The sequence below is a fragment of the Clostridium boliviensis genome, assembly GCF_033342255.1.
Lineage (GTDB): Bacteria > Bacillota > Clostridia > Lachnospirales > Lachnospiraceae > Lacrimispora > Lacrimispora boliviensis.
Map to the genome: position 1 here is coordinate 230,686 of NZ_JAWONS010000099.1, position 57,671 is coordinate 288,356.

The following is a 57,671-nucleotide window of genomic DNA, read 5'->3' on the forward strand; positions in this document are numbered from 1 at the left end:
TATTAATGGCGGTACCAATGCGGGAATTCTGGCAGCAAAGATATTGGCTGCAGGCGACGAGGAACTTCTCAAAAGACTGAAGGAATACTCAGAGAACCTAAAGAATGATGTAGTGAAAAAAGCAGAAAAGCTGGAACAGATCGGCTATCGGGAATATCTGTCACAGATGAATAAATAGGATTTTAAAAGCGGAGGAAAATAAGATGGATTATAAGAATGCCGGAGTAGATATTGAAGCTGGATACAAATCAGTTGAATTGATGAAAAAGCATGTGCAGGAAACGATGAGACCGGAAGTACTTGGCGGACTTGGCGGGTTTTCAGGAGCATTTTCCATGTCTGCTTTTAAAGATATGGAGAAGCCGACTCTTGTATCAGGAACAGACGGAGTAGGAACGAAACTGAAACTTGCATTTCTTATGGATCAGCATAATACGGTAGGAATCGACTGTGTAGCCATGTGCGTCAATGATATTGCCTGTGCAGGCGGTGAACCGCTGTTTTTCCTTGATTATATTGCATGTGGAAAGAATTATCCGGAAAAGATTGCAGAAATCGTCAGCGGTGTGGCTGAAGGCTGCAGGCAGGCAGGCGCTGCACTGATCGGAGGAGAGACTGCTGAGATGCCTGGTTTTTATCCGGAAGACGAGTATGATCTGGCAGGTTTTGCAGTAGGAGTCGTAGATGAGAAGAATCTGGTTTCCGGTACAGACATAAAAGCTGGTGATGTATTAATCGGAATAGCTTCCTCTGGTGTTCACAGCAATGGTTTTTCTCTGGTGAGAAAGGTGTTTGACGTAACAAAAGAAACTTTGAATGTTTATTATGAAGAATTAGGCAGTACCCTGGGAGAATGCTTAATTGTGCCTACCAAAATTTATGTGAAAGCATTAAAGCTTGTAAAAGAAAGCGGTGTGGCTGTAAAAGGCTGCAGCCATATTACCGGCGGCGGATTCTATGAGAATATTCCACGCATGCTTCCGGAGGGTATCTGTGCTTCAGTGAAGAAAAACAGTTATCAGGTTCCCCCCATCTTTCAGCTTATAGAAGAAAAAGGCGATATAACAGAGGATATTATGTACAATACGTTCAATATGGGAATTGGCATGGTGCTGGCAGTAGATCCAGCTGATCAGGATAAGACCCTGGAGGCAATCAGAGCTGCAGGAGAGACCGCCTGTGTAATCGGATGTACAAAAGCCGGTGATAAGGGCGTGGTCTTATGCTGAGAATCGGCGTCCTGGTATCCGGAGGAGGAACCAATTTACAGGCAGTTTTAGATGCTGTTAAAAGCGGACAGATATCAAACGCAGAGGTAGCCGTAGTTATCAGCAATAACCAGAATGCCTATGCGCTTAAACGTGCAGAGATTCATGGCATTGACGCTGTCTGCATATCTCCTAAGGATTTCAGTAACAGGGAATTATTTCACGATGAACTTTTAGACCGGATAGATGCGTATCAGCTTGATTTAATTGTACTTGCCGGTTTTCTTGTTACTATTCCTGAACGAATGATTAAGAAGTACAGAAACCGTATTATAAATATTCACCCATCTCTCATTCCTGCTTTTTGCGGGTCAGGCTATTATGGACTTAAGGTTCACGAGGCTGCATTAGCCAGAGGTGTAAAGATCACAGGGGCTACGGTCCACTACGTTGATGAAGGAACGGATACTGGTCCGATTATTCTGCAGAAAGCAGTGGAGGTAAAGGAAGGCGATACGCCGGGTAGGCTTCAGAAACGAGTGATGGAAGAAGCGGAATGGAAGATTCTTCCACAGGCGATTGCCATGATTGCAAAAAAACAGGAGGAAAAAGCATGAAGGTTCTGATCATAGGAGGTGGCGGCAGAGAACATGCTATTGCATGGAAGGCAGTTCAGAGTCCGAAGGTCCATAAGCTGTACTGCGCTCCGGGTAATGCGGGAATTGCTGAGATCGCAGAATGCGTTGACATTGGTGTAATGGAATTTGACAGACAGGTAGAGTTTGCCAGAAGTAAGGGAATTGATCTGGTGATTGTTGGTCCTGATGATCCTCTTGTGGCAGGAGCGGCAGATGCATTCTTAAAAGCAGGAATGCGGGTGTTCGGGCCGGAAAAAAAGGCGGCATGTCTGGAAGGATCCAAATCATTTTCCAAAGATCTGATGAAAAAATATAACATACCTACTGCTGCGTATGAGACATTTGACCAGGCATCAGCAGCACTTACCTATCTGGAAACTGCAAAAATGCCGGTTGTTTTAAAGGCTGACGGTCTTGCTCTTGGCAAGGGAGTTTTAATCTGCAATACACTGGAAGAGGCGAAAGACGGTGTCAGAACCCTGATGCTTGACAAGCAGTTCGGTTCTGCCGGAGACCGGATTGTAGTGGAGGAATTTATGGTCGGACGGGAAGTGTCCGTACTGGCATTTGTGGATGGGAAAAACATAAAGATTATGACCTCTGCTCAGGACCATAAAAGAGCTAAGGATGGAGATAAAGGTCTTAACACAGGCGGAATGGGTACATTTTCCCCCAGTCCTTTTTATACGGAAGAGATTGATGCATTCTGCAGAAAGTACATCTATCAGGCAACGGTTAATGCAATGAAGTCTGAAAACAGGGAATTCAAGGGTATTATCTTTTTTGGTCTGATGCTGACAAAAGAAGGTCCGAAGGTTCTGGAGTATAATGCAAGATTTGGAGATCCGGAAACCCAGGTAGTGCTTCCGAGAATGAAAAACGATATTATAGAGGTGTTTGAAGCCTGCATAGACGGAACCTTAGATAAGATTGACTTGCAATTTGAAGATAATGCTGCTGTCTGTGTCGTTCTGGCCTCTGCTGGATATCCGGAGCATTATGAGAAAGGTTTTCCAATCAAAGGACTGGAGCATTTTAAAGACCAGGCTGGTTACTACGTATTTCACGCAGGAAGCAGGTCAGGGGAAGACGGTATGCCTGTTACAAACGGAGGAAGAGTTCTTGGTGTGACTGCACTGGGAAGGGATTTAAAAGAGGCGAGAGCAAATGCTTATGAAGCCACAAATTGGGTGGATTTCGAAAACAAATATATGAGACATGATATTGGTAAAGCGATTGATGAAGCGTAAAATCTTAACATTTTAGCGTTTTTTTTGCATAAAAAAACGTTGACACAGTAGAATTTTCATGATATTGTATCTCTACAGTAGGATTCTTAACTGAGCCGATATCCAGGTTGAGGGTATCGGCTTTTTCCATAATGCCTGATAAAGGGAGGTTGATCTACAAGCGCAAAATTTAAAGTATTGTCAAAGAATGGGGAAGGCAGTACTTAGTAGCAAAAGCTGGGTGAGTATTATGACGGATTTTGTCATAAAATAAACTATGTAATACTAATGTTTGGGACTTATAAAACTACATAGTTTGTACCAGTGCAGTCTTCGGTACAAACTTCAGGTGCATAATTATGCACGGGAATGGAGGAAAATATGCTAGATTGTTTACGTAAATTAAATTTACCGGAGTATGTACAGGATATTTTAAATCAGTCAAAGGGTGTCATCATCCCGAAAACAAGAAATGAACTTCTGACTCTTGCGATGGGTAGGGATGAAAATGTTACTTTCGATATTGATTACGAAGTGGAAGGCAAGGGGAGGATATTAGAAGCCACCGCAACCAGATGTAAAAATGGTATCGTAATTAATTATATGGAAGACTACATGCGCAGGCGTGATCCGAACTCCATGCTGATCGCAGACAAGAATCCGACTGATAAACCCAGATATGAGGATGTATATCAGAGCGATTTTGAAACACTCAGAATGGAAACATTTGACTGGCTGAAAAATCAGGAGCTGATATTTTTTCCATTTAAATCCGGCGGTTTGGAGTATGGATATGATTCTGTATTAGTAGCTCCGGCCAATGCGGGATTTTTTGCAGCAGGCCTTGCAGATCTCCAGGGATTTTTAAACATAGACGATATCTCACATGATTTTAATCCGAGAGCGGTTGTTTTTCTGGCACCGCCATTCCGTCATACACATTTTAATGGTAAGCAGGCAGTAGTTCACAACCGTTTAAAGGGACTGCATGAAGTTTATGCCTATAATCTTTATCCAGGACCAAGTGCAAAAAAGGGTATTTATGGTGTGCTGCTGGATATCGGGGAAGAGGAAGGCTGGGTAACTGCTCATGCATCTGCAGTAAAGGTTATAACTCCTTACGATAATGAGATTGTGATTATGCATGAAGGTGCATCTGGCGGCGGAAAAAGCGAGATGCTGGAAGATATTCATAAAGAGATGGATGGAAGAGTTGTTTTAGGAAAGAATACGGTAACAGGAGAGAAGAACTATTTAAGCCTCTCTGAGACCTGTGATCTGATTCCTGTTACGGATGATATGGCTCTGTGCCATCCAAAGATGCAGCAGGGCAGTAAGAAGCTGGTGGTAAAGGATGCAGAATCCTCATGGTTTTTAAGAGTGGATAATATTAAAAGCTACGGTGCTTCACCCCAGTATGAAAGAATTTTCATTCAGCCGGAAGAACCGTTAATCTTTTTAAACCTTCAGGGTGTGCCGGAAGCAACTTGTCTGCCATGGGAGCATACTATGGACAGTACTGGAAAGCCCTGCCCCAACCCACGTGTAATACTCCCAAGAAAGCTGGTTCCCAATTCTATTGATGAGCCGGTAGAGGTTGATGTCAGAAGCTTTGGTGTAAGAACGCCTGCATGTACAAAAGCTAATCCGTCATATGGAATTATGGGTATCATGCATATCCTTCCTCCTGCTCTTGCGTGGCTGTGGCGTCTGGTTGCGCCGAGGGGCTATAACAACCCAAGTATTATCGATTCCCAGGGAATGACAAGCGAGGGTGTGGGATCTTATTGGCCATTCGCAACAGGTAAGATGGTAACACAGGCGAATCTGCTTCTGGATCAGATTCTGAAGTCTGCCAATACCCGTTATGTACTGATTCCAAATCAGCATATCGGAGCGTATGAAGTAAGCTTTATGCCTGAGTGGATTTCCAGAGAATATATTGCACGCCGCGGAAGCGCAAAATTTAAGCCAGAGCATCTGGTGGAAGCACGCTGTCCCCTGTTAGGATTTGGTCTTGAATCATTAAAGATTGACGGACAATATATCAGAAGGGCATTCTTAAGACCGGAGACACAGCAGGAAGTGGGAATTGAAGGCTATGATGCCGGTGCTGCGATCTTAACTGAATTCTTTAAGCAGGAGCTGTTAAAATATAATACAGATGAGTTAAATCCGTTAGGAAAGCAGATTATCGAGATGTTTATGAAAGGTGCAACTGTTCAGGATTATCTTGAAATCATGCCAATGAGGTATTAAAACCAGACCATATGTAGTCTGTATAAATAATGGGGCGCAGCTCTGTCAATGGTTTCCATCGGCAGAACTGCGCCCTATTTTGTCAGCTATTTTTTCTTTCGTATATTATTCTGCCCGGACATTTCTCCGGAGTTATTCCATATAAACCTCGAGACCGTCCTTTTGGATTAAGTTTTTCAACTCTTCCAGGTAATTCTGGGCGAATATGCTTAAGTGTATTTTTGGATTCTCAATCCAGCCGATTCTCATATATTCCGAGGTAACAAGAGGAACGGCAATGATATTATCCCCGTTTAAGTTGCTGTTTAAAATACCGCTGCAGATGGTATAGCCATTCAGACCGATTAATAAATTAAATAACGTTGCCCGGTCACTAACGTAGATGATTTTCTTTCTTGGAACCGTACTTAATATTTCCTCAGAAAAATAAAAGGAGTTATTTTCCCCTTGTTCAAAAGCCAGAAAAGGATAGGGCATTAAATCCTCCATTGTAACAGATAAACGACTGGAAAGAGGATGGTATGAGCTGATAAATACATGGGGAGAAGCTTCAAATAATGGATGAAAGATCAGTCCGCTGTCTTTAAAAAGCTTTTCAAGCACCTTCTCATTGAAAACATTTAAATAAATAATACCAAGTTCACTTCTGAAATTTTTTACATCCTCAATGATCTCGAATGTTCTCGTTTCCCGTAAGGTGAATTCATATTCGTCGTTGTCCTGCCTTTCCACCAGATTGACAAAGGCATTCACAGCAAATGCATAATGCTGGGTTGATATGGAGCAGATACGTTTTGCCGGTGTCTTTTTCAAATAATGCTGTTCCAGTAAATCAGCCTGTTCCAGAACCTGCCTTGCATAGGAAAGAAATTCACTTCCATCTAAAGAAAGAGAAATTCCCTTTGGATTTCTGTTAAATATGGTGATTCCGTATTCCTGTTCCAGTTCTTTCACTGCATTGGAAAGGCTGGGCTGGGTGATGAAAAGCTGTTTTGCAGCCTCGGATATGGAGCCGCAGTTTACGATGGTGATAATATAGCGAAGCTGCTGAAGTGTCATTGCAACGAGTTCCTCTCTTTCTGGGTCTGTTTTTATTCTAACACAAAATGATATAGTTTAAAACTATACCATGTCATAAAAATATAGAATTTTACACATATCTATTTATCCGTTAGAATAAAGAAAAATAAGACAGGAAAAAAGAGAGGAGAATAAAATCATGGCACAGTTGAAAAAAAGAGCACCATTTAAATTTGATATAGTAGGAAGTTTTCTGCGTCCCGATTATTTAAAGGAGGCGAGAGAAGGCTTTAGAAAGGGAACCGTCACAGATGAAGAATTAAGAAAGACTGAGGACAGGGCCATCACAGAGCTGATCGAAAAACAAAAAAAAGCAGGACTTCCCGTTATTACAGACGGAGAATTTCGCAGAAGCTGGTGGCATCTGGATTTTATGTGGGGGCTGCAAGGCGTTAAAAAACTGGAAGTAGAACGGGGGTATGCTTTTCATGATGAAGTTACCAGAGGAGAGTCCGCGGGCTTGTGTGGGAAAATTTCTGGGAAAAATCACCCCTTTGTAGAACATTTTAAATTTGTTAAGTTATTTGAAGATGACTTTGTCACTGCAAGACAGACCATACCGGCACCAGCCCAGTTTCTGGCGGAGCTGGAGCGGGGGGATAATCTGGAACAGACAAGGTCTTACTATCCGGATGAAGAAGAACTGATCCGGGATATTGCATCTGCTTACCACACCGTACTCGTTGATCTGTATGAGGCAGGATGCCAAAATGTCCAGTTTGATGACTGCACCTGGGGAATGTTCTGTGACACAAACTATTGGGAAGCCAGACAGAAGGGATCAAAATCTGTTACTTCTGAGGCAGAAAAATATGTGAGACTGAACAATCTGGCGATGGAGAATCTGCCGGAAGATCTGGTAATCAATACACATGTATGCAGAGGCAATTATCATTCCACCTGGGCTTCAGCCGGCGGATATGCCCCCATTGCCCCACATTTATTTGGAAAAGAAAATGTTTCAGCATACTATCTGGAATTTGATGATGAACGCTCGGGAGATTTCGAACCTCTTCATTATGTAGATGGGGATAAACAGGTAGTCCTTGGACTGATTACCACCAAATCACCGGATCTGGAAGAAAAATCACGGATCATTGAACGAATTCGTAAGGCTTCCCGTTATATCCCCCTGGACCGCTTATCATTAAGCCCACAATGCGGCTTCGCATCAACCGAAGAGGGAAATAAACTGACGGAAGAAGAGCAGTGGGAAAAAATCAAACTGGTAAAAGAAATTTCAGAAGAGGTCTGGTAAAATTATCTTTAAAATGGTATTGTTGTTTGGAACATAAAAACAGCAGTACCATTTTTAATTTGGCAAAGGAGGGCACATCATGAATATACAGATATTCGGAACCAAAAAGTGTTTTGATACGAAAAAATCAGAACGTTATTTTAAAGAGCGGAAAGTTCCGTATCAGTTGATTGATATGAAGGAAAAAGGAATGAGCAAGGGAGAGTATAACAGTGTCAGACAGACTGTGGGAGGTGCTGATGCCATGCTTGATGAGAATTGCAGGAATCAGAATGCTCTGGCTCTTATAAAATACATTGCTTCTGAGGATAAGAATGATAAGATCTTAGAAAACCAGGAAGTACTGAAAACACCCATTGTAAGGAATGGAAAACAGGCAACAATCGGTTATCAGCCTGATATATGGAAAGACTGGAAATAGAAATTGGCAGGTAGAACACGGCTGCCAGATCATCTTGACATTATGGGGAAAATTACTTAAAATTAAGAAAACTACGAAAAGGAGCGGCATAACATGAAAAGACCGGAAAAAAATCAAAGATGGGTATTTAATCAGGAAATCGAAGGAGAGATAGCAGGAGACGGTGTTGCCAGAAAGGTACTGGCATACTGTGACGGCATGATGTGTGTTGAGAATCATTTTGAAGAGGGAGCCATCGGAAAGATGCACAACCATCCTCATACACAGATTACATATGTGGCCAGCGGTGTGTTTGAATTTACGATTGGTGAGGAAACAAAAACGGTAAAAGCTGGAGATACCCTGTTGAAACAGGACGGAGTGATGCACGGCTGTGTATGCAGGGAAAAGGGAATTCTGGTAGATATATTTACACCAATGAGAGAAGACTTTATATCATAAATAACAGATAAAAGATCTGCATTTTGCCGGACAGACTACGGCAGAGGCAGATCTTTTTCCTCTTTTATGACCGGAATGGATTGCAAAGTGACATGGTCACGGAAATAATGTTAAAAATCTGTTAAGATCAGGAAAAAATATGGAGGAAGAAATGACACTACAAAAAAACAAAAGGTTTGCAGTCATAGATGAAGCTCATTGTGTTGGCTGTGGCAGCTGCTTAAATGTATGCCCGAAAGGAGCTGTTACAGTACCCAAAGGAATCACCGCAAAAGTTGACTTTGACCGCTGTGTTGGTTGTGGTTTGTGTGCAAAAGCCTGTCCCGCATCTGTTATTCACATAGAACTGCTTAAGAGGGGGGAAGAAAATGGCAATGAATAGGAAAAAAAACTGGTATGAATACCTCTGGGTGGTATCTTTGCTCTATTTAATCCTTGGATTCTTTAATATTCTTTTTGCCTGGCTGGGACTGGTATGCTTCTTTATTCCGCTTGGTATGTCGGCTGTCAGGGGAAATAAAACCTATTGCAATCATTATTGCGGCAGAGGACAGCTGTTAAATCTCATGGGAAATAAGCTTGGGTTATCCCGGAAAAAGAGTATACCGTCATTTTTAAGAAGCTCTGCGTTCCGATATGGCTTTCTCGCTTTTTTTCTGACGATGTTCGGCAATATGTTGTTAACCACTTATCTGGTTTTTTCAGAGGCTGGAACTTTAAGGAAGGCAGTGAAGCTTTTATGGACCTTTAAATTGCCCTGGCATTTTGCCTATCATGGAACCATAGCAGCTGACTGGGTTGCTCAGTTTGCTTTCGGATTCTATAGCGTTATGCTTACATCCACTGTACTTGGCTTGATTACCATGGTGTTATATAAACCCAGATCCTGGTGTGTTTACTGTCCGATGGGAACCATGACACAGGGGATTTGTAAGTTAAAGGACAAATTGTAAATAAATGTATTGATAAAACCAATATTATATGCTATAAAAGAAGACAGAGAAATAAAAGGAGGTGACAGCGATGGCAAAGTATGTTTGTGAACCATGCGGTTATGTATATGATCCAGAAGTTGGAGATCCTGATTCTGGTATTGCGCCAGGTACTGCATTTGAGGATATTCCGGAGGATTGGGTTTGCCCAGTATGCGGAGTTGGAAAAGATATGTTTGTTGAAGAATAAAGCTGACACCATCTTTGGCTGTCAACCTGCCTTCAAGCCACAGGCGATTTTCGCCCGGCTTGAAGGCTTTTTTTGTTTAAATGTTGCTAAAACGTTCAAAGAGACGGTTGATGTCAACCTGACCATACCCCCATATGTTGTTGGGATATGTGTTTGCCGGATTTCGGACCGCACCGCTTATCATAAGCCGGTTGACGTCATTGCCGGTGATTCTGGGGTAATTTCTCTTTACAATCGCCCATTCGAAAACCATGGCAATAATTCCGGCTGCATGAGCAGCAGCAGCTCCTGTTCCCGTTGCAGTTCCATAAAGGCCGCCAGGAACCGCACAGGTAAGCTCAAAGCCTGGGGCGGCAATATCCGGTTTTACCTGACCGCTTCTTGTATATCCTCTTCCTGACTCTGCAAGAATGCTGTCATTGAGCTGGTTATAGGCAGCCGCTGTCAGCACATGTCTTGCATTTCCAGGCGATGTAGTCGTGGTATCCGGACTTGAATCCAGGAAAAAGGTATCGTTTGTCAAAAGATCACCGGAGGGTAGCCAGGAATGAAAGGAAAAAGATTCATTCTCGGAACTCTGCGCCCGCAGATACCAGATCCCGGGAAGGGGATTGGCAAAGCGAAGGAGAATTAACTGTTCTCCTGTTTCTTCTTCAAAAATGATATTATTCACGTAAATGGTGGTTTGATTAAAGATAAAATTGAATTTTCTGCATTGGTTTAAACCGGGATAGACCGGCTGGGTGGATTCCCGGTTGGGAGAGGAGATATCTATGGATAGTCTGGCGGGTGCATAAGTCCAGATCTCCATTGCAAATAAAGTGTCGCTGCTTCCCACTCTAAGTTCAATATCATTATAATAGGGGGGAGCAGTGGTAGAATTATAGTAATGACGCTGATTATTTCCTTCATTGCCTGCAGCGACGGAGATTCCATTGCCTGGAAGCAATGACAGGTGGTCCACATATGCGCTGGTTGAACCTCTTCCATCATGTCCGCCCTGACTGCTTCCAAGTGCAATACAGATCACCACAGGACGATTAAAACGGGCTGCAGCTGTCACGGCATAGCGGACACCCAGTATCAGATCCGATTCCTGATAGCAGAGTGCATTATCAGGAATGAAAGATACCTTTTTTAAAATCTGCTTCGCTTCCTTCAGCTTGACAATTAACAGATCAGCTTGGGGAACTACACCGGAAAATCCCTGCTGCTCATTGGGGGAACCAGCCAGAATGCTGGCCATGGCAGTTCCGTGTCCGTTCTCATCTGTTGTAGGAACAACGGATAATGGGTCTGGTGATTTCAGAGCTTCATTAATCTGTTCTCTGCTGTACTCAGAACCAAATGTAAATTCATTGGGTATGGTTCCTGTCTGTACGGTCTGATCCCACATGGTAAGTATCCGGGAAGTACCGTCGTTATATAGAAATGCCGGATGCCGGTAATCAATCCCTGTGTCAATGACTGCCACCAATACCCCCTGCCCGAATAATGCCAGATAGGGATTCGCCTGTACTGTAGAGATGCCCGATTTTTCAAGACTTATGGTTGATGCGAGGGTGTAAATGGTAGGAAAGCTGCTGTAGGAGTACTTTCCTAAGTCGCAGGGATCTCCCTCGCCGGAAGGGATATGAAGCAGAGAGTTTTGCCTGTTTAAATAAGTGATGTTATCACCGGAATCGTAGGTTGGCGCCAGAGCAGTGTTGATTATTAAATCATAATAACTGTTATCCAGAATTTTTAACAAATTATTCCTCCCTGCCAGTTTAGGCCATAATGTATGATACATTTTATGCATAAAGACAGGGATTATGAGCTTAGTTGGAGGCGGGTGCCCCAGGTCCCTGTTTGGCAGGGACAAAAGTTGATTTTCCGGCTTTGTTTAAATATTCGATGATTCCTTTTGCATCAGCTTCGCCAAGAGCCTTTAACTGATCATCTGTGGAGAGAAAGAGGGTTAAGTCGCTGATGTAGTTGATATAACCATGTTCAATAATAAAACCTCTGATACCATACATCTGAGAATATCTCGGTATCGCGTAATAATCGGCGGTACTTCCATCGGGATATAAGGTTCCGTTTTTGGAATCCTGCAAAATGAGTCCCCTGTTATGAAGTCCGAGAGAGGTCAACTGGTTTAAGATCGTATTTGCTGCTTCCTGGGACTGAAGGGCAATGCCGTCGTTAAAACGCCCGGTTCGGGGAGACATGGAACTTGCACCGTAAGCATTCCTTGTAGTACCGTTTCCTGCAATGGAATCCACGTGGAGACTGACAAATAAGTCTGCATGAACGGAGGCGGCAAAAGAGGCACGCTGATCCAGTGGAACAGTGACCTCTGAACTGTCTTTTGTCAGATAAACTGTATAGTTAGAGTTTTTTTCAAGATACTCTTTGGTATAATTGGCTATTTTCATTGTAATGATGTCTTCGTAATAGGTAACTCCATTGTATTCAAAATGGCAGCCGGAGTAATGGCCGTCCGTTTTACCATGTCCGGGATCTAGAACAACCACACAGTCAGACCTTAAATTCATTCCGGGTCCTGCCTCTGGTACGGTGCTTTTGACAACCGGAGGAGCAAAGGCGGGTCCTGCTTCTTCCTCCGCTTTTGATGTGGAGAAAATGGAACCGGAAAACAGAACAGCTATCAACAGGGTAGCGGAAAAATGCTTTAAAACCTTTTTTAAATGAATCATAATGAATCCTCCTGGGAAATGGCAATTTGTCAAATATTATAGCACTAAATGTCATGTTGTGTAAATGGTGTTCTATGAATTTTCCGGCTCCTGTGATAAAATGGGGATTGTAAAAAAGAACAGGAGATCTGCTTATGAAATTTTACTTTGCACCTATGGAGGGAATCACAGGATATATATACAGGAATGCCCATCATAAATTTTTTGACAATGTGGATGTCTATTATACACCGTTTATTGTTCCTACCCAGAATCGTAAATTTACGTCAAGAGAAAAAAATGATATTCTACCGGAGCATAACGAAGGAATAAGGACGATTCCACAGATTATGACCAATCAATGGGAAGGCTTTTTATGGACAGCCCAGGAGCTGAAAAAATATGGTTACCAGGAAGTGAATTTAAATTTAGGCTGTCCTTCCCGAACGGTGGTTTCCAAACAGAGAGGTTCTGGTTTTCTGGCTGTGCCGGACCAGTTAGACCAGTTTTTGGACCGGATCTTCTCACTTGATATGAAGATATCCATTAAAACCCGGATTGGAAAAGACAGTCCGGACGAATTTTACCGGCTGATGGAAATTTATAATCAGTACCCATTAGAAGAGCTGATCATTCATCCCAGAATTCAAAAAGATTTTTACCGTAATACTCCAAACTGGGACAGCTTTAAACTGGCAGTCTCTGTCAGCAAAAATCCGGTCTGCTATAACGGAGATATTTTCACGCCTAAGGATTATGAACGGCTGAAACAGACATTCCAATCAGTGGAGCGGGTCATGCTTGGAAGAGGGCTGGTGGCCAATCCCATGCTGGCTGGTGAAATACAGGGGAAAGGTCGCCTGAAAAAAGAACCGTTAAAAGAGTTTCACGACCAGATTCTGTCCGGGTACCAGGAAACTATTTCCGGTGACCGCAACGTTCTGTTTAAAATGAAAGAATTGTGGGCCTATCTGATTTCATCCTTTGAAAATGGTGAGAAGCAGGGAAAAAAGATACAAAAATCCCAGAATATTATGGATTATATGTCGGCAGTGGAGGAGTTATTCCGGAATCTGGAGTTAAAAACCACTTCAGATTTTTATTAAAGAGGATTAATAAAAACCGAATATTTTGTACTTGGATGGTTGAAATTAACAATATCTTGTGGTATATTCTTGAATATAGCTTTTAATAACAGTTATTGATATTATTATAACAGGATAGAATGGCAGGAATCAGTATGGATGAATTATACGGTAAAAATGAGATATTGGCATATTTTAAAGAGGTCCCCGGGTTAAGAAGGGTATTTGATGAGATAGAACAGGAGTGGGAAGCATCCGCATACAGCCTGGATAAACTTTTTATGAAATTCATGACGTTTTATAAAGAGGATATGGCACTCAAAGAGAAACTTTCTGCTTTGATTCAGGCAGCATTGGAGCTGACGAGTCAGGAAGCCTCCGGTTGGGAGTATATCAGTGCCAGAATTTATCTGGTCCAGTTTGAACTCATTCGAAAGAAGGAACTTAACAGGAATGATATAAAAAGCTTTTATGATAAGGTACTTTTCTTAACAAAAGAACAGCTATACGGAAGTTATATTCTTGAGCATTACAGCAGGGAAGAAATCGATCTGTATGAATCCTATATTGATGAAGCCAGGGATCGTCTGTTTACCTATTCCGGACTGGAACTGGTATTGAACCGTTACGTGATCCGCAGCAGGGAGAATATTCCAATTGAAACACCGCAGGAGATGTTTCTGGGAATTGCCATGCATCTGGCTATGCTGGAAACAGAGGACCGGTCAGGCTGGGTAAAAAGGTTTTACGATATGCTCAGCACGTTAAAGGTGACTATGGCAACTCCGACCCTGTCTAATGCAAGGAAGCCGTATCATCAGCTTTCATCCTGTTTTATTGATACAGTGCCGGACAGCCTGGACGGAATTTACCGAAGCATTGACAGCTTTGCAAAGATCAGTAAATTTGGCGGAGGCATGGGGCTTTATTTCGGTAAGGTCCGGGCAGCCGGAAGCTCCATACGTGGCTTTAAGGGCGCAGCCGGAGGTATAATCAGGTGGATCAAACTGGCCAATGATACAGCGGTTGCAGTAGACCAGCTGGGAATGCGTCAGGGAGCAGTAGCAGTCTATTTAGATGCATGGCACAAAGATCTGCCGGAATTTTTAATGCTCAGGACCAACAATGGAGATGACCGGATGAAAGCACATGATGTTTTTCCTGCCGTATGCTATCCTGATCTTTTCTGGAGGCTGGCTAAGGATGACATAGAAAGTGACTGGTACTTAATGTGCCCCCATGAGATTCTTTCTGTAAAAGGCTGGGCACTTGAGGACTGCTGGGGATCTTTATGGGAGGAACGTTACTTCCAGTGTGTAGAGGACAGCAGAATCTATAAAAGGGTGGTTCCGATTAAGGATATGATCCGCCTTATTTTAAAGAGTGCAGTGGAAACAGGGACTCCCTTTACTTTTAACCGGGATGCGGTCAATGAGGCCAATCCAAACAGTCACAAAGGGATCATATACTGCAGCAACCTCTGTACGGAGATAGCCCAGAATATGAGCGCAGTGGAACAGATCGAGCAGAGTACGGCGACTGTGGACGGTGAGACTGTGGTGGTATCTGTAACAAAGCCCGGTGACTTCGTTGTCTGCAACCTGGCCAGCTTATCCCTTGGTAATATCGATGTGAACCGGAAAGAAGAGATCACACAGCTGGTGAAAAGCGCAGTAAGGGCTCTTGACAATGTCATTGATCTAAACTATTTTCCGGTTCCCTATGCAAAGATCAGCAACGGACGTTACCGCCCCATTGGTCTGGGGGTAAGCGGTTACCATCACATGCTTGCAAACAATAAGATTGCCTGGGAATCGGACGAGCATCTGGCATTTGCAGACAAGGTGTTTGAGATCATAAACTATGCGGCGATTGAAGCCAGCTGTGATCTTGCAAGGGAAAAAGGGACTTATACTTTCTTTGAAGGAAGTGACTGGCAGACAGGGGATTATTTTAAGAAACGCGGCTATAAAACTCAGAAATGGAAAGCCTTAAGCCAAAAAGTAAGGGAATACGGGATGAGAAATGGCTGGCTGATCGCTGTTGCACCTACCAGCAGCACCAGCATGATCGCAGGAACAACGGCAGGACTTGATCCCATTATGAACCGGTATTATCTGGAAGAAAAAAAGAACGGACTAGTTCCCAGAGTCGCACCAGGACTTTCACCAGATACATTCTGGCTATATAAAAATGCCCATTACATTGACCAGAAGTGGTCTGTAAAGGCAGCGGGGGTCAGACAGCGCCATGTGGACCAGGCCCAGAGCATGAACCTGTATATTACCAATGACTATACGCTTCGGCAGGTGCTTGGACTTTATATTCTGGCATGGGAATCGGGAGTAAAAACCATTTATTACATCCGATCCAAAAGCCTGGAGGTGGATGAATGTGATGCATGTTCCAGCTAGAAAGTGTAGAATATCAGTTAATGAAGAAAGAGAGTGAAACTCAGCCCATGGAACAGTTAAAGAAACGTCCTCTTTTTAATCCGGAAGGATCTGTGGAAGTAAGAGAGCGGCGGATGATCAACGGCAATACAACTAATTTAAATGATTTTAACAATATGAAATATACCTGGGTAAGTGACTGGTACCGACAGGCCATGAACAACTTCTGGATTCCGGAGGAGATTAATCTTTTAAGAGACAGCAAGGATTATCCTCTTTTAAGTCAGGGCGAGCGGAGAGCGTATGATAAGATTTTGTCGTTTCTGGTATTCCTTGACAGCATTCAGACTGCCAATCTTCCGGCTATCAGTGAATACGTGACTGCCAACGAGATTAATCTCTGTCTGTCAATTCAGACCTTTCAGGAAGCTGTCCACAGCCAGAGCTACAGCTATATGCTGGATACGATCTGCGAGCCTCAGACGAGAAACGAAGTACTGTACCAATGGAAGAATGATCCTCATTTACTTGCCCGCAACACGTTTATCGGAGATTTGTATAACGAATTTCAGAAAGACAAAAGCAGTCGGGCATTTATGAAGGCGGTAGTTGCCAACTTTATTTTAGAAGGAATCTATTTTTACAGCGGATTCATGTTTTTCTATAATCTCGGCCGGAACCACAAAATGACAGGCTCATCCCAGGAGATCCGCTATATCAACCGGGATGAGAATACCCACTTATGGTTGTTCCGCAACATTATTCTGGAACTGAAAAAGGAAGAGCCGCAGCTGTTTACTCCGGAATACGTAGAAGAATACCGGAGCATGATCAAAGAAGGCTGTGAACAGGAAATTGCATGGGGAATCTATGCAATTGGAGATGAGGTTCCTGGTTTGACGAAGGAAATGATTACGGATTATATCAAATATCTGGGTAATTTCCGGTGTGAAAGTCTTGGCTGGGAGCGGATTTACGAAGGTCATGAGAGAGAACCGGAGAGTATGTCCTGGGTCAGCCAGTACAGCAACGCAAATTTAATAAAAACTGATTTTTTTGAAGCAAGGAGCACGGCTTATGCTAAAAGCAGTGCATTGATCGATGATCTGTAGGTGGAAAGCAGTGGATCTTGACATTTGATTTTATTCGTGATACTATGATGATGCTCTCTTTTAGAGTACCAGTCAGGGGCAGTACTGGTTTCGACAGGGGCTATGCAGCTGGTGAAGCTATCCGCATGCGATGCGTTAAATGGCAAACCTAAATATAAACGCTAACAACAATAAATTAGCTTTAGCTGCTTAATGCAGCTTGTCGGCCTTAGAGCACTCACACTTTAAGATCCCGGCATCGACTATGTGAGAAACGACGTATGCAAAGCTTTGAGTATACGGACGTATTATGAAGCTACTGAAGCAGTCAGGGTGTTAGTTCCCGGGCTGTGGAGGGAATGTCAATAAACTGACTATGATAGTAGAAGAACAGGGAATTGGTTTTTGGACACGGGTTCAAATCCCGTCTGCTCCACTCTTTTAGAACTCTTGTAAATGCGAGAAAGTCTTGGATTTACAGGGGTTCTTTTAATATCACACGAAAATCAATCATAGTTATTGTAGATGAGATATATCTTCAAAATGATTAATTATGTTTTAATAAAATAGAATGTGTGGAGGAGCATTTATGGAGCATTTAGGAACGAAAAATATAGAAACTTCAAGATTATTATTGCGTAGATTCACACTAGAAGATGCAGAAGCTATGTATAATAACTGGGCATCGAGTGAAGATGTGACAAAGTATTTAATGTGGCCGGCACATAACAAAGTTTCTGTAAGTCAAACAATCCTAGAGGAATGGACGGCATATTATAATAAAAAAGATTACTATCAGTGGGCAATTGCTTTAAAAGAAAATGGATCTCATCCAATTGGGTGTATTGGCGTAACCCATCATGATGATGATGTAAAACTGGCTCATATAGGATACTGTATTGGACAACAATGGTGGCATAAAGGAATTACCTCTGAAGCATTGCAATGTGTAATGGATTTTCTGTTTGACAAGGTTGGAATACAGCGTGTTGAATCAAGACATGATCCTAAAAATGCAAATTCGGGTGCCGTTATGAGAAAGTGTGGTATGAAGTATGAGGGGACGTTAAGAAAGGCTGATTGGAATAATCAAGGTATTTGTGATGCCTGTTACTATTCTTTGTTGGCAAGTGAAAGATAGATGTTTAGTTTAATAAAAATTATATCATGGACTACTAACTGTGAAATATTAGGTTAGTAGTTTTTTTATATTCAAGAAAACTGAAACTTGAAGAAAAACTGTTCTTTGATAATTGAATATTGATAGTCGGAGTGAGATGTAATAACATTATAACAAATACTTAGAAGATATCTGCGGAGGAAATATGATGAAAAGGGTTAAAATAGTCGTTATACGAAAAGAATTCTATCCGGAATTTGCTGATAGTTACTTGACCGAAGGTAAAGATGTTGGGGCCTGCTCCCTTATGGAGGTTGGTGACGAATTTATTTACGAAGGCGGGGCTTGAAATGCCGATGGCATTAGACCGGTTGTGTTCAAGGTGGAAGCAATTCCAGAATGATTATTACTTGCAATGAGCATTATAAAATATAATATTTATTGCCAACTATCAATTTTCGGTAGTTGGTTTTTTATTGTCCAAACCTGGTGACAATATATTTATACCCTCTACCTATGTGTGTAATTATCATTAAAGTAAATTAGGATTTGCAGGATTTCTTATTACTAAAATATATTAGAGATATTACAATATTGATAACAGACGTAACGGCTACCAGCCATACAGAAATTATCGCTATTCCATGAGATGTATCCAAAAGAGTCGACCAATCTTTTACTTTTACTAAATAACTTGTGCTAAAAAGCTGTGCACATATTGAAAAGGCACAGGATATAAAACTTGCCACCGTAAGGGCGGTGTAGATTGGATAGTTGATTTTACTGCATAGGGGAAGGAAATGTCATTATAGAAAATTGCTATTTGTAGGTATGCGGTTGATTGTAATAATGATACAATAAAGAATATAATTATATATTTTAAGGAGGCTTGCGTATGAGCATGAGAGTGTTATGTGTTAAAGAAGATACAAGTTTGGAGGTATTTGAGGTAATCCATGTTTGGTATTCAAATAATATTATAGGTGTTGGCAAGGGATCTACTATTAAGCCGATAGAAGGATTGCTTATGAGAACAGTAAGTGGCGCTAATAATGGCATAAATCTATACATAAAAAATCTATCAATGAAAACTTGCAATGAGATATGTGAATGCTTGTATCAAAATGGATTTGTAGACATTAGAGAATACGGCCCATATGAAGTAAGAAAATACTGAATCACTAAAAAGAAGTCTTTTGACTTCTTTTTTATTTGACTGAAAAAGGGAGGAGCCGGTAAGATCGGGGAAATCCTACCGGCTGAAGTATGAAAAAAAGTATTTATATTAAAAGGTTGTTTGCCTCTTTACAAGTATTAATATACCTGGGAATTGTGACGGGAGTTTGTTAGATCTGTGAAAAGACTGTGAAACAAATATTGTACATTGAGAACTTAATATTGCTAGTCAGTAAGCATGGTGATATTCTACTCATGAAGATAATTTATATTGTGAGAGGTGAAAAAATGGAAAAGAAATTTCTATGCGTGATGGCTGGATATGATGACAAAACCGAACAACATCTTGCTGCCTTACAGAACAGGCTATATGAAGAAGGTTTTATTGGTACACATACTAAAGATTTGCCCCAGCATATAACATTAGGAACCTTTCCAGTCGTAGAAGAAAATGAACTTATTAGTTTGGTAACGCAAGTTTCACGGGAGATCAAACCATTTGAAATCACTTTTAATCATATTGGAGAATTTTGGCAATAGCTTTAATTGGACTCCACATACAACTATGTTGATAGATGAGCCAGAAACTATTTATTCTGCGTTACCGTTTCTGGCGGAAAGTTTTAAATCTTTTCAAGGCTCTATTCAAAATATCCATTTATATGAATTCTGGCCAACTCGTCATATTTGGTCAAAGGTATTTAAAATGAGATAGATAGAAATTGATGGGAAGAGTTATATAGCCTAATAAATAATAACCAGGAGGAGCTATATTTTGAAAAAAAGCAGATTGTCATATGATGAATGGAAATGTATAGTTTCAAAAGAAATGTATGGGAAAAAAGTGGATACCGAATTTATTAAGGGATTCATCGGACTTATAGAGATAAAAGAGGTAAGCGAAAAACAGATATGGAAATTCAATGGTGTAGAAATTACGGTTTGTGATAAAGGGATGAAATGGTTATCTATTCTGCCGCAAGATGATTTTTATTGCATCACTGCTATGATGAATGAAAGAAATGATATATTGGTTTGGTACATAGATATGATAGCAGAACAAGGAATCGACAAAGATGGTGTACCTTATTTTAAAGATCTGTATTTAGATTTGATTGTTTATCCCGATGGAAGAATTATAGTAGATGATATGGATGAACTTGAGGAAGCCCTAATTCAAAAAGACATTACTCAAGAACAATTTAATCTGGCAATCAATACAAGTGAAGAGCTTAAAACTGGTTTACTTAAGGATACTAATGTTTTTTTAGAGTATTCGCAAAAATGTTATGAAATAATTAAAAACTGTTAGTTTTATATGCTTAAAAAGAACATGATGAATTATGAAGGGAATTTTAGAGAAGTAACATATATTGAAAATAAAAACGTAATATTGATAGTTAATGGAATTTCCTGTATGATAAATATAAAAGCAAATTTATAGAGGTAGTTATGATCGAAGGATTAAGTCATGTGACGTTTATTGTTAAGGATTTATTGAAAACAAAGTATATGTTGGAATACCTATTTAATGCGAAAGAAGTGTATTCTAGTGATGGGAATAATTTTTCTATAGCGGATGAGAAGTTTTTTATGGTTGGCAATTTATGGATCGCTATAATGAAAAACGAGAAAGAGGTTTTAAATAGAACATATAACACTTTGCTTTCAAAATTAATGAAAAAGATTATGATGATTATTTAGAAAAAATAAACCATTTAAATCTTGAGATAAAAAAAGCACGTCCCAGAGTTGATGGTGAAGGATCATCGATTTATTTTTATAATTACGATAATCATTTATTTGAGTTACATTCTGGAACTTTAGAAGAAAGGTTAAATAGATATTATTTCACATACTAGATAAACAAAAAATGAGGGGGATATCCGGTTGAAGTACAGAAAAAGTGATTTAGACGATTGTAAAGCAATCTATTCTTTAATTTGCGAATTGGAAAACAGGGAACTTCCCTATGAAAGATTTTGTACGATTTATCGGAAACAGTTAAGTGATTGCAACTATTATTGTTTGGTCTGCGAGCAAGATGACATAGTGATTGGCGTTTTAAATATACGATTTGAATCACAATTACATCATGCTGAGCATATTGCAGAAATCCTCGAATTTGCAGTTTCCAATACCTGCAGAAGCAAAGGAATTGGAAAAGAATTGTTTTCCCAAAGCTGCGAGATTGCAAAAGATAATGGATGTTCACATATTGAAGTGGCCTGCAACCAGATACGCAAAAACACACATCGCTTTTATATGAGAGAAGGTATGCACAACTTACATTTTAAATTCTCCAAACGTTTATTTGAAGATAGTATTTAAAAGAATATTGTTGGTAAAAGAATTAGTATTTAACATATTATCACACATTGTAAATTTAATATTGATAGTTAGCGAAATAAAGAGTATTCTATTAATTATAATTATTTATAAAAACTTAGGGGAGACATAAAAATGAAATTATTCTTTAGACAATGCACACAAGAAGATATTTGTACGCTTCGAGAGTTTTCATACAAGACATATAATGAAACCTTTGAAGAAACGAATACTCCTTCCAATATGAAAGCTTATCTGGATAAGTCATTTGATATAGAAAGACTACGTGTGGAATTATTAAATGCTAATTCAATGTTTTACTTTCTGTATTCAGATGGGGAATTGTCCGGATATTTAAAGCTAAATGAGGCTCCTGCTCAAACAGATATTAACGATGGGCAGTCATTGGAAATTGAAAGAATATACATAGCAAAAGAATTTCAAGGTAAAGGCTTAGGCAGCGAATTAATGGATAGAGCAATCGAGTTGGCAAATATGCGTAAGAAACTATATGTTTGGCTTGGTGTCTGGGAAGAAAATAAAAAGGCCATACTTTTTTATAAAAAGAATGGATTTTATCAAATTGGAACGCATTCTTTTTTTATGGGAGATGATGAACAAACGGATTATATTATGCGTAAAAATCTATAGCTATTTGCGTTACGAACATGATGCAAAAGCCAATAAAATTAAATAAGTAAAGAAAATCACTAACTATCAGTATTAAGCTGGTAGTTTTTTTATATTCAAAATGGAGAAAGTTAATTCATAAAACTGAAATTTAAAGGAGTAATTAAACTGAATTTATATCCGAGACATTGCCGGAGCATAGAGCATATGTTTAAGTCAGATAATTGGCTAAGAACATTGGAAACTTAATATTGATAGTTAGCCGGATATTTAGTAGCCTATTGTTATATAGACAAATAATGTTTGGAAAGGTAAAAAAATGAAGTACTATAAACAGGTAAAACTGAAAAATGGAAAAGCATGCATCATCCGGAATCAGAATTGTGAAGATTCAAAGGAAGTTCTGCAGCATATTATTTTAACGTCTGTTGAAACTGAGTATATGTTAAGTTACTTTGATGAAATTTTAATGACTGATGAGGAGGAAAGGACACATCTTAGTAATATAGAAGCTAGCCCAGATGAACTTTTGATTTCTGCGGTTATAGACGGAAAAATTGTTGCTAATGCGGGATTAAGCCCGGTTTCCAAACTTGATAAGTGTAGGCATAGGGCAGAATTTGGGATCTCCATTGAAAAGAAATACTGGGGGTGGGGAATAGGATCGTGCATGATGTCTGCAATTCTCGAAATAGCTGGTAAGGCTGGCTATGAACAGGTTGAATTAGAAGTTGTAACAGATAATCAACGTGCAATTTCTTTATACAAAAAATATGGATTTAAAATATTTGGTACGAATGAAATGGCATTTCGCTGTCGTGATGGGCAATATCAATCCCTGTATTTAATGTCTCGTAGATTATGATAAACTATAAATTAAAAATGTCGGAGGATTATTAACTATCAGTATTGAGCTGATAGAATATCGAGCAAACTATAAATTTTAAAATCTCATTTTTTTAAGTATATAACAGATTGATTCCAGGCATGGCAGTACGAAAACTTGCAAATTGTGCAGAATGTAGCTGCCCCCTTGAATGACAGACGGGTGGGAGCAAAAACGCCATGTGCGGTTAAGGGAGATAAATGTTATGATTGTAACAGTCCTGACCGGATTTGTCGTATTATTTCGGTAATTGAACGTGCTCCATTAGGAATGAAGTGTGAAATTATTTTTGTGGATCAGGAATTGGGGTATTAATGCTGGAGGGGAAATAAGATGAGTAAATACACGAAATTAATCAACAATATTGTAGCGTTTGGAAATAGTGATGATAGAATAGCTGCAATTATTTTAGTGGGGTCACAAGCACGTAAAGAGAAATCTTCTGATGAATATTCTGATTTGGACTTAATCGTTATAACAGAAGATACGAATTACTTTGTTCAATCTAACGATTGGCTTGATAAAATCAGTAAGTATCATATCTTGTTTTTAGAAAAAACAGCTGATGGTGCTGATGAAAAAAGAGTGCTGTTTGAGGGTGCATTGGATGTGGATTTTGTTATTATATCGGAAAATGATGCCAGGGCGGCTTTTAAAAGTGGTAAAAAGCCCGAAATACTATTGAATGATTATCGTGTATTACTAGATAAAAAGGAAATGCTAGCTGATATTTTTAGTCTTCAGCAAACAAAAGAGTCGTATTGTTTTCCGCAGGAAGCTGACTATGTTAATATAGTCAATGATTTTTGGTATCATGCTATATGGACATCTAAGAAGTTATTGAGAGGAGAACTTTGGGAAGCAAAGTTTTGCCTGGATAGTTATACAATACATGGTATTCTGGAAGATTTGTAGATACCTGGGCGGAACAAGAGATAAGAGATCAATTAGCAAAATCTTTTGCACATTATAACAAGGAGGATATGATAACTGCATTAAAAAACACGATGGAATTGTTTCGTTATTTGGCCACTAATATATCAGTGGCAGTCAGCTATAGATATTGTGACGATGCAGATGATTATTCATCGAAATGGGTAGAACAAAATTTAAAATAATTGAAAATAATGGAGATATCTTATGAACTATATATTAAAAAATAAAGAGGCTTGGGAAGAAGCATTTGATCACAGACAAGCAAACTGGGGAGAAGATAATTATAAGCTCCTCCTTAATGAAAAACTTCCTTTTTTTTGCCCGGACTTGGCACTAGAATTAAATAATATTGATTTTGAAGGCAAACAAGTGGCGCAATTTTGCTGTAATAATGGCAGGGAAATTTTATCTCTCATGCAATTAGGAGCCAAATCAGGTGTAGGCTTTGATATTGCCGATAATATTATTAAACAGGCAGAAGTAACTGCTGAGATGGCAGGTATTGGTAATTGCAAATTTGTTACATGTAATATTTTAGATATTCCTGAAGTATACAATAATTCCTTTGATTTTATCATGTTCACCGTTGGTGCGATTACCTGGTTTGAAGATTTGAATTCATTATTTAGTAAAGTGTCAGATTGTTTAAAACCAGGAGGAATTCTTCTGATCCATGATTTTCACCCATTTATGAATATGCTGCCTATGCCGGGAGAACCTGATTATGATGAACAACATATGAATAAGCTGGCGTATTCGTACTTCCGGAAGGAACCGTGGATTGAAAATGATGGTATGGGGTATATGTCTAATCAATATAACTCAAAGACTTTTACGAGCTTTTCACATACAATATCTGATGTCATTAATTCAATTATTCAAGCGCCTATGAGATTGATGAAAATAAATGAATTTAATTATGATGTGGGCTTATCTGATGTATATAATGAAAAAGGATATCCCCTATCTTATATACTCAAAGCTCAGAAATAATAATTGAATATTGATAGTTGGCGTGATATTATAAAAAGAACATGAGTTCTGTATTGCAGAGGGGGATTATGAATGATTAGAAGAATGCCAACTCATTGTGGGGATGAAACTTGTTCGTCATGTGTTGTTGCTGGAGATTACATTTTCCTGGCCCACCACGGAGGAGGACAGGAAAAAGAGGATATTATTCACCAAATGAGACATACGTTTGAAAGTATGAAGAAAACGCTTGCTTCTGTTGATGCAGCTCTTGATGATATGGTACAGATAAATCTTTACCTCAGAGATATTTCGGATTTTAGAGTGGCAGCTGATGTTTTTAAAGAATACTTTAAGAATGGAGCACCTGCAAGGATGACAACAACAACGGAATTTGTTGGTAAGACCTGCTTATGCCAAATGGATGGAATTGCATATAAACCATTACAGCAATTAAATTGATAGTGGGATACTTGTCATTGGAAGAAGAGGGGGAGAATGTGAAATAAATAACGGAACGAGTGCATTTTTAGTCACATTCAGCTGCTTTTTGATATGATTCCAAAATTTCATGTATAGCTCCTTGGAATAAAATAATGTACAAACAGGTGGAAAACAGTAGAAATAGCAAATAAGCACGTATGATGTTGCATATAATATTGAAAATATGTGAAAAATGCATGTAAAAAACGCTTTGTTAAATAAAAAACAATGCAAAAACACAATAAAAATAAAAAATAAGATAAAAACATATTGCATAATGCACAAAAGTGTGATATATTATGTTTAGTAAAATCCTTGAGAAAAGAGTGCAGAAACGGCAGCAGAAATGCTGATTAGTTGCTATGCGCTCTTTTTTTGAAAGAAAAAATAAGTTCATATTTATGGAGACAAGTCAATAGAAAATAAAGGGGTGCTGAGTGTGGACAATAAATTATGGACAGTGATTGAGAATAATCCCATTATTGCTGCGGTGAAAGACATGGCTGGTCTTAGGAGATGTAACGAATCAGATGTGAAAGTGATTTTTATATTGTTTGGTGATGTCTGTAACATTGATCAGATTGTGAATGAGGCCAAAAGAGAAGACAATATCATCATGGTTCATATGGATCTGCTGATAGGCTTAAGCGGAAAGGAGGCTGCAGTTGACTTTATTAAGGCTCATACAAAGGCAGACGGGATTATCACCACGAAACAATCCCTGATTCAACGCGCCAAAGAGGTTGGATTATATACGGTACTGCGTTATTTTGTAATTGACTCCATGGCTCTGGTGAATATTGAAAAACAGAATAGCTGCTGTGCAGTACAGCCCGATGTAATTGAGATTTTACCAGGAGTTATGCCTAAAGTGATCAGGAAGATCTGCAGAATCAGCAAAGTGCCGGTAATTGCCGGCGGGTTGATTTCCGATAAAGAAGATGTTGTGTCAGCGCTGGCAAGCGGTGCACTTTCTATATCAACCTCTGAACAGGCGGTGTGGTTTATGTAAGAGAGTATGTTATTTGCTTTACAACATATAGAAGCTGTTTTTAATGTGTAAGGAGGTCAATTAATATGAAGAAGTTCATGAATGAAGTGTCAAAGGTAGAAGATGAGATGATATTGGGACTGGTTAAGGCCTATCCTCAGTATTTGAAGAAGCTTGACTGCGGTAACGTGGTGATTCGAAGCAAACGGAAAGAGAATAAGGTTGCATTAATAAGCGGTGGCGGAAGCGGACATGAACCGGCACATGCAGGTTACGTGGGCACCGGGATGCTTGATGCGGCCGTTGCCGGGGCGGTTTTCACCTCACCGACACCAGATCAGATTTATGAAGGCATAAAAGCGATTGCCAATGATGCCGGTGTATTAATGGTAATTAAAAATTATACTGGTGATGTTATGAATTTTGAAATGGCGGCAGAGATGGCAGAGACCGATGGTATATTGGTAAAACAAGTAGTTGTTAATGATGATGTGGCAGTGAAAGACAGTCTGTATACAGTTGGCAGAAGAGGTGTGGCAGGAACTGTTTTTGTGCATAAGATCGCAGGAGCAGCGGCTGAGAGAGGGGAAGACATCCATAAGGTTCAGGCAGTGGCCCAGAAGGTAATCGACAATGTCCGTACTATGGGAGCGGCAATCCGTCCGTGTACCGTACCCGCCGCCGGAAAGCCTGGATTTGAACTGGCTGATGATGAAATGGAAGTGGGAATCGGGATTCATGGCGAACCCGGAACTCATCGGGAGAAAATAAAACCTGCCAATGAAATCGTTGATTTACTCCTTGATAAAATACTTTCGGACATAGATTATACGGGAGGTGAGGTCGCCGTCATGATTAATGGTTCCGGTGCAACCCCGCTTATGGAATTGTTTATTATTAATAACCGGGTATCGGATGTTTTGAAAGAAAAGGGCATTTCTGTTTATGCTACCTTCGTAGGCGAATATATGACATCCATTGAGATGGAGGGCTTTTCTATTTCCTTATTAAAATTGGATGAGGAATTAAAATCGCTGTTAGATGAAAGAGCAGATACACCTGCATTTAAAGCATAATAAGTTTGGAGTGATGAGATGAACAAAGAAAAATTAATTCATGTAATTGATCAGATGGCTGCTGCCATGGAAAGCCAGAAAGAATACCTTACAGAGCTTGATAATGCAATCGGCGATGGGGATCATGGCATAAATATGGCAAGAGGATTTGGTGAAGTTAATAAAAAAAGGGATACTCTTCTTAAGATGGAAGCTGGAGATATGATTAAAAATCTCGGTATGATTCTTGTGGCGACTGTGGGAGGAGCCTCCGGTCCATTATACGGCACCGCTTTTATGAAAGCAGGAACATATTTGAAGGGGAAGGAAGACATTACGTTTGAGGACTTTCTGGAAGCCTTGCAATGTGCAATAGAAGGAGTTATGGCAAGGGGGAAAGCTGTGGAAGGCGAGAAAACGATGCTGGATGCCATGATGCCTGCAAAGCGTGCAATGGAGAAGGAATGGAAACTCACCGGAGATGAAAAAAAATCCATGGAAGCAGGTCTGGATGCCGCGAAAGCAGGCGTCGAGTTTACAAAGACAATTGCAGCCACAAAAGGAAGAGCAAGTTATCTGGGAGAACGAAGCATCGGTCATCAGGACCCAGGTGCATCATCGTTCACATTCCTGCTGGAAGCAATTGCTTCCCAGATATAACAGGAGGAATGTTATGGTTAATTTTGTAATTGTATCCCACAGCCGGATGTTAGCCGAAAGTGTGGCTGAATTAACAAAACCAATGGCTGCCGGCGTGAAAGTGATTCCTGCCGGCGGACTGGAGGATGGCAGCTTCGGTACCAGCTACCAGATTATTACTGATGCGATAGAGAAGGCCTATACTGAGGCTGGTGTTCTGGTGCTTATGGATATGGGAAGTGCGGTCATGACAGCGGAGATGGTATTGGAAACAATGGAAGACCGTAAAGTAAAGATGGTAGACTGCCCAATGGTGGAAGGTGCCGTTGCCGGTACTATTGCTGCAGCCGGCGGACTTGATATGGAAAGAATATACAGGGATCTGACAGATTCCGGATATGTTAATAAGTTTTAAAAAGTACATCATGTGCTTATTAAATAAGAAATTAAAGGAGGGTATTACTGATGGCGAAGTACGTTATAGCTTTGGACTCAGGAACAACGAGCAACAGATGCATTTTATTTAATGAGAAGGGAGAAATGTGCAGTGTAGCTCAAAAGGAGTTTACCCAGTATTTCCCCAAACCAGGCTGGGTGGAACATGATGCTAATGAAATCTGGTCTTCTCAGTTGGGAGTGGCGGTAGAGGCAATGTCAAAGATTGGTGCGACAGCGGAAGACATTGCTGCAATTGGTATTACAAATCAGAGAGAGACAACAATTGTCTGGGACAAAGCAACAGGAGAACCGGTATATCATGCAATTGTATGGCAGTGCAGGCGTACTTCCGAATATTGTGATTCTTTGAAAGAGAAAGGACTCACAGACTCCTTCAGGCAGAAGACAGGTCTTATCATTGATGCATATTTTTCAGGAACAAAGCTGAAATGGATCTTAGACAATGTGGAAGGTGTCAGAAAAAGGGCGGAAGCAGGAGAATTACTTTTTGGTACGGTTGAAACCTGGCTTATCTGGAAATTGACAAAAGGCAGAGTTCATGTGACTGATTATTCCAATGCGTCAAGAACCATGTTATTTAACATTCAGGAATTGAAATGGGATCAGGATATCCTGAAAGAATTAAATATTCCGGAATGTATGCTTCCGGAGGCTAAGCCTTCAAGCCTTGTTTATGGTGAGTCTGATCCCCAGTTCTTTGGCGGTCCGATCCCTATCGGAGGTGCAGCCGGAGACCAGCAGTCAGCGCTGTTTGGCCAGACCTGCTTTACCGCTGGTGAAGCAAAGAATACATATGGAACCGGTTGTTTCCTTCTGATGAACACTGGAGAAAAACCGGTATTTTCTAAAAATGGACTGGTTACAACGATTGCATGGGGTCTTGACGGTAAGGTAAATTATGCCTTGGAGGGTTCCATCTTTGTTGCAGGTGCTGCAATTCAGTGGCTGCGTGATGAGATGAAGCTGGTTGACTCTTCTCAGGATTCCGAATATATGGCGAAAAAGGTAAAAGATACCAACGGCTGCTATGTAGTTCCGGCATTTACAGGACTTGGCGCTCCTCATTGGGATCAATACGCTAGAGGAACCATCGTGGGTATCACAAGAGGGGTGAACAAATATCATATTATCAGAGCAACTCTGGAATCCCTGGCTTTCCAGGTGAATGATGTCATCAGTGCAATGCAGGCAGATTCCGGTATTACGCTCAGTACATTAAAAGTTGACGGCGGAGCCAGTGCAAATAACTTCTTAATGCAGTTCCAGTCTGACATTATGGGAGCTCCGGTACACAGACCGGTGTGTGTTGAGACAACTGCCATGGGAGCTGCATATCTTGCAGGTCTTGCGGTTGGATATTGGGAAAACAAAGAAGCTGTTGTGAAGAACTGGCAGATCGACAAAATATTCCACCCCGAGATGAGCGAAACCGAGAGAACCGAACTTGTAAATGGCTGGAATAAAGCAGTTAAATGTTCTTATGGATGGGCAAAAGATTGATATCAGATATTAAAAACTGTTATTTCAGGAGGTAAGGGAGTATGTTGATTTTTGTTTCAGAACTGATAGGTACTATGCTGCTTATCTTACTTGGTGATGGGGTCGTAGCCAATGTAACATTAAACAAGTCCGGGATGAAGGGAGGCGGTCCGGTCCAGATCACATTAGCCTGGGGCCTTGCAGTTATGCTGCCTGCATTTATCTTCGGAGCATCGTCAGGCGCGCATTTTAATCCTGCGTTAACAATTGCACTGGCAGCGGAAGGTTCCATAGGTTGGTATGTGGTGCCCACTTACATAGCAGGACAATTCATCGGAGCATTTCTTGGAGCAACACTGGTTTATGTATTATTCAAGGGCCAGTTTGACCTTACTGAGGATCCAGGAACGAAACTTGGAGTATTCTCTACAGGTCCATCCGTGCCAAACACCGGACTGAATCTGTTAAGTGAAGCAATCGGAACATTTGTCCTTGTGTTTGCAATCAAAGGAATTGGGAATGTAAAAGATGTAGCACCTGGCGTTGATAAATTGCTTGTATTTGGAATTATTGTTTCCATTGGTATGTCTCTTGGCGGATTAACCGGATATGCCATTAACCCCGCCCGTGATTTAGGCCCGCGTATTGCACATGCATTGCTTCCTATTAAAGGAAAGAGAGATTCAAACTGGGGATATTCATGGATACCCGTAGTGGGTCCTATCATTGGCGCACTTGCGGCAGTTCTGTTATACAATGCCATTCCATGGTAGAATGAAAAGTTAATATAAATACTAAGTGGGGTCAAAGGTCAGGTAATCGGCATGTATAGAATGCTGATTACCTGGCCTTTCTTTTTGGTGATTTAACAGAGCTTAAAATAATTATTTCAGCAAGTCCTGATACTCCGGATGCTTTTCAAACCAGTTAATCGCATAGGAGCATGTCAGGACTGCTTTTTTTCCCTCCGAACGCAGTTGATCTGCAGCAGCTTTCATCAACTGGCCTGCGATACCCTGACCACGGAGGGAATCATCCACAAACGTATGATTAATATTAACGGTATTGCTGTCTACATCTGGAAATGTGACTTCGGCCAGCAGGCTGCTGTCGGAATGATAGAGTGCAATCCGATTGGGGGTGTAAGTAAAATTCATAGATAATACCTCCTGTTTTGTAATGAAACGATTATATCACTTCATAACCAAGGGATCAAGGAGTTACGGCTGATTAAGTCTATAGATTCATAATGAAATGGCAATAAAAAAAGAGCACCGTAAAAATTGGGGAAACGATGCTCCAAAGAAGAGTTATAGTAAGTATAACCTAAAAATATCATTATGTAAAGTTGAAAATTTGTGAAATGTGTGAAAATGCGTTGAATGAAACATATTTTCACTATATTAATACATGATATAAAAAAAATAACGTTATATGATGTTTTGCATAATTATTTTAATACCTTTTCTTTTTTTAAACATGACAGACAGATGTCTCTCTTTATATGGTAATATTAATCTGTGCCTGGTTCATAGAGCGGAGTTGATTTTGGAGGAAAACAAGTATGATTGAAAAAATACAGATGCAGCTTTATTGGAAGTACATTGCACAACAAAATGCGGATCAGATTTTGGCCTTCTTTCATGAAGATGGGGTAATTCGCTGGCATTGTTCAAATGAACAGTTTACCGTCCATGAATTTATAAAAGCTAACTGTGAATATCCTGGGAAATGGAACGGGGAGATGGAACGAATGGAACAGATTGGTGATCAGATTATTACGGCAACACATATTTGGTCGGACGAGGTGTCATGCCATGTGGTTTCATTTTTTCAAATAGAACAGGGTAAGATTAAACAACTGGATGAGTATTGGGGCGATGATGGGGAAATTCCCGAATGGCGGCTTAAGATGAAGATTGGAAGACCAATTATTACCGGATCAGGGAGCAGTTTATGAAATGCAAATTAAACGCTCTATATTTATGTGTGAAGAATATGAATCGTGCCATTGATTTTTACGAATCATTTTTAGAGCAGCCAGTCACCGTAAGAGATGAGATATACAGCGTATTTGAGATAAATGGTTTTCGGATGGGGCTGTTTGCTTATGAAAAGATGAAGGAGAATCATACGTTTGGAAGCAACTGCCTTCCGAGCCTGGAGGTTGCAGATAAAGATATTTTGGAACAGAAGATAAACGGAATGCAGGTTGTTTTTCCCATTACTAAAATCGGGGAAAACTGGGTCTGTGAATTTAAGGACAGTGAAGGAAATCACTTGGAGATGACCACTCCGTTTTGATCTTTCTTGACTGCGGGAGGTATTGGAGTTAATATTCTTAAAAGGAGGTGTTTTCAAACAATTTTTCGGGAAACTCTTATGGAGAAATAATTATGATCCTATGTATTATTGTTTTTTTCTGAATAATCCTTTTTGAAATAACATACTAAAGACAATTCCCATTGCTAATCCGATTAAAAGATTATTAATTACTGAAGCACAGATTAAACCAACGCTGATGCCCAGTACCAGGCCGTTCTGATCAGAGTCATTTTTGTTAAAGTATGAATTTGGCATTATGTATTACCCCTTACGTTTTTTTATATATTACATCAGTAATACTGCTAAGTATACTGGTATTTTCTGAGAGTATTACATATTTAGGGGACATATGAAAAGAGAGGAAAAGATGGAAATTATTAATATTACGAAGAACCAGGCTTGTCGTTTTCTGTTGCGAAAGCAGGGGCTTTCTGGAGCGTATCAATTTAAAGGAAAACAGGGGATTATGGAATATATCCGTCAGGCAGGCTGTATCCAGTTTGATCCGGTTGATGTGTGCGGGAAGAATGCGGAATTGGTTTTGCAGTCACGGATAAAAGGATTTTCCAAAGAGATGCTGACTGATCTTCTATATCAGGACCGGGTGCTTGTAGATTATTTTGATAAAAACCTTTCTGTTTTACCTGTCAGTGACTGGCCGTATTTTGAACGTTTCCGAAAACAGCACCTGCAATGGGAACGCAGCCATAAGGTGATTCATGAGGCGCAGGAACAGGTGAAGAACTACATTGCCAGTCATGGTCCGGTTTGCTCTGCAGACCTTGATATGCCGGATAAGGTGGACTGGTACTGGAGCCGCACCAAGTTGTCCAGAGCAGTTCTTGAACATATGTATTTTACCGGAGAACTGGCTGTTCATCATAAATCAGGATCGATCAAGTACTATGATCTCATTGAAACCTGCATTCCTGAGACGATTTTATCAAAGCCCGATCCGTATCCGGATGAGCATGATCATCAGACCTGGCGTGTTTTACGGAGAATCGGCGCTGTGGGACTTATGTGGAACCGGGCTTCTGATGCATGGCTCAACATCGGCGGTCTGAAATCAGCAGAGAGAAACGCAGTTTTTACCCGGCTTATTGAGGAAGAAAAGATAAGAAAAGTCCAGATAGATGGGATCAAAGAAGAACTTTATATGCTGGCAGTGGATATTCCTTTAGCAAGACAATGCAAAGAGAATAAAAACTGGAAAAAAAGGTGTGAATTCATTGCCCCTTTAGATAATTTATTGTGGGACCGAAAATTAATACAGGCTCTTTTTGGATTTGATTACAAATGGGAGATTTACACTCCGGCAGATAAACGAAGATATGGACATTATGTTCTGCCGGTAATTTACGGTGATCATTTTGTCGGCAGAATTGAGACTTCTGCGGATAGAAAAAGCAACAGACTGCTGGTGAAAAACTTATGGTTTGAGCCAGGCATTAAGCGGACAAAGACAATGGATGAAGCCATTGATGCTGCAATTAACCGATTTTCAATTTTCAATCAATGCATGGAAATCGTAACGGAAGAATAATGGAGAAATATAAATGAAAATAAAAAATATAGAAAAACTTTCAGAACAGTTTATCTGGAATGATGAAGTGGGGCTGGTTACGAAATCGCTGGGGGAATCAGCAGGAAGCCAAAAACTTTATGTAAGTATTGATTATGTGCCTCCCGGGGCATTCAGTACGAAATATCACAGTCATTCACAGCAGGAGGAATTTTTTCTGGTTTTATCCGGAAAGGGAATTTTGCGGTTGAACGGACAGGAACAGGAAGTGGGAAAAGATGATTTTATAGCAAAACCTGCAGGAAAAAACATTGCTCATACATTTTTTAATTCGGGCAAAGAGGTTTTGGTGATTCTTGATGTGGGAACAAGGGAGAATGAGGATACCTGCTACTATCCCGATGAGGATGTTTATATGCAGAAATCCAATGGGGTAAGACGAATATTCTCTGGAAAACTAACAGACGAATCCTGGTCATCTGATCCAAATTCCAGAGAAAATAATTCTATTGAATAAATGGAAAAAATTACCACTTCCATAATTGTTTAATACGGTTGATTTTTACTTCCATAATTGTTAATATATGGTTAGAATACTAGAATCAGTAAGGAGACTTAATATGGCAAGAGGAGTAAGAAAATCATCACTGGAAAAGCTTCAGAAGGAATTAGCTGAAGTACAGGAGTCCATTTTGCAGAACAAGAACTCTATGGCAGAATTAATTCAAAAAGAAAAGGAAATTAAAGAGAAGATCAGTCTGGAACAGTTTAAGGAAGTATCTTCCATTCTGGATCAGCAGAATATGTCGATTGCAGATTTAAAAGAATTCCTGATCTCCAGGGCAAAATAAGCAAAATGACAAAACTTTTTATGAGGTGCCTTATAGGGTGCCTCTTTTTTTATAAAACCACAGTGGTTTTACGGTTCAATCATATTGCCAGCTGGAAAAAATTGTTGTATCCTTAAAAAGATGTACCGATTAATCGAACCGAAGGAGAGAGAACTATGATTCGAATTGCAGTAGTGGATGATGATGCAGGGAGTGTTTCACAGATAAAGGAATATTTACTCCGGTATCAAAGTGAACGAAATGAGCAGTTTCACATTCTTACTTTTTCTGACGGAGATGAAATCGTTGAGAACTATAAAGCGGAGTACGATATTATATTGCTGGATATTGAGATGAGATTTATGGACGGGATGACGGCGGCTCAGCTGATCAGGGAAAAGGATCCGGAAGTAATTCTTATTTTTATTACCAACATGGCTCAATATGCCATTAAAGGTTATACTGTCCGGGCAACTGACTATGTGTTAAAGCCGGTTTCCTATTTTTCTTTTTCCCAGAGACTTGATAAGGTGATTGGGCGGATAAACCGGAATGTTAAAAAATTCATGGCAGTTAATATAAAGGGAGGTACGGTGAAGTTGTATCTGCCGGACATTTATTATATTGAAAGTCTCGGGCACCGGCTTATCTTTCATACTCTGACAGGAGAATATGTAACCTTTGGTGCCATAAAGGATGTGGAAGAAAAACTGAAGAAATTAAATTTCTTCCGATGCAGTAAGGGCTATTTATTGAACCTGGAGCATGTGGAAAGCGTACAGGATGGGTGTGCTCTTATGAATGGGGCCCGGCTGCCAATCAGCAGGACAAGAAAAAAGGAGTTTATGGAAGAACTGACCAGTTATCTGGGAGGTGCTTTGTCATGAACCATATTACACTGACTGAGATTCCCAGACTGTATACGGGGCTTGCGGAATGGGCTGCATGCAGTATCTATGTATTGAATCTGAAGAGAAAGTTTAAAGGGCCGTCCCTGGCTGCTGTCATGCTCCTTGCATGTTTTCTGCAATGCGCCATGCAGCTGGCTGCAGGAACCTTCCCCAAGTCACTGTGGATTCCTGGAATGCTTCTGGCAATCGGTCTGATGCTGGCATATTTAAAGTTTACCTGCCAGGTGACAGCCAGCAGTGCAGGATACTATTGTGTACGGTCATTTATTCTTGCGGAATTCACGGCATCGTTGGAGTGGCAGCTTTATTATAATGCGGTATTGAATACCCAGATAACGGTGCTGTGGCTGAATATTCTTGTTTTTTTCATTGTCTTTGGGACTGTGTTTGGAAGCTCTTATTATTTAGAGAAAAAACATATCCGGAAAGAAAATATTACGTTTAAAGAGCTGCTGTTTGTGGCAGCCACCGGACTGACTGTATTTTTTGTCAGTAATTTAAGCTATGTATATGCCAACTCTCCCTTCAGCAGCCAGATTACCAAGGAGATATTTAACATCAGGACGCTGGTGGATTTAAGTGGTCTTGTTATCCTTTTTGCATATCACATATTAAGGCAGGACATGCAGGTAAAATACGATTTAGAGGCCATGCGCAACATCCTTCAGAGCCAGTATTCTCAATACCGCAAATCAGGGGAAAGCATAGAGATGGTCAACCGGAAATACCATGATTTAAAACATCAGATCGCCGTACTGAGAGCAGAACAGGACTCTGAGAAGCGTATGGCTTTTTTGGATGAAATGGAAAGCGAGATCCGGACCTATGAAGCCCAGAATAAAACAGGCAATACGGTGGTGGATACCATACTGACCGGAAAAAGCATGACCTGCCAGAGACATAACATCGAGCTGACCTCTGTCGTTGACGGAAAGCTCTTAAATTTCATGCATGTTATGGATATCTGTACTATTCTGGGAAATGCTTTGGATAATGCGATTGAATGTGCGATCCAGATCGAGGAAAATGAGAAACGGCTGATCCATGTGGAGGTTCTTTCTAAAAAAGAGTTTGTTGTTCTGCGTTTTGAGAATTATTATGAAGGCAGCATCCAATATGAAAACAATCAGCCGGCAACCACGAAGGCGGACAAAGAGTATCATGGGTATGGTATCAAGAGTATAAAATATACAGCTAAAAAATACAATGGCTGGGTGACCATTGATACGAAGGATAACTGGTTTAAGCTGAATGTGGTCATCCCCCTTCCAAGAGAGGATTGATTTCAAAAAGCAGCGCTGCCTCCCAACCGGACAGGCAGCACTGCTTTTTGTGCAGAAAAACGAACCGTTTGTGCAACTGACCGTCCGCAGTCCGGCAATTGTGCTAAAATATAAGGACGCCAGTAACTGGCAATATGCATGGAGGAGGATGAAAGAAATGTTACAGATTAATATGGATGATGTGTTAAATATCGTCAGGTTGTGCGTACCGTATCTCATCGGCTTTGCAGTAATTGTGGCAATTGCGGCAGTCGTTATGGTGGTGTGCAGAAAAAGAGAGGGTTCCACAAAGTACCTGATCCGCAGAAACAGCTTTATGGCTATACTTCTGGCTTTTGTTGTGGTCGTTAACTTAATTTGCTGGGGACCTATGTCTAATTTGATTTCACTGGCAACCGGCAGCGGAACCATTTCACAGGAGACATCTGACGAGGCAACGGATCTTTGTACTGAGATCGCAGAGGAAGGAATTGTTCTTCTGAAAAATGACTCAGACATTCTTCCATTGAAGAATGACTCCAATTTAAACGTATTCGGATGGGCTTCCACAAACCCATGCTATGGAGGAACAGGATCTGGTTCGCTGTCTGACGCCTATGAGACCATATCTCTGCTTCAGGGGCTTACAGATGCCGGTTTTAAACTGAATACCAGTATGACTGATTTCTATACGGCATACCGTGCAGACCGCCCAAGTGTTGGAATGTGGGAACAGGACTGGACACTGCCGGAGCCGACAGCGGATACCTACAGCAGCAAGATGATAGAAGATGCCAAAGCTTTTTCTGACACGGCAATGGTTGTCATCACCCGTGTGGGCGGAGAGGGAGCTGATCTTCCCACGGATGTCAGTAAGGTTACTTATACCGATAATTCCAAAGATTATAAGGATTTTGAGCCGGGAGAGCATTACCTGCAGTTAAGCCGGACAGAAAAAAACCTGATGGATCTGGTATGTTCCAATTTTGACAACGTAATTGTAGTATACAATGGCGCCAATGCCATGGAGCTTGGCTTTGTCAATGATTACAGCCAGATTAAAGGCGCGCTCTGGTGCCCTGGTACCGGTCAGTCCGGTTTTGAAGGTCTGGGTGAAATTATAAGCGGAGCTGTGAATCCTTCCGGAAAAACCAGTGATACATTCATTGAGGATTTAACTAAAGCACCGAATTTTAAGAACTTCGGCAGCTTTACCTATGATAATATGGAGGAATTCAAAAGCAAAGCATCTAAAGGGGGGGATACCTATCCAAGCTTTGTAAACTATACAGAAGGAATTTATACAGGCTATCGTTTTTATGAGACGGCGTCTGCAGAGGGACTGATTGATTATGACAAAGAGGTGCTCTATCCGTTTGGTTATGGATTATCCTATACGTCTTTCCAGCAGGAAATGGGGGCGTTAACGGAAAAAGACGGAACAATCTCCTTTGATGTAACTGTAACCAATATAGGAAACAAACCGGGTAAGGATGTAGTGGAAGTTTATTACAATCCTCCCTATACCAACAAGGGGATTGAGAAAGCTTCAGCGAATCTCATTGCGTTTGATAAGACCAATATTTTAAAGCCCGGGGAATCCCAGACCATTCCAATGTCCATAAAGGCAGAAGATATGGCTTCCTTTGACAGCGGCGTCAATGGCTGCTATGTACTGGAATCCGGTGATTACAAAATATCCATTCGCTCTGATTCCCACAATATCATTACAGAACAAAATTATAACGTTCCGGACACTTTGGTATACAATGAGTCTCAGCCGCGTACTTCAGATAAGGCGGCGGCAGTTAATCGGTTTGAGGCTGCAGGCGGAGAACTGACATATCTCTCCCGTGCAGACGGATTTGCCAATTATGAAGAAGCTGTGGCAGCTCCGAAAAATATGAGCATGCCGGAGAAATATAAGAAAACCTTTATCAATAACAGCAATTATGATCCTGCAGCACACAACAATGACAGCGATCAGATGCCGGTAACAGGTGCGAAGAACGGACTGAAGCTAGCAGACATGCGGGGACTTTCCTACGATGATGCCCAGTGGGAGAAGCTCCTTGACCAGCTGACTGTAAGTGAAATGGACACTATGACTGCAATTGGGGGATATCAGACTTCGGAAGCAAAAAGTGTTAATAAAGTGGGAACAGTTGACTGTGACGGTCCGGCTTCCATTAATAACAACTTTACCGGGACTGGTTCCATTGGATTCCCGTCGGCTGTTATGATTGCCAGCACCTGGAACCACGATATTGCGGAGGCATTTGGTGAGGAAATCGGTAAGATGGCAAATGAGATGGCTGTATCCGGCTGGTATGCACCGGCTATGAATATTCACCGTAGTGCATTTGCAGGCCGTAACTTTGAATATTATTCCGAGGATGGCGTTCTTTCCGGACAGATGGCTGCCAGAGCAGTTGCAGGTGCCGAAAAGCATGGAGTTTATGCTTATATCAAACATTTTGCATTAAATGACCAGGAGACCAACCGTCTGAGCATGCTTTGCACATGGTCCAATGAACAGGCAATTCGTGAGATCTATTTGAAACCGTTTGAGATTGCAGTGAAAGAGGGGCACGCGAAGGCAGTTATGTCTTCCTTTAACTATATTGGAACTGTATATTCCGGTGCCAATGATACGCTGCTTAACAAGGTCCTTCGTGACGAATGGGGATTTCAGGGCTTTGTTCTTACCGATTATTTCGGTGGCTATGGATTCCAGAATGCAGATCAGGAGATCCGCAATGGAAACGACGCCATGCTGGTTGCCTATGATACAGAAACCAACCATGTAAAAGACAAAACCAGCGCTACCAGTATAAATGCCATGCGCAGGTCCTGTAAAAATATTATGTATACGGTGGTAAACAGCCGTGCCTATGAAGGAAACAATGCAAATGTAAGTCTTCTGATGTGGCAGATTGCTGCAATTATAATTGATGTGATTCTGGCAGCAGGATTCCTTCTTTTAGAAGTAAGGATCGTAAAGAGCTACAGAAAACGACTGAAAGAGGAAGGAATGGCATAATGAAGCATGAGGATATCATTCGAAAAATGACTATGGAGGAAAAGGCGGCTTTCTTAAGCGGAAAGAACGTCTGGCAGTCCAGGAATATTGACCGGCTTGAAATTGACTCCATATTTTGCGCGGATGGTCCCCATGGTGTCCGTAAACAGGCCGGAGCAGGAGATCATCTGGGTCTGAATGCATCTCTGCCGGCTACCTGCTTTCCCACGGCTGCGGCCGTGGCGAACAGCTGGGATGAAGAGCTTGCAGAGGAAATCGGAAGGGCCCTGGGGGAAGAAGCTTCCAGCCAGGAGGTGAATGTCCTTTTGGGACCGGGACTTAACATTAAAAGGAGCCCTCTTTGCGGAAGAAATTTTGAGTATTTTTCAGAAGATCCTCTTCTGTCAGGAAAGATGGCAGCAGCCTATGTCAGGGGAATTCAAAGCCAGGGAGTCTATGCCTGCCCCAAGCATTTCGCAGTTAACAGCCAGGAACGGCTCCGTATGTCAGTGGATTCCGTCCTGGATGAACGGACGCTTCGGGAAATCTATCTGGAAGCCTTTGAGATTGCAGTAAAAGAAGGCGGTGCAAAAGCCATTATGTCCAGCTATAATGCCGTGAACGGGGTTTATGCCAATGAAAATAAGCATCTTCTTCAGGAGATTCTGCGCAGTGACTGGAAGTTTGACGGAATCGTCATTACGGACTGGGGCGGCTCTAACAGCCACGTCAAAGGGGTAGCGGCAGGCTCAAATCTGGAGATGCCGGCACCGGGGCTTGGTTCTGCAAGGGAATTACTGGCTGCAGTGGAAAATGGCACACTTACCATAGAGGAGCTGGATTCCTGTGTGGATGATTTGTTAGATGCTGTACTGGATCTTACCGCCGGTCAAAAAAAAGGAAAGAAATCCTTTGACGTAAAGCTTCATCATGAACTGGCAAGGAAGGCGTCCCAGGAAAGTATTGTTCTACTTAAAAATGACGATAACCTGCTTCCCTTAGATTCTGGCTGTAACGTTGCGGTAATTGGAGATTTTGCATTTATACCTCGTTATCAGGGGGCGGGGTCGTCCATAGTAAATCCCATATCCCTGGAGACGATGGAAACGGTAATAAAGGATGCCCCAATTAATCTGGTGGGATGTTCCAAAGGATATAAACGGAATGGGAAAGAGGATGAAGAACTGAAAAAAGAGGCGCTTGCACTGGCAGCAAAAGCCGATGCAGTCCTTTACTGCTTCGGACTTGATGAGCTGAGTGAATCAGAAGGTCAGGACCGGTCCCATCTGGAAATACCAGGCAGCCAGATCAGTCTGCTGAAAGCACTGGCTGGGGTAAATCCCAATATTATCGGGGTTCTGAGTGCAGGCTCTGTCATTGAAATGCCGTGGCAGTCCTGCTGTAAATCCATCCTGCACGGTTACTTAGGCGGTCAGGCGGGAGCCAGTGCCATGGTGCGTGTCATAACCGGTGAGGTCAATCCTTCCGGCCGTTTGGCTGAGAGTTATCCCATGGAGCTTTCCGATACTCCGTCATATCAGTACTTTCCCGGGAAAGAACGCTGTGCCGAATACAGGGAAGGGATTTTTGTGGGATACCGATATTATAGCACAGCAGGAATTGCCGTCCGCTATCCTTTCGGCTTTGGATTATCTTATACGACTTTTTCGTATTCCGATCTGCAGGTGTCCGAAAATGGTGTGCGTTTTACCATTACCAATCAGGGCAGCCGTGACGGCAGAGAAGTAGCACAGCTCTATGTGAGCGGACCGGGGGGAAGGATTTTCCGGCCGGAGAAAGAGCTGAAAGGATTTATAAAGGTTCCCTTAAAAGCAGGTGAGAGCAGGACAGTTGAGATTTCCTTTGACGACAAGACCTTTCGGTACTGGAACACAGGGACAGACCGCTTTGAAGTAGAAAGCGGGGATTACACCATATCCATTGGAGCCAGTGCAGAAGATATCAGACTCAGTGAAATCATTACCCTTGTGGGCACCACAGATGTGCAGCCTTATACACCGGAAAAAATGAAATCCTATTACTCAGGAAAGGTTGCCGATGTGTCTTCAGATGAGTTTGAATCACTGCTGGGGCACCCTATTCCCAGTGGAAAGTGGAGCGGAGAGCTGGAAATCAATGATGCTTTCTGCCAGATGTACTATGCAAAAAGCCGGCTGGCAAGGCTGGTATACCGAATCCTTAATGGATTAAAAAACAGGAGTGAAGCAAAAGGAAAACCGGATTTGAACCTTCTTTTTATTTACAGCATGCCGTTTCGTGGAATTGCCAAGATGACTAATGGAGTTGTGAGCATGGAAATGGCACAGGGAATGGTTCTTATTGTTAACGGACATTTCTTAAAAGGAATGAAACAGGTGATTGGAGGCTTCTTTTCCAATGCAAAAGAGAATAAAGCTTATGAAAAAAGACTGTCCGGGAAATAGATTGGAGTGATGAAATGCTGACAGGTTTTATAAAGGGATGGAAGTCGTTTGCCGGCAAACATCCTGCAATGGCGCAATTTATAATATTTTTTATCGTATCCAATGGAGTTACGGTTCTTCAGATGGTTTTAATGCCGGTATTCCGGAATGTGTTTGAGATGACGGCTCTTGTAGATACAAATTTTCAGATCGGCAGGGTCGGTTCTAATCTGGATGGATCTGCGTACTATATTTTCAATTATGCAGCAGGAACGCTTTCCCAGGGAGGAGGCGGAGGTCTTGCATATTTTCTGGCAGTGGAGATTACTATGGCCATTGCACAGGTGATTAATTTTTTCCTCCAGAGGAATGTGACATTTAAAGCAGATAACAGTGCTCTTAAGGCAGCTATGTGGTATGTAATTGCATATGTGATCATTACCATTGGTGCAGCCGCCTTACAGGGACTTTATAAGGCACCGGTCTACGACCTGTTTATGAACCGGCTGAACATGGGAGCAGGCGGAGAGACGCTGGCAGATGTGATTACCATGCTGATCAATTCTGCTATCTCATTCTGGGTATTTTTCCCTATCTTCCGAATTATTTTTAAAAGTAAGGAAGCTTAAAGGGGTAGGTGCAGGAATTCCCCGGCAGTTCACATCTTGTCTCAGGATTCCATATAATAAAGTGTACCATCAGATAATTAAAATACGCGAACGGGTAGTGAAACTTTTGGCTCTGCAGAATGCTCTTTTCTGTCAGGAACACTTAGATACCTAAGCGTATAGAATAAAAGGTGTGAACGTTAAACTGCTTTTTCGGATCTTACTGAAATATGAAACGGAAAGCGGAAGTCCAGATAACCGGGCTTCCGCTTTTCACATCCAATCATACAAAAAACAGACACAATTTAAGGGCAGGCAGCATATTCTGAATGGTACTATAAAAAAGTTAAAGGAAAATCAGAACCATGCAAAGGGGGAAATACTGCCGGGATTGTCTGCCGGTGAGGGAACCATATAGCTGCTTCAAAGCAGTCCGGAGAGAAAAAAGTGTATTAGGAGCGTGGATAAAAGGGATAATCTGGTATAAAAAGGCGCTGAAACGGGAGCCTTTCATTACAGGGAAGGTGATCAGTGTGGCAAAACAGGCTGGTGTGGACATGGTCGGTACGAACTGCCGCATCAAGTCCATGAACTCTTATTTCAAAAAATTCTACCGGAAATACAGCCAGACGGGGCGTGCGTGCGAAATAAAAGATATACTGAGGTATACGTATACGGTCTCCCCGGAACTGCTTTCGGAAAAAGTAATAAAAATGATTGAGATCTATAGGAATTCGAGTTATAATACGGTTGAAATTAAGAATTACTGGCTTGACAGTCAAAATCCCTATAATGGAATCAATACCATACTGCGGTCTCCACAAGGTCAGGCATTTGAGCTCCAGTATCATACACCGGAGAGCTTTGCGGTAAAGAGCGGGAAGATTCACGAACTGTATAAAAAACAGAGACTGATGAGGGATGTAAGCAGCAGGGAATACATAGAACTCGGTGATCAGATGTTTGAGCTTTCTGATTCTATGGAGATTCCGAAGGGCATAGAGAAGGTGAACGATCATGGATGAGATCAGGTTTCTTAAATTAACCGATTATGAAAACAGGGATACTGTGATTAAACAGGAAGGCAGGCAGTTCTTTGGCTACGAAGACGGAGAATGGGTCAGGCGGGGACTGTCTCTTGGATATTTTTATCCCGATGCCCCGGAATTTGACTGTTATGAGGTCATTACGGAAGCAGAGGCAAAGCGTATTTTAAATGAGAAATAAAAGGATGTATTCCGATAAAAATACATCCTTTTATTTCCACTATTAATCGAACATACATTCGGTTATCATATACTCAGAGGTGAGTGTATGAAACGGGTTATTTTTCATGTTGATGTAAATTCGGCGTTTTTAAGCTGGGAAGCTGTCTACCGGCTCAAGCATCTTTCAGGGAATCTGGATTTACGGAAGGTGCCCTCCGCAGTGGGGGGAGATGTAACCATGCGCCACGGAATCATTCTGGCAAAGAGCATCCCGGCAAAGAAGTACGGCATCCACACAGGACAGTCTGTTACGGAAGCATTACAAAAATGCCCCGGGCTTTTGCTGGTTCCGCCTAATTACAATTTGTATCAGCGGTCGTCGCAAAGTTTTATCCGCATTCTGAAGGAGTATTCTCCTGCGGTCGAACAGTATTCCATTGATGAGGCATATATGGACATGACCGGGATGGAGGCACTTTTCGGGGAGCCTCAGGAGGCAGCCCTGGAAATAGGGAAAAGAATCAGAGAGGAACTGGGATTTACCGTTAATATTGGTGTTGCTGATAATAAGGTTTTAGCCAAGATGGCATCGGATTTTAAGAAACCGGACCGTGTTCATACGCTGTGGACCTGGGAGATCAGGGAAAAGCTCTGGCCTTTGCCAGTCAGTGAACTGTTTTTCGTAGGAAGGGCTACGTTTCGTAAGCTGGGCCAGCTGGGGATAAAAACCATCGGAGATCTGGCAGGAACGGATCCTGCCCTGATAAAGAGCCATCTTGGCAAGATGGGAGAGGTGATATGGGGATTTGCCCATGGGCTGGACTTTTCCGCAGTAGAGCCTGTGCCGCCGCCAAACAAAGGATACGGCAACAGTACCACCATCGCCTTTGATGTAACAGACAGGGAGCATGCCCATCTGGTGCTTTTGTCCCTTGCAGAGACTCTTGCTGCAAGGCTCAGATCGGATCATGTCCGGGCAGGAGTCTTATCGGTGGGGATTAAGGACTGGGATTTTCACTATTACAGCCATCAGGTCATTCTTTCTGCTCCTACCAATATCACAGAAGAGATTTTTCAGACAGCCTGCCGGGTGTTTGATGAAGCATGGGATGAGCTGCCGGTCCGCCACCTTGGAATCCATACCAGTCATATAACGGAGGGGAAGGAAAGACAGCTGGGGCTGTTTGATACGGTAAACTATGAGAAACTGGAGCGGTTTGACCGGACTGTGGATCAGATCAGAAAACGGTTTGGCAATGATTCTATTATAAGGGCGTCCTTTCTGAAAACTCCGGAGAGTGGAGCTGCCCGGTGCCTGGATCATATGGGCGGAGGAATCAGCAGGGAAAAAAGGACTGTGGATTACAGCAAACAAACTATTTTATAAAAACAGGAAGTGAGAAGGATGTCCACGTTTGGAATCGGAATGAACGCAGAGGCGATTGACAGCGGAGAATTAAAAGGTAAAATGTATCATATAGCCTGTAAGGCATGGTTTACAGCCAGCTGCAGCTTAAAACCCCTAAGCTTTAAGTTTGAAGGTGATGACGGGCAGATCCAGACCGTAAGTGGTATCACGGTACGGCACAGTGAGAATAAAAATTATTCGGGAATCCCGTCAAAGGAATATGTGTGTGAAGCTGTAATTGGTGGAATCCGCCATGAATTTAAGCTTGTATTTTACATGGAAGCCTGTAAATGGGTTATGATATTACCAAACAAAGCATAAGAAAGGGAGAATAGCGTGTGCGGAAGGTATTATGTGGACGATGAGACAGCCAGGGAGATCGAAAAGCTGGTAAGAGAAATCGACAGTAAAATAAAAAGAGAGAGTCTTACGGGGGATGTTTATCCCTCCAGCCATGCCATGGTTCTTGTTGAGAAGGACCGTCAGGTCGTTCCTGCCTGGCAGCGCTGGGGACTTCCTGGCTTTCAGAGTAAAGGTGTGATTTTCAATGCCAGATCGGAAAGCGTACTGGAAAAACCAATGTTTCGTGAGAGCATCCTCCGCCGCAGGGCAGTCATTCCCTGCAGCGGATTTTATGAATGGAGCAAAAACAAGGAGAAGGCGGCATTTTACCGGGAAGGATTTCCTGTCATGTTTCTGGCTGGTTTTTATAATCAGGAGGAGGAAGACCAGTTTGTGATTCTGACAACGAAAGCTAATCCGTTTGTTGCACCTGTTCATGACCGGATGCCGTTAATACTGGAAAAAAGCGAGATTAAGGACTGGTTATCGGATGAAGAAGCATTCAGGTATATGCTGGCAGAGAGGCAGATTCCCTTAAAACGGCACCAGGAATATGAACAGCAGCAGTTAAAGCTTTTTTAGCTGTTTCAACCAAAAATATATTAAAAACCGCCTGAATTCCATGAAAAATAGGATTGCCAGCAGGAGCAGGCGGTGTTATAATTCCATATAGTTAATTAGCTAATTATTAGCAGGCTAACAAAAAGGAGGCATAAAATGAGATCGATGTACCGATCTGGGTCGGATGGATCAATGGGTATGAACTCACAGATGCATAATGTCATGATAAAATATATGAAAATCATGAAGATGCACCGGTGCATTTTAGATGAGCAGGGGAAGCAGACAGGGGTATACCGCAGCCAGCATCAGATTCTGATGATGCTGTCGGAACATTCCAATGTATCACAAAAGGAGATAGCAAAACTCCTTTATGTTTCCACTGCTACCATAGCAGTATCAGTAAAGAAGCTGGAAAAAGCAGGTTATATTACCCGGATTGTCGACAAAGAGGATAATCGGATGAATCAGCTTTGCCTGACACAAAAAGGGAAGGATATGGTAGGCAAAAGCAGGGAATATTTCCGTAATGTAGAAATCAAAATGTTCCAGGGATTTTCCGATGAGGATCTTAATTACATGGGTCAGGTACTGGACCGTATTTATGAAAATTTATCTCAAATACCTGTAGAAAAGGATATGGAAGAAAGAGAGGAATAATAACTTGAAACGATACTGGAAATATATAAGGCCTTATCTGAGTGCCTTTATTCTGGCTCCCGTTCTGATGCTCACTGAAGTTTTTGGAGAAATATTGCTGCCGAGGCTTACTTCACTGATCATCAATAACGGAGTATTGGAAAAGAATGATCCCTACATTATTAAAATGGGCATGATTATGGTATTCATTGCTGTCATTATGGTAGTTGGAGGAATTGGAGCCGCTTATTATTCGGCCAAGGCATCCATCAGCTTCAGTACTGATTTAAGAAAGGACATTTTTCATAAGGTACAGGAATTTTCATTTAAGAATATTGATGATTTCAGCACAGGATCTCTTGTAACAAGACTGACCAATGATATTCAGCAGATTCAAAACGTAGTCATGCTGACACTTCGTATGATGTTTCGGGCTCCGGGTCTGCTCATAGGAGGACTGATCATGGCATTTATAATGAACCGGCATCTGGTCAGCATTCTTCTTGTGGTTATTCCGGTGCTGGTCATTATGATCGGGATTATCCTTGTAATCGCATTTCCCCGGTTTGAGATCATGCAAAAGAAGATCGACCGCTTAAACTCCGGCGTACAGGAAGCATTGACCAATGTGAGAGTGATTAAATCCTTTGTAAGGGAAAAGCATGAGGAAGAAAAGTTCCGGGAAACGAACCGGGATCTGAAAGAAGGCAGTTTAAATGCAATGAAGGTAGTGATCACTTCTATGCCATTAATGATGCTGATGATGAATATTACCACCATTGCCGTTGTATGGTATGGGGGGAATTTGATTATTGCAGGCAGAATGCCTGTAGGTGATCTGACCGCATTTACCATCTATATTGTTCAGATTCTGATGTCCTTAATGATGCTTTCCATGGTATTTTTACAGGCCTCCCGTGCCATGGCTTCTTTAAAGAGGGTGAGAGAGGTTTTAGACACGGAAATTGACTTAAACGATGAGCAGGCAGCAGAAAAATCTGCACAGATTACTGCTGGAAAAGTGGAGTTTCGCAATGTGTGCTTCCGATATGAAAAAGAGACAGAGGAACTGGTTTTGGATCACATAAACTTCACCGCAAATCCGGGAGAGACCATCGGCATCATCGGCGCGACCGGAAGTGGTAAGACCTCAATGGTACAGCTGATTCCCCGTCTTTACGATGCAGATGAGGGAGAAGTGCTGGTAGACGGAATTAATGTAAAAGACTATTTGCTGAAAAATTTAAGAGAGAGCGTGGGTATGGTGCTTCAGAAAAATGTTCTTTTTTCGGGAACAATTGAGGAAAATCTCCGGTGGGGAAATGAAAACGCGGATATGGATGAAATAATTCTCATGTCGCAAAGCGCCCAGGCCCATGGTTTCGTATCGGGCTTTAAAGATGGATACGATACAGATCTGGGACAGGGAGGATCTAACGTTTCCGGAGGTCAGAAGCAAAGGCTGTGTATCGCAAGGACTTTGTTAAAGAAACCTAAAATTCTGATTCTTGATGACAGTACTTCTGCAGTGGATACAGCGACAGAAGCAAAAATCAGACAGAGCTTTGCAACGACCCTGAAAGATACAACAAAGTTTATTATTGCCCAGAGAATCGGTTCTGTGGAATATGCGGATAAAATAATTGTTCTGGATGAAGGGAAAATTGCAGGTATGGGAAATCATGAGGAACTGATGGAAACCTGCGAAGCCTATCAGGAGATTTATTATTCACAGAAAGAACGGAAAAAGGAGGCCGGTGCCTGATGGAAGAACAAAAGAAGATAGAAAGCCTGAAGCGGCGATACGGCCGGTCTGCCAAGACGCTTAAAAGCGGTGGGGGAATGGGCGGGGGGAGGCATGGAAGAAGCATGAAAAAAGGCACCCCAAAGAATGCCGGCCTTATCGCCAGACGTTTACTGGCTTATTTAAAAGAATACAGAGCCCAAATGGTAATTGCACTCGTCTGTGTAATCATAGGTACACTGTCTAATTTAGGTGGTGCTTATATGCTGCGTCCCATTATCAACCAGTTTATTGCACCGTTAGACAGAAGCAGGGGAGATGTGGCAGGTCTTGCAAAAGGACTCGCTGTTATGGCATGTGTCTTTCTGGTGGGAGTACTGGCTAACTATATCCAGTCCAGGATTATGATTTCAGTCGCTCAGAATGCGCTCCAAAAGATAAGAGATGAACTGTTTAAAAAGATGCAGACTCTCTCGGTTCGTTTTTATGATACTAATAATACCGGAGATTTAATGAGCCGCTTCAGCAATGACGTAGATACCATCGGCCAGATGCTGAGCAACACACTGATCCAGCTCTTCTCAGGAGCACTGAGCATTATTGGAACGCTGGCACTTATGATCTATACCAATATCTGGCTGGCTCTGGTGACACTGGCGCTGATACCGGTTATGATAAAGGCAGCCGGAATGATTGCTTCAAGAAGCCAGAAATACTTTTCTGCCCAGCAAAGCTCTCTGGGAGCAGTAAATGGATATATTGAAGAGACAATCAGCGGGCAGAAGGTAGTAAAGGTATTCTGTCATGAACAGGATGCAGAAGAGGAATTTGGTATTCTCAACGAGGATTTAAAAAATAACATGATACATGCCCAGTTTTTTGGCGGTGTCATGATGCCTGTTATGTTTAACTTAAGTCAGTTAAATTATATATTAACTGCCTGCATCGGCGCTCTTTTGTGTGTGCTAAAAGGATTTGATGTAGGAGGACTCACTGTATTTTTAAACTTTTCCAGACAATTCAGCCGTCCCATCAATGAGATCTCCATGCAGATCAGCAATGTTTTCTCCGCACTTGCCGGAGCAGAGCGGGTATTTGCAATTATGGATGAGGTCCCAGAGCCTGCAGACAGGGAAGATTCCATACAGTTGGAGCCTATGAAGGGATTTGTGGAATTAAAGAATGTGACATTTGGTTATAATCCGGATAAGGTGATTTTAAATGATATCAGTCTCTATGCAAAGCCAGGACAGAAAATTGCTTTTGTAGGCTCAACCGGAGCTGGTAAAACAACAATCACCAATTTACTCAACCGCTTTTATGATATACAGGGTGGAGAAATAATCATTGACGGTGTAAACATACACGATATCAAAAGGGAAAATCTCCGGAAAAACATCGCCATGGTGCTCCAGGACACCCATTTGTTTACAGGAACTGTAATGGAAAATATTCGCTACGGCAGACTGGATGCCACAGATGAGGAAGTGATTGAGGCGGCTAAAACTGCTTCTGCCTACTCCTTTATCATGAGACTGCATGACGGATTTCAGACAGTTCTGGAAGGAGATGGGGCCAATTTAAGCCAGGGGCAGAGACAGCTTATTAATATAGCCAGAGCCGCTATTTCCAAAGCACCCATTTTAATTCTTGACGAAGCGACAAGTTCCGTGGATACAAGAACGGAGAAACATATAGAAAGGGGTATGGATCGTCTCATGACCAACCGGACCACTTTTGTAATCGCCCACCGCCTGTCAACGGTAAGGAATGCCGATGCCATTATGGTGCTGGAAAACGGGGAAATTATTGAACGGGGAGATCATGAGGATCTGGTAAAACAGAAAGGCCGGTATTATCAGCTTCATACAGGAGCAGCGGAGTTGGATTGATCCATTGTTTTATCCGCTGGTATCAGTCTGGGAGCATTGGGCAAAGCTTGTAATGGGGAGAAATTTTCATTACTGGCATGCTGGATGCTCCTGTTTTATTATTATTTTTTTTAATAAATAAGTGGGTTTATTAATGAATAAAATTTATGAATAAGAAAGTTAATTTTCTAACAAAGGATAAAATTTAACAAAAAATTCACAATGCAAACTGTATAAAAATAAAAACAAATAACCTAAAACTTGATTATTTTGTTTTTAAATGGATACAAAAGGAAATGATTGTTTTTTTGCAAAAACAAAGTGCGCTGTTTTAAAATGTGATTGTTTGAAAATTAACAATAATTTCAAACTTTCACCAGGACATTTCTATCACAAATGGAAAGTTTTACATTAAGAACACAGTATACAATATGTAATTACGCATTGTTTCGCCCTGAAGAGTGTGTTATACTGTTTCCGGTGACAAAATAAGTTGATTTTGTCGGGAGAGATAAAGAATTGTAGAGAAAGAGGGTTAGTCTAATGGGTTTGGCTACATTTAAAGGCGGCATTCACCCTTATGAGGGAAAGGAATTGTCGGAGAATAAACCTGTGCAGGTACTGCAGCCAAAAGGCGAGATGGTGTTCCCGCTGTCCCAGCATATCGGTGCTCCTGCAAAGCCTCTGGTGGCAGCAGGTGATCAGGTATTAGTTGGTCAGAAGATCGGAGAGCCAGGCGGTTTTATTTCAGCCTGTGTTATTAGTTCCGTATCAGGAACAGTAAAAACCATTGAACCAAGAATGGTTGCCAATGGCTCCATGGTGATGTCCATTATTATTGAAAACGACGGAAAATATCAGGAGATGGAAGGATTTGGAAAAGAGCGGGATCCAAAATCCCTGTCAAAAGAAGAGATCCGCGATATTGTAAAAGAAGCTGGAATTGTTGGTCTTGGCGGTGCTGGATTCCCCACGCACGTAAAGCTGACACCAAAGGATGAAACAAAGATTGATACCATCATTGTAAATGCAGCGGAATGTGAACCTTATCTGACTTCTGATTACCGGATGATGTTAGAAGAGCCGGAAAGCATTGTGAAAGGTCTGAATATTATTCTTCAGCTGTTTGATAATGCAAAGGGAGTAATCGGTATAGAAAACAATAAACCGGAAGCGATCAGACTGATGACGGAGCTTGTAAAAGATGAACCGAGAATTACGGTTTGTCCATTAAAGACAAAATATCCTCAGGGCGGAGAGCGTTCCCTGATCTATGCGGTGACAGGAAGAAAGATTAACTCCTCCATGCTTCCTGCTGATGCAGGCTGTATCGTGAATAACATAGATACGGTTATTTCTATTTATTATGCAGTTGCAAAGTCAACCCCGTTAATCAGAAGAATTATCACGGTTACCGGAGATGCCATTGCAAATCCACAGAATTATAATGTAAGGACAGGAACCAATTATTCAGAACTTTTAGAGGCTTCCGGCGGATTTAAGACAGAACCGGAGAAAGTGATTTCAGGAGGACCCATGATGGGCCAGGCGCTGTTCAATATGAATATCCCGGTTACCAAAACTTCCTCTGCACTTACCTGTATGTCAAAGGATGAAGTTGCAATGAATGCACCAACAGCCTGTATCCGCTGCGGCAGATGTGTAAATGTATGCCCCAGCCGCGTTATTCCCCAGATGATGATGCAGGCAGCTGTAAGATCTGACATAGATACATTTGTAAAATTAGATGGTATGGAATGCTGCGAATGCGGCTGCTGTGCGTATGCCTGTCCGGCGAAACTGCCTTTAACCCAGGCATTTAAAGAGATGCGTAAAGCAGTCATTGCAAGCAGAAAGAAAGCGTAGGAGGGTGAACATGAGTAAATTATTAAACGTATCATCATCACCTCATGTCAGGGATCAGGTAACATCACAGAATTTAATGCTGGATGTTGCAATCGCCATGATCCCGGCAACTGCGTATGGTGTATATCAGTTTGGAATAAAAGCTGCACTGGTTCTGCTTGTCAGCATTTTATCCTGTGTATTAAGTGAATATGTATTTGAATCCCTGATGGGAAAACCGATCACTGTCAGTGACGGAAGTGCTCTTGTAACAGGAATGATTCTTGGGCTTAACATGCCTCCGGCATTACCTCTGTGGATGGCATTTTTAGGCGGTGTATTTGCAATTATCGTTGTAAAACAGCTTTATGGCGGACTGGGACAGAACTTTATGAACCCTGCGCTTGCGGCAAGATGTTTTCTTCTGATTTCTTTTGCAGGTCCCATGACCACGTTTACATACAATGACGCGGTCGTAAGCCCTACTCCTCTTGCAGCGTTTAAAGCAGGCAATGCAGTAGATGTGACAGCTATGTTTATCGGAAGGATTCCTGGTACGATTGGTGAGGTTTCCGTTATTGCACTTCTGATTGGTGCAGCATATTTAATCGTGAGAAAAGTAATTTCAATCCGGATTCCGGCAGCATATTTAATTACATTTTCTGTGTTTATCTTTATATTTGGCCAGCATGATCTGATGTATGTGCTGACTCACTTATGCGGCGGCGGTATTATATTTGGTGCGTTCTTTATGGCAACTGATTATGTTACCAGCCCTGTTACCCCAAAGGGCCAGATCTACTTTGGAATTCTTCTGGGTGTACTTACCGGTCTGTTCCGTCTTTTCGGAGGTTCAGCAGAGGGAGTTTCTTATGCGATCATCATCAGCAATATTCTGGTTCCTTTAATCGAGAAGATCTCTCTTCCAAAAGCATTTGGAAAGGAGGGCAAGTAGATGAAAAGTGGCGGATTTATGAAAGACGCATTGGTTTTATTTGCTATTACCCTGGTTTCCGGTTTCCTTTTAGGAGGCGCTTATCAGATTACAAAAGCACCCATTGAAAAAGCAACGATTGCTGCTAACAATGAGGCATACAAAGCGGTATTTCCGGAAGCGGCGGATTTTAAATCTGACGATCAGATGAAGGCTGCGATTGAAACCTGCAATACAGAACTGCCGGCACAGAACTTTGGCAATGTAGGCGTAAACAATGCGCTTCAGGCTGTAGATGGAAGCGGCACGCTGCTTGGCTATGTTATCACTTCCCATTCAGATGACAGCTATGGCGGTACTGTAGAGCTTTCTGTAGGAATCAAAGCAGATGGAAGTATAAGCGGTATTGAGTTTCTTGCAATCAGCGATACTCCGGGCTTAGGCCTGAAGGCAAAAGAACCGGCATTTAAAGATCAGTATACCGGAAAGACTGCAGAGTCACTTACAGTTACCAAGTCCGGCAATGCAGGTGACGCTGAGATCAATGCAATCAGCGGTGCTACCATTACATCAAGTGCAACAACCAATGCAGTTAATGCAGCATTGTATTATGTGCATCACTATATAAATCAGTAGGAGGTGGGAAGATGAACAACAAATGTACAGAACGTTTATTTAACGGTATCGTAAAAGAGAATCCGACCTTCGTGCTGATGCTCGGTATGTGTCCGACACTGGCTGTTACCACATCTGCGATAAACGGAGCAGGTATGGGACTTTCCACGACGTTGGTACTGTTATTTTCCAATATGATTATTTCTGCCATGCGTAAGATTATTCCGGACCGTGTGAGAATTCCGGCTTATATCGTTATCGTGGCTACCCTTGTTACGATTGTGCAGCTGCTTTTACAGGCCTATGTACCCAGTCTGTATTCTGCACTTGGAATCTATATTCCGTTGATCGTTGTTAACTGCATTATTTTAGGCCGTGCGGAATCCTATGCTTCCAAAAACGGCGTAATGATCTCCACCTTTGACGGAATTGGTATGGGCCTTGGTTTTACCATCGCATTAACCTGTATCGGTCTGGTTCGTGAGATCTTAGGTTCCGGTGCAGTATTTGGATTTAAATTCATTCCGGAGAGCTACCACATCGCTTCTTTTGTCCTGGCACCCGGTGCGTTCTTTGTGCTTTCGATTTTAACTGCTCTGCAGAATAAGTTTAAAGCACCTTCCGCAACCAATGGTTCCGTTCCGCCGTCTAAGTTAGCCTGCGGAGGCAATTGTATGTCGTGCTCCGGTTCTTCCTGTATGTCAAATCATGAGGTTTTAGAAACCAGAACGAGACAGGCAGAAGAAGGAGCACTTGCAGCTAAAAAAGCAGAAGTAGCCAGAAAAGAAGCAGAGTTAAATGCTGCAACTTCCAAGAAAGACGAATAGGAGAGTGGATCGATGAAAGAGTTATTAATAATTGCCATAGGCTCCGCACTGGTTAACAACGTAGTGCTCAGCCAGTTTCTCGGCCTTTGTCCATTCCTTGGAGTTTCCAAAAATGTGAAAACTTCTGCCGGCATGGGCGCGGCTGTTATCTTTGTTATTACTATCGCATCATTTGTTACCAGTATCATTTATAAGGGTGTACTATACAATCTTCATCTGGAATTTTTACAGACCATCGTATTCATTCTTGTAATTGCAGCACTGGTACAGTTTGTAGAAATGTTTTTAAAAAAATCCATTCCTGCACTTTATGAGGCATTGGGTGTATACCTTCCGCTGATTACAACTAACTGTGCAGTGCTTGGTGTAGCCCTGACTAATGTTCAGAAAAGCTTTAATATTCTGGAAAGTGTTGTAAACGGTGTGGGTACTTCTATTGGCTTCACCATTGCCATCGTTATGCTGGCTGGTGTCCGTGAAAGAATCGAATATAATGACGTTCCTCATTCCTTTAAGGGATCACCGATTGTTCTGATTACCTCTGGCCTGATGGCAATTGCATTTTTCGGATTTTCCGGATTAATTTAGAAGGAGGAGACGAAAGAATATGATAACAGGAATTTTAATTGCGGCAGCCGTTGTAGGCATTATCGGTATTCTGATTGGTATATTCCTCGGCATTGCCAGCGAGAAATTTAAAGTTGAAGTGGACGAAAGAGAAATCCTGGTCAGAAATGAGCTGCCTGGAAACAACTGCGGCGGATGTGGCTATGCAGGTTGTGACGCTTTGGCAAAAGCCATTGCTGCAGGTCAGGCTGATGTTGGTGCCTGCCCCGTAGGCGGCGCGTCCGTTACAGAAAAGATTGGCGAAATTATGGGCGTTTCTGCCGGTACTGCAGATAAAAAGGTTGCTTTTGTTAAATGTAAGGGTACCTGTGATAAGACAAAAGTTCAGTACAATTATTATGGAATTGATGATTGCCGGAAGATATCAGTTGTTCCCGGAGCAGGTGAAAAGGCATGTGTCTATGGCTGTATGGGATATGGATCCTGTGTGAAAGCCTGTGAGTTTGACGCCATTCACGTAGTGGATGGAATTGCAATAGTTGATAAGGAAAAATGCGTTGCCTGTGGAAAATGTGTGGCTTCCTGTCCTAACAACTTAATTGATCTGGTTCCGTATAAGGCAGAGCATTTAGTTCAGTGCAACTCCCATGACAAGGGAAAAGATGTAAAGGCAAAATGTGAAACCGGATGTATCGGCTGTACCATGTGTATCAGGCAGTGCGAATTTGATGCAATCCATATGGACAACAACGTTGCAGTGATTGATTATGAGAAATGTACCAATTGCGGTAAATGTGCGGCTAAGTGCCCGGTTAAAGTAATTATATAAGAGAAAAGCTGTCGCAAAAGCAGATGACCTGCTATTGCGGCAGCTTTTTTATGTCTGATTGCATTTCATTACAGCCAGACTGCCATATTCAACAACAGTGCGTTTTTTTGCAGAATTTTGTTGTATATTAGTCTGGAAGAACATACAAAAGAAAATGGAGGGTAATCAATATGAAAAAGTTAGCAGTTATGTTTCTCACAGTAACCATGGTTTTGTCAGCCTATAGCAGTTCCTTTGCAGGGCAGGGAAATTCAGGGAAAGAATTTATGGAAGCAAAAACCGTATCAGTCACTGGGGAAACCATGCCCTTAAGTCAGGATACCATGAAAGCACCAAAAGGTGCACGTTTAGCAAGACCCCAGGATAAATCCGGTGTTAAAGAACCTGATATGCTGAGTGAGAGTCTCTTACGCCAGTCAGCGTCTTCCTGGAAATATTTAAACGGGTATACCGTATATAGCCAGGTGACAAGCTATAATTGCGGACCTGCATCAGTTCAGGCGGCATTAAATTATCTTGGTGTCAACCAGAATCAATCGGATATTGCGAGAGGATGCAGGACTACGGTTAATGGTTCTTATATTGCGGATATGGTAACCTATATCAACAGACAGCAGGGGCGGAACAGATATGTGGGTAAATATAATGAATCGAAGTCTGAGATGACAAGATTATTATATAGTTCAGTATCAACTGGCAAAGCGGTTCCCATCATAGGATTAACATTTTCAACCAACGACGGATGGCTTTATTCCACAAATGGGCATTTCATGTCTGTATACGGAGCGAAAGGTGACAAATCTGCATTTGCACTGGGAGATCCCTGGATTGGTTATTCAGGTTCCGGACTGTACGGTGAGTCCTGGACATATACCAAATCTGCATCTACGCTTTATAAGGCATATAATAAAGTCAATATAGGATTTATGTACTAATTTCAGATTATGTCAGAGACGAATGTGATATATCAAAAATTGAAAGGCGTTATCGTATCTGTAATCATACTTTGCCTCATAACCTTGTCAGGCTGCCAGACTGAATCCAATCATGTAAGTCCTGCTTACCATGTGGCTTTTGATAATTTTGCATTAAGGACCTATATTGATCTTTATGAAACGAAATTGCTATATATGGAGACTGGTGATGCAGATACAGCCTTCTATATTTATAATTTTCAGGATGGCAGCAATAAGAAGATTTTAACAGTCGGTAATTTTGCGTTAAAAGGGATGAGCAATGCATTTATAGATGATGC

Annotated in this window: 64 protein-coding genes, 1 other RNA gene and 1 pseudogene (2 of these 66 only partly in view); 61 read left to right on the forward strand and 5 right to left on the reverse strand. The window is 41.6% G+C overall.

What is annotated here, in order from left to right; translation table 11 throughout:
- The 5 genes from purE to RZO55_RS04740 all read left to right on the forward strand — a co-directional run.
- Window positions 1-178, forward strand: the end of a protein-coding gene (purE, locus tag RZO55_RS04720) for a 5-(carboxyamino)imidazole ribonucleotide mutase (protein ID WP_318063138.1). Its footprint begins 341 nt before the window's first position; 178 of the gene's 519 nt are visible here — the last part of the coding sequence; the start codon falls outside the window, past its left edge; its stop codon occupies window positions 176-178.
- Between the two features lie 25 nt (window positions 179-203).
- Window positions 204-1,229, forward strand: coding sequence for a phosphoribosylformylglycinamidine cyclo-ligase (gene purM / locus RZO55_RS04725; protein WP_318063139.1), 1,026 nt, complete (start codon window positions 204-206; stop codon window positions 1,227-1,229).
- The gene (gene purN / locus RZO55_RS04730) at window positions 1,223-1,825 is read left to right on the forward strand and encodes a phosphoribosylglycinamide formyltransferase (protein WP_318063140.1); all 603 of its coding nucleotides are present in this window, start codon (window positions 1,223-1,225) and stop codon (window positions 1,823-1,825) included. The genes purM and purN overlap by 7 nt, the downstream gene beginning before the upstream one ends.
- The gene (gene purD / locus RZO55_RS04735) at window positions 1,822-3,096 is read left to right on the forward strand and encodes a phosphoribosylamine--glycine ligase (protein WP_318063141.1); all 1,275 of its coding nucleotides are present in this window, start codon (window positions 1,822-1,824) and stop codon (window positions 3,094-3,096) included. The genes purN and purD overlap by 4 nt, the downstream gene beginning before the upstream one ends.
- Before the next feature lie 360 nt (window positions 3,097-3,456).
- Complete coding sequence (locus tag RZO55_RS04740) at window positions 3,457-5,334, forward strand: DUF4914 family protein (protein ID WP_318063142.1); 1,878 nt, start codon at window positions 3,457-3,459, stop codon at window positions 5,332-5,334.
- A gap of 132 nt (window positions 5,335-5,466) precedes the next feature.
- Here RZO55_RS04740 and RZO55_RS04745 read toward each other — a convergent pair whose 3' ends face one another.
- Window positions 5,467-6,393, reverse strand: coding sequence for a LysR family transcriptional regulator (locus tag RZO55_RS04745; protein WP_318063143.1), 927 nt, complete (start codon window positions 6,391-6,393; stop codon window positions 5,467-5,469).
- A 160-nt stretch (window positions 6,394-6,553) separates the two neighbouring features.
- Here RZO55_RS04745 and RZO55_RS04750 point away from each other — a divergent pair, with 160 nt between their 5' ends.
- The 6 genes from RZO55_RS04750 to rd all read left to right on the forward strand — a co-directional run bounded on the left by RZO55_RS04750 (window position 6,554) and on the right by rd (window position 9,716).
- On the forward strand, window positions 6,554-7,672 hold the full coding sequence (locus RZO55_RS04750; RefSeq protein WP_318063144.1) for a 5-methyltetrahydropteroyltriglutamate--homocysteine S-methyltransferase: 1,119 nt from the start codon (window positions 6,554-6,556) through the stop codon (window positions 7,670-7,672).
- 79 nt (window positions 7,673-7,751) lie between these two features.
- A complete protein-coding gene (locus tag RZO55_RS04755; RefSeq protein WP_318063145.1) occupies window positions 7,752-8,093 on the forward strand; it encodes an arsenate reductase family protein in 342 nt (113 codons plus the stop codon).
- A 93-nt stretch (window positions 8,094-8,186) separates the two neighbouring features.
- Window positions 8,187-8,534 carry a cupin domain-containing protein gene (locus RZO55_RS04760; protein WP_318063146.1) on the forward strand — a complete coding sequence of 116 codons (348 nt, stop codon included), beginning with the start codon at window positions 8,187-8,189 and terminating at the stop codon, window positions 8,532-8,534.
- Window positions 8,535-8,685: 151 nt separating this feature from the next.
- Entirely contained in the window at window positions 8,686-8,916 is a 231-nt protein-coding gene (locus tag RZO55_RS04765) for an ATP-binding protein (protein WP_318063147.1), read from the forward strand.
- Window positions 8,909-9,487 carry a 4Fe-4S binding protein gene (locus RZO55_RS04770; protein ID WP_318063230.1) on the forward strand — a complete coding sequence of 193 codons (579 nt, stop codon included), beginning with the start codon at window positions 8,909-8,911 and terminating at the stop codon, window positions 9,485-9,487. Before RZO55_RS04765 ends, RZO55_RS04770 begins: the two co-directional genes overlap by 8 nt.
- Window positions 9,488-9,557: 70 nt before the next feature.
- Window positions 9,558-9,716 (forward strand): rubredoxin, encoded by a 159-nt coding sequence (gene rd, locus RZO55_RS04775; RefSeq protein ID WP_318063148.1) that lies wholly within the window; start codon window positions 9,558-9,560, stop codon window positions 9,714-9,716.
- A 76-nt stretch (window positions 9,717-9,792) separates the two neighbouring features.
- Here rd and RZO55_RS04780 read toward each other — a convergent pair whose 3' ends face one another.
- Entirely contained in the window at window positions 9,793-11,466 is a 1,674-nt protein-coding gene (locus tag RZO55_RS04780) for a S8 family peptidase (RefSeq protein ID WP_318063149.1), read from the reverse strand.
- 70 nt (window positions 11,467-11,536) lie between these two features.
- Window positions 11,537-12,418, reverse strand: coding sequence for an N-acetylmuramoyl-L-alanine amidase family protein (locus tag RZO55_RS04785; RefSeq protein WP_318063150.1), 882 nt, complete (start codon window positions 12,416-12,418; stop codon window positions 11,537-11,539).
- A gap of 134 nt (window positions 12,419-12,552) precedes the next feature.
- Here RZO55_RS04785 and RZO55_RS04790 point away from each other — a divergent pair, with 134 nt between their 5' ends.
- From RZO55_RS04790 to RZO55_RS04900, 23 genes and pseudogenes are all read left to right on the forward strand, one after another.
- Entirely contained in the window at window positions 12,553-13,503 is a 951-nt protein-coding gene (locus RZO55_RS04790) for a tRNA dihydrouridine synthase (protein ID WP_318063151.1), read from the forward strand.
- Window positions 13,504-13,637: 134 nt separating this feature from the next.
- On the forward strand, window positions 13,638-15,896 hold the full coding sequence (locus RZO55_RS04795; protein WP_318063152.1) for a ribonucleoside-diphosphate reductase subunit alpha: 2,259 nt from the start codon (window positions 13,638-13,640) through the stop codon (window positions 15,894-15,896).
- Between the two features lie 47 nt (window positions 15,897-15,943).
- Window positions 15,944-16,987: a ribonucleotide-diphosphate reductase subunit beta gene (locus tag RZO55_RS04800; protein ID WP_318063231.1), complete on the forward strand. Its 1,044-nt coding sequence runs from the start codon at window positions 15,944-15,946 to the stop codon at window positions 16,985-16,987.
- Window positions 16,988-17,062: 75 nt separating this feature from the next.
- Window positions 17,063-17,405, forward strand: a transfer-messenger RNA (tmRNA) gene (gene ssrA / locus RZO55_RS04805).
- Window positions 17,406-17,555: 150 nt separating this feature from the next.
- Complete coding sequence (locus RZO55_RS04810; RefSeq protein WP_318063153.1) at window positions 17,556-18,107, forward strand: GNAT family N-acetyltransferase; 552 nt, start codon at window positions 17,556-17,558, stop codon at window positions 18,105-18,107.
- A 184-nt stretch (window positions 18,108-18,291) separates the two neighbouring features.
- Window positions 18,292-18,435 (forward strand): hypothetical protein, encoded by a 144-nt coding sequence (locus tag RZO55_RS04815; protein ID WP_336624255.1) that lies wholly within the window; start codon window positions 18,292-18,294, stop codon window positions 18,433-18,435.
- A gap of 546 nt (window positions 18,436-18,981) precedes the next feature.
- Window positions 18,982-19,263 carry a hypothetical protein gene (locus RZO55_RS04820; RefSeq protein ID WP_318063154.1) on the forward strand — a complete coding sequence of 94 codons (282 nt, stop codon included), beginning with the start codon at window positions 18,982-18,984 and terminating at the stop codon, window positions 19,261-19,263.
- 287 nt (window positions 19,264-19,550) lie between these two features.
- Complete coding sequence (locus tag RZO55_RS04825) at window positions 19,551-19,802, forward strand: hypothetical protein (protein WP_318063155.1); 252 nt, start codon at window positions 19,551-19,553, stop codon at window positions 19,800-19,802.
- Window positions 19,803-20,037: 235 nt separating this feature from the next.
- Entirely contained in the window at window positions 20,038-20,574 is a 537-nt protein-coding gene (locus tag RZO55_RS04830) for a ribonuclease FAU-1 family protein (RefSeq protein ID WP_318063156.1), read from the forward strand.
- Between the two features lie 140 nt (window positions 20,575-20,714).
- On the forward strand, window positions 20,715-20,966 hold the full coding sequence (locus RZO55_RS04835) for a VOC family protein (protein ID WP_318063157.1): 252 nt from the start codon (window positions 20,715-20,717) through the stop codon (window positions 20,964-20,966).
- Between the two features lie 186 nt (window positions 20,967-21,152).
- The gene (locus tag RZO55_RS04840; RefSeq protein ID WP_318063158.1) at window positions 21,153-21,593 is read left to right on the forward strand and encodes a GNAT family N-acetyltransferase; all 441 of its coding nucleotides are present in this window, start codon (window positions 21,153-21,155) and stop codon (window positions 21,591-21,593) included.
- A 132-nt stretch (window positions 21,594-21,725) separates the two neighbouring features.
- The gene (locus tag RZO55_RS04845) at window positions 21,726-22,241 is read left to right on the forward strand and encodes a GNAT family N-acetyltransferase (protein WP_318063159.1); all 516 of its coding nucleotides are present in this window, start codon (window positions 21,726-21,728) and stop codon (window positions 22,239-22,241) included.
- Window positions 22,242-22,539: 298 nt separating this feature from the next.
- Complete coding sequence (locus RZO55_RS04850; RefSeq protein WP_318063160.1) at window positions 22,540-23,085, forward strand: GNAT family N-acetyltransferase; 546 nt, start codon at window positions 22,540-22,542, stop codon at window positions 23,083-23,085.
- Between the two features lie 147 nt (window positions 23,086-23,232).
- Window positions 23,233-23,421 (forward strand): hypothetical protein, encoded by a 189-nt coding sequence (locus RZO55_RS04855; protein ID WP_318063161.1) that lies wholly within the window; start codon window positions 23,233-23,235, stop codon window positions 23,419-23,421.
- Window positions 23,422-23,439: 18 nt separating this feature from the next.
- A pseudogene (locus RZO55_RS04860) lies at window positions 23,440-24,224 on the forward strand (aminoglycoside 6-adenylyltransferase).
- 22 nt (window positions 24,225-24,246) lie between these two features.
- Window positions 24,247-25,035, forward strand: a complete 789-nt coding sequence (locus RZO55_RS04865) for a class I SAM-dependent methyltransferase (protein ID WP_318063163.1) — start codon at window positions 24,247-24,249, stop codon at window positions 25,033-25,035.
- 72 nt (window positions 25,036-25,107) lie between these two features.
- A complete protein-coding gene (locus RZO55_RS04870) occupies window positions 25,108-25,476 on the forward strand; it encodes a RidA family protein (RefSeq protein WP_318063164.1) in 369 nt (122 codons plus the stop codon).
- Window positions 25,477-25,936: 460 nt separating this feature from the next.
- A complete protein-coding gene (locus RZO55_RS04875) occupies window positions 25,937-26,509 on the forward strand; it encodes a glycerol-3-phosphate responsive antiterminator (protein WP_318063165.1) in 573 nt (190 codons plus the stop codon).
- 65 nt (window positions 26,510-26,574) lie between these two features.
- Window positions 26,575-27,564 (forward strand): dihydroxyacetone kinase subunit DhaK, encoded by a 990-nt coding sequence (gene dhaK / locus RZO55_RS04880; RefSeq protein ID WP_318063166.1) that lies wholly within the window; start codon window positions 26,575-26,577, stop codon window positions 27,562-27,564.
- A gap of 18 nt (window positions 27,565-27,582) precedes the next feature.
- Window positions 27,583-28,203, forward strand: a complete 621-nt coding sequence (gene dhaL, locus RZO55_RS04885; RefSeq protein WP_318063167.1) for a dihydroxyacetone kinase subunit DhaL — start codon at window positions 27,583-27,585, stop codon at window positions 28,201-28,203.
- Between the two features lie 13 nt (window positions 28,204-28,216).
- The gene (gene dhaM, locus RZO55_RS04890) at window positions 28,217-28,597 is read left to right on the forward strand and encodes a dihydroxyacetone kinase phosphoryl donor subunit DhaM (RefSeq protein WP_318063168.1); all 381 of its coding nucleotides are present in this window, start codon (window positions 28,217-28,219) and stop codon (window positions 28,595-28,597) included.
- A gap of 50 nt (window positions 28,598-28,647) precedes the next feature.
- Complete coding sequence (gene glpK / locus RZO55_RS04895; RefSeq protein WP_318063169.1) at window positions 28,648-30,141, forward strand: glycerol kinase GlpK; 1,494 nt, start codon at window positions 28,648-28,650, stop codon at window positions 30,139-30,141.
- A 41-nt stretch (window positions 30,142-30,182) separates the two neighbouring features.
- The gene (locus tag RZO55_RS04900; protein ID WP_318063170.1) at window positions 30,183-30,893 is read left to right on the forward strand and encodes an MIP/aquaporin family protein; all 711 of its coding nucleotides are present in this window, start codon (window positions 30,183-30,185) and stop codon (window positions 30,891-30,893) included.
- A 111-nt stretch (window positions 30,894-31,004) separates the two neighbouring features.
- On the opposite strand, the gene RZO55_RS04905 is transcribed toward RZO55_RS04900, so the two are convergent.
- Window positions 31,005-31,277 carry a GNAT family N-acetyltransferase gene (locus tag RZO55_RS04905; RefSeq protein WP_318063171.1) on the reverse strand — a complete coding sequence of 91 codons (273 nt, stop codon included), beginning with the start codon at window positions 31,275-31,277 and terminating at the stop codon, window positions 31,005-31,007.
- A gap of 407 nt (window positions 31,278-31,684) precedes the next feature.
- Between RZO55_RS04905 and RZO55_RS04910 the strand changes: the two genes are divergently transcribed.
- Both RZO55_RS04910 and RZO55_RS04915 read left to right on the forward strand, forming a co-directional pair.
- Window positions 31,685-32,080 (forward strand): nuclear transport factor 2-like protein, encoded by a 396-nt coding sequence (locus RZO55_RS04910; RefSeq protein WP_318063172.1) that lies wholly within the window; start codon window positions 31,685-31,687, stop codon window positions 32,078-32,080.
- Complete coding sequence (locus RZO55_RS04915) at window positions 32,077-32,424, forward strand: VOC family protein (RefSeq protein WP_318063173.1); 348 nt, start codon at window positions 32,077-32,079, stop codon at window positions 32,422-32,424. Before RZO55_RS04910 ends, RZO55_RS04915 begins: the two co-directional genes overlap by 4 nt.
- Window positions 32,425-32,529: 105 nt before the next feature.
- Here RZO55_RS04915 and RZO55_RS04920 read toward each other — a convergent pair whose 3' ends face one another.
- On the reverse strand, window positions 32,530-32,700 hold the full coding sequence (locus tag RZO55_RS04920) for a hypothetical protein (RefSeq protein ID WP_318063174.1): 171 nt from the start codon (window positions 32,698-32,700) through the stop codon (window positions 32,530-32,532).
- A 112-nt stretch (window positions 32,701-32,812) separates the two neighbouring features.
- On the opposite strand from RZO55_RS04920, the gene RZO55_RS04925 reads away from it, so the two are divergent.
- The 25 genes from RZO55_RS04925 to RZO55_RS05045 all read left to right on the forward strand — a co-directional run.
- A complete protein-coding gene (locus RZO55_RS04925; protein WP_318063175.1) occupies window positions 32,813-33,991 on the forward strand; it encodes a winged helix-turn-helix domain-containing protein in 1,179 nt (392 codons plus the stop codon).
- 13 nt (window positions 33,992-34,004) lie between these two features.
- Window positions 34,005-34,487: a cupin domain-containing protein gene (locus tag RZO55_RS04930; RefSeq protein ID WP_318063176.1), complete on the forward strand. Its 483-nt coding sequence runs from the start codon at window positions 34,005-34,007 to the stop codon at window positions 34,485-34,487.
- Window positions 34,488-34,590: 103 nt separating this feature from the next.
- Entirely contained in the window at window positions 34,591-34,821 is a 231-nt protein-coding gene (locus RZO55_RS04935; RefSeq protein WP_318063177.1) for a hypothetical protein, read from the forward strand.
- Window positions 34,822-34,976: 155 nt separating this feature from the next.
- Complete coding sequence (locus tag RZO55_RS04940) at window positions 34,977-35,687, forward strand: LytR/AlgR family response regulator transcription factor (RefSeq protein WP_318063178.1); 711 nt, start codon at window positions 34,977-34,979, stop codon at window positions 35,685-35,687.
- The gene (locus RZO55_RS04945; RefSeq protein WP_318063179.1) at window positions 35,684-36,994 is read left to right on the forward strand and encodes a GHKL domain-containing protein; all 1,311 of its coding nucleotides are present in this window, start codon (window positions 35,684-35,686) and stop codon (window positions 36,992-36,994) included. The genes RZO55_RS04940 and RZO55_RS04945 overlap by 4 nt, the downstream gene beginning before the upstream one ends.
- A 157-nt stretch (window positions 36,995-37,151) precedes the next feature.
- Window positions 37,152-40,016, forward strand: a complete 2,865-nt coding sequence (locus RZO55_RS04950) for a glycoside hydrolase family 3 C-terminal domain-containing protein (RefSeq protein ID WP_318063180.1) — start codon at window positions 37,152-37,154, stop codon at window positions 40,014-40,016.
- Window positions 40,016-42,439: a beta-glucosidase gene (locus tag RZO55_RS04955; protein ID WP_318063181.1), complete on the forward strand. Its 2,424-nt coding sequence runs from the start codon at window positions 40,016-40,018 to the stop codon at window positions 42,437-42,439. Before RZO55_RS04950 ends, RZO55_RS04955 begins: the two co-directional genes overlap by 1 nt.
- Before the next feature lie 68 nt (window positions 42,440-42,507).
- Window positions 42,508-43,047, forward strand: a complete 540-nt coding sequence (locus RZO55_RS04960) for a hypothetical protein (protein WP_318063182.1) — start codon at window positions 42,508-42,510, stop codon at window positions 43,045-43,047.
- A 172-nt stretch (window positions 43,048-43,219) separates the two neighbouring features.
- The gene (locus tag RZO55_RS04965; protein WP_318063183.1) at window positions 43,220-43,444 is read left to right on the forward strand and encodes a hypothetical protein; all 225 of its coding nucleotides are present in this window, start codon (window positions 43,220-43,222) and stop codon (window positions 43,442-43,444) included.
- A complete protein-coding gene (locus RZO55_RS04970; RefSeq protein ID WP_318063184.1) occupies window positions 43,428-44,051 on the forward strand; it encodes a hypothetical protein in 624 nt (207 codons plus the stop codon). Before RZO55_RS04965 ends, RZO55_RS04970 begins: the two co-directional genes overlap by 17 nt.
- Window positions 44,044-44,253, forward strand: coding sequence for a hypothetical protein (locus RZO55_RS04975; protein WP_097006415.1), 210 nt, complete (start codon window positions 44,044-44,046; stop codon window positions 44,251-44,253). The genes RZO55_RS04970 and RZO55_RS04975 overlap by 8 nt, the downstream gene beginning before the upstream one ends.
- Before the next feature lie 87 nt (window positions 44,254-44,340).
- Entirely contained in the window at window positions 44,341-45,621 is a 1,281-nt protein-coding gene (locus RZO55_RS04980; protein WP_318063185.1) for a DNA polymerase Y family protein, read from the forward strand.
- A gap of 18 nt (window positions 45,622-45,639) precedes the next feature.
- On the forward strand, window positions 45,640-45,963 hold the full coding sequence (locus tag RZO55_RS04985; RefSeq protein WP_318063186.1) for a hypothetical protein: 324 nt from the start codon (window positions 45,640-45,642) through the stop codon (window positions 45,961-45,963).
- A gap of 15 nt (window positions 45,964-45,978) precedes the next feature.
- Entirely contained in the window at window positions 45,979-46,566 is a 588-nt protein-coding gene (locus tag RZO55_RS04990) for an SOS response-associated peptidase (RefSeq protein ID WP_318063187.1), read from the forward strand.
- A 135-nt stretch (window positions 46,567-46,701) separates the two neighbouring features.
- Entirely contained in the window at window positions 46,702-47,205 is a 504-nt protein-coding gene (locus tag RZO55_RS04995) for a MarR family winged helix-turn-helix transcriptional regulator (RefSeq protein WP_336624256.1), read from the forward strand.
- Between the two features lie 4 nt (window positions 47,206-47,209).
- Window positions 47,210-48,949 (forward strand): ABC transporter ATP-binding protein, encoded by a 1,740-nt coding sequence (locus RZO55_RS05000; protein ID WP_318063188.1) that lies wholly within the window; start codon window positions 47,210-47,212, stop codon window positions 48,947-48,949.
- Window positions 48,949-50,820, forward strand: a complete 1,872-nt coding sequence (locus RZO55_RS05005; protein WP_318063189.1) for an ABC transporter ATP-binding protein — start codon at window positions 48,949-48,951, stop codon at window positions 50,818-50,820. The genes RZO55_RS05000 and RZO55_RS05005 overlap by 1 nt, the downstream gene beginning before the upstream one ends.
- 522 nt (window positions 50,821-51,342) lie before the next feature.
- On the forward strand, window positions 51,343-52,665 hold the full coding sequence (gene rsxC, locus RZO55_RS05010; protein WP_318063190.1) for an electron transport complex subunit RsxC: 1,323 nt from the start codon (window positions 51,343-51,345) through the stop codon (window positions 52,663-52,665).
- A gap of 10 nt (window positions 52,666-52,675) precedes the next feature.
- The gene (locus tag RZO55_RS05015) at window positions 52,676-53,599 is read left to right on the forward strand and encodes an RnfABCDGE type electron transport complex subunit D (RefSeq protein WP_318063191.1); all 924 of its coding nucleotides are present in this window, start codon (window positions 52,676-52,678) and stop codon (window positions 53,597-53,599) included.
- A complete protein-coding gene (locus RZO55_RS05020; protein WP_318063192.1) occupies window positions 53,600-54,214 on the forward strand; it encodes an RnfABCDGE type electron transport complex subunit G in 615 nt (204 codons plus the stop codon).
- Window positions 54,215-54,225: 11 nt separating this feature from the next.
- Window positions 54,226-55,020 carry an RnfABCDGE type electron transport complex subunit E gene (locus RZO55_RS05025; RefSeq protein WP_318063193.1) on the forward strand — a complete coding sequence of 265 codons (795 nt, stop codon included), beginning with the start codon at window positions 54,226-54,228 and terminating at the stop codon, window positions 55,018-55,020.
- 12 nt (window positions 55,021-55,032) lie between these two features.
- A complete protein-coding gene (rsxA, locus tag RZO55_RS05030; protein WP_318063194.1) occupies window positions 55,033-55,608 on the forward strand; it encodes an electron transport complex subunit RsxA in 576 nt (191 codons plus the stop codon).
- A 19-nt stretch (window positions 55,609-55,627) separates the two neighbouring features.
- Complete coding sequence (locus RZO55_RS05035) at window positions 55,628-56,416, forward strand: RnfABCDGE type electron transport complex subunit B (protein WP_318063195.1); 789 nt, start codon at window positions 55,628-55,630, stop codon at window positions 56,414-56,416.
- Window positions 56,417-56,586: 170 nt separating this feature from the next.
- Window positions 56,587-57,351 carry a C39 family peptidase gene (locus tag RZO55_RS05040; RefSeq protein WP_318063196.1) on the forward strand — a complete coding sequence of 255 codons (765 nt, stop codon included), beginning with the start codon at window positions 56,587-56,589 and terminating at the stop codon, window positions 57,349-57,351.
- Window positions 57,352-57,360: 9 nt separating this feature from the next.
- Window positions 57,361-57,671: the beginning of a hypothetical protein gene (locus RZO55_RS05045; protein ID WP_318063197.1), read on the forward strand. Its footprint extends 796 nt past the window's final position; only the first 311 of its 1,107 coding nucleotides appear in the window; the start codon lies at window positions 57,361-57,363; its stop codon lies off the right edge, out of view.

Bases quoted from the DNA above. Each gene is read 5' to 3' on its own strand.
- purM (WP_318063139.1), top strand. From the start codon at position 204: ATGGATTATAAGAATGCCGGAGTAGATATTGAAGCTGGATACAAATCA.
- purN (WP_318063140.1), top strand. From the start codon at position 1,223: ATGCTGAGAATCGGCGTCCTGGTATCCGGAGGAGGAACCAATTTACAG.
- purD (WP_318063141.1), top strand. From the start codon at position 1,822: ATGAAGGTTCTGATCATAGGAGGTGGCGGCAGAGAACATGCTATTGCA.
- RZO55_RS04740 (WP_318063142.1), top strand. From the start codon at position 3,457: ATGCTAGATTGTTTACGTAAATTAAATTTACCGGAGTATGTACAGGAT.
- RZO55_RS04745 (WP_318063143.1), bottom strand. From the start codon at position 6,393: ATGACACTTCAGCAGCTTCGCTATATTATCACCATCGTAAACTGCGGC.
- RZO55_RS04750 (WP_318063144.1), top strand. From the start codon at position 6,554: ATGGCACAGTTGAAAAAAAGAGCACCATTTAAATTTGATATAGTAGGA.
- RZO55_RS04755 (WP_318063145.1), top strand. From the start codon at position 7,752: ATGAATATACAGATATTCGGAACCAAAAAGTGTTTTGATACGAAAAAA.
- RZO55_RS04760 (WP_318063146.1), top strand. From the start codon at position 8,187: ATGAAAAGACCGGAAAAAAATCAAAGATGGGTATTTAATCAGGAAATC.
- RZO55_RS04765 (WP_318063147.1), top strand. From the start codon at position 8,686: ATGACACTACAAAAAAACAAAAGGTTTGCAGTCATAGATGAAGCTCAT.
- RZO55_RS04770 (WP_318063230.1), top strand. From the start codon at position 8,909: ATGAATAGGAAAAAAAACTGGTATGAATACCTCTGGGTGGTATCTTTG.
- rd (WP_318063148.1), top strand. From the start codon at position 9,558: ATGGCAAAGTATGTTTGTGAACCATGCGGTTATGTATATGATCCAGAA.
- RZO55_RS04785 (WP_318063150.1), bottom strand. From the start codon at position 12,418: ATGATTCATTTAAAAAAGGTTTTAAAGCATTTTTCCGCTACCCTGTTG.
- RZO55_RS04790 (WP_318063151.1), top strand. From the start codon at position 12,553: ATGAAATTTTACTTTGCACCTATGGAGGGAATCACAGGATATATATAC.
- RZO55_RS04795 (WP_318063152.1), top strand. From the start codon at position 13,638: ATGGATGAATTATACGGTAAAAATGAGATATTGGCATATTTTAAAGAG.
- RZO55_RS04800 (WP_318063231.1), top strand. From the start codon at position 15,944: ATGGAACAGTTAAAGAAACGTCCTCTTTTTAATCCGGAAGGATCTGTG.
- RZO55_RS04810 (WP_318063153.1), top strand. From the start codon at position 17,556: ATGGAGCATTTAGGAACGAAAAATATAGAAACTTCAAGATTATTATTG.
- RZO55_RS04815 (WP_336624255.1), top strand. From the start codon at position 18,292: ATGATGAAAAGGGTTAAAATAGTCGTTATACGAAAAGAATTCTATCCG.
- RZO55_RS04820 (WP_318063154.1), top strand. From the start codon at position 18,982: ATGAGCATGAGAGTGTTATGTGTTAAAGAAGATACAAGTTTGGAGGTA.
- RZO55_RS04825 (WP_318063155.1), top strand. From the start codon at position 19,551: ATGGAAAAGAAATTTCTATGCGTGATGGCTGGATATGATGACAAAACC.
- RZO55_RS04835 (WP_318063157.1), top strand. From the start codon at position 20,715: ATGATCGAAGGATTAAGTCATGTGACGTTTATTGTTAAGGATTTATTG.
- RZO55_RS04845 (WP_318063159.1), top strand. From the start codon at position 21,726: ATGAAATTATTCTTTAGACAATGCACACAAGAAGATATTTGTACGCTT.
- RZO55_RS04850 (WP_318063160.1), top strand. From the start codon at position 22,540: ATGAAGTACTATAAACAGGTAAAACTGAAAAATGGAAAAGCATGCATC.
- RZO55_RS04865 (WP_318063163.1), top strand. From the start codon at position 24,247: ATGAACTATATATTAAAAAATAAAGAGGCTTGGGAAGAAGCATTTGAT.
- RZO55_RS04870 (WP_318063164.1), top strand. From the start codon at position 25,108: ATGATTAGAAGAATGCCAACTCATTGTGGGGATGAAACTTGTTCGTCA.
- dhaK (WP_318063166.1), top strand. From the start codon at position 26,575: ATGAAGAAGTTCATGAATGAAGTGTCAAAGGTAGAAGATGAGATGATA.
- dhaL (WP_318063167.1), top strand. From the start codon at position 27,583: ATGAACAAAGAAAAATTAATTCATGTAATTGATCAGATGGCTGCTGCC.
- dhaM (WP_318063168.1), top strand. From the start codon at position 28,217: ATGGTTAATTTTGTAATTGTATCCCACAGCCGGATGTTAGCCGAAAGT.
- glpK (WP_318063169.1), top strand. From the start codon at position 28,648: ATGGCGAAGTACGTTATAGCTTTGGACTCAGGAACAACGAGCAACAGA.
- RZO55_RS04900 (WP_318063170.1), top strand. From the start codon at position 30,183: ATGTTGATTTTTGTTTCAGAACTGATAGGTACTATGCTGCTTATCTTA.
- RZO55_RS04905 (WP_318063171.1), bottom strand. From the start codon at position 31,277: ATGAATTTTACTTACACCCCCAATCGGATTGCACTCTATCATTCCGAC.
- RZO55_RS04910 (WP_318063172.1), top strand. From the start codon at position 31,685: ATGATTGAAAAAATACAGATGCAGCTTTATTGGAAGTACATTGCACAA.
- RZO55_RS04915 (WP_318063173.1), top strand. From the start codon at position 32,077: ATGAAATGCAAATTAAACGCTCTATATTTATGTGTGAAGAATATGAAT.
- RZO55_RS04920 (WP_318063174.1), bottom strand. From the start codon at position 32,700: ATGCCAAATTCATACTTTAACAAAAATGACTCTGATCAGAACGGCCTG.
- RZO55_RS04925 (WP_318063175.1), top strand. From the start codon at position 32,813: ATGGAAATTATTAATATTACGAAGAACCAGGCTTGTCGTTTTCTGTTG.
- RZO55_RS04930 (WP_318063176.1), top strand. From the start codon at position 34,005: ATGAAAATAAAAAATATAGAAAAACTTTCAGAACAGTTTATCTGGAAT.
- RZO55_RS04935 (WP_318063177.1), top strand. From the start codon at position 34,591: ATGGCAAGAGGAGTAAGAAAATCATCACTGGAAAAGCTTCAGAAGGAA.
- RZO55_RS04940 (WP_318063178.1), top strand. From the start codon at position 34,977: ATGATTCGAATTGCAGTAGTGGATGATGATGCAGGGAGTGTTTCACAG.
- RZO55_RS04945 (WP_318063179.1), top strand. From the start codon at position 35,684: ATGAACCATATTACACTGACTGAGATTCCCAGACTGTATACGGGGCTT.
- RZO55_RS04950 (WP_318063180.1), top strand. From the start codon at position 37,152: ATGTTACAGATTAATATGGATGATGTGTTAAATATCGTCAGGTTGTGC.
- RZO55_RS04955 (WP_318063181.1), top strand. From the start codon at position 40,016: ATGAAGCATGAGGATATCATTCGAAAAATGACTATGGAGGAAAAGGCG.
- RZO55_RS04960 (WP_318063182.1), top strand. From the start codon at position 42,508: ATGGCGCAATTTATAATATTTTTTATCGTATCCAATGGAGTTACGGTT.
- RZO55_RS04975 (WP_097006415.1), top strand. From the start codon at position 44,044: ATGGATGAGATCAGGTTTCTTAAATTAACCGATTATGAAAACAGGGAT.
- RZO55_RS04980 (WP_318063185.1), top strand. From the start codon at position 44,341: ATGAAACGGGTTATTTTTCATGTTGATGTAAATTCGGCGTTTTTAAGC.
- RZO55_RS04985 (WP_318063186.1), top strand. From the start codon at position 45,640: ATGTCCACGTTTGGAATCGGAATGAACGCAGAGGCGATTGACAGCGGA.
- RZO55_RS04995 (WP_336624256.1), top strand. From the start codon at position 46,702: ATGAGATCGATGTACCGATCTGGGTCGGATGGATCAATGGGTATGAAC.
- RZO55_RS05005 (WP_318063189.1), top strand. From the start codon at position 48,949: ATGGAAGAACAAAAGAAGATAGAAAGCCTGAAGCGGCGATACGGCCGG.
- rsxC (WP_318063190.1), top strand. From the start codon at position 51,343: ATGGGTTTGGCTACATTTAAAGGCGGCATTCACCCTTATGAGGGAAAG.
- RZO55_RS05015 (WP_318063191.1), top strand. From the start codon at position 52,676: ATGAGTAAATTATTAAACGTATCATCATCACCTCATGTCAGGGATCAG.
- RZO55_RS05020 (WP_318063192.1), top strand. From the start codon at position 53,600: ATGAAAAGTGGCGGATTTATGAAAGACGCATTGGTTTTATTTGCTATT.
- RZO55_RS05025 (WP_318063193.1), top strand. From the start codon at position 54,226: ATGAACAACAAATGTACAGAACGTTTATTTAACGGTATCGTAAAAGAG.
- rsxA (WP_318063194.1), top strand. From the start codon at position 55,033: ATGAAAGAGTTATTAATAATTGCCATAGGCTCCGCACTGGTTAACAAC.
- RZO55_RS05035 (WP_318063195.1), top strand. From the start codon at position 55,628: ATGATAACAGGAATTTTAATTGCGGCAGCCGTTGTAGGCATTATCGGT.
- RZO55_RS05040 (WP_318063196.1), top strand. From the start codon at position 56,587: ATGAAAAAGTTAGCAGTTATGTTTCTCACAGTAACCATGGTTTTGTCA.